This is a genomic window from Alginatibacterium sediminis, from assembly GCF_003610775.1.
GTDB classification, from domain to species: Bacteria; Pseudomonadota; Gammaproteobacteria; order Enterobacterales; family Celerinatantimonadaceae; genus Alginatibacterium; species Alginatibacterium sediminis.
On the sequence record NZ_RAQO01000001.1, the window covers coordinates 57,672 to 115,342 of the forward strand.

Annotated in this window: 58 protein-coding genes (2 of these 58 cut by a window edge); 30 read left to right on the forward strand and 28 right to left on the reverse strand. The window is 42.8% G+C overall.

Features of this window, described 5'->3' with window-relative positions:
- Positions 1-476: the 5' portion of a DUF1415 domain-containing protein gene (locus tag DBZ36_RS00295; protein WP_233558061.1), read on the reverse strand. 94 nt of this gene lie to the left of the window's left edge; 476 of the gene's 570 nt are visible here — the first part of the coding sequence; the start codon lies at positions 474-476; the stop codon falls past the left edge of the window.
- 825 nt (positions 477-1,301) lie between these two features.
- On the opposite strand from DBZ36_RS00295, the gene DBZ36_RS00305 reads away from it, so the two are divergent.
- Positions 1,302-1,592: a helix-turn-helix domain-containing protein gene (locus DBZ36_RS00305; RefSeq protein ID WP_120352927.1), complete on the forward strand. Its 291-nt coding sequence runs from the start codon at positions 1,302-1,304 to the stop codon at positions 1,590-1,592.
- The gene (locus tag DBZ36_RS00310; RefSeq protein ID WP_120352928.1) at positions 1,582-2,892 is read left to right on the forward strand and encodes a type II toxin-antitoxin system HipA family toxin; all 1,311 of its coding nucleotides are present in this window, start codon (positions 1,582-1,584) and stop codon (positions 2,890-2,892) included. The genes DBZ36_RS00305 and DBZ36_RS00310 overlap by 11 nt, the downstream gene beginning before the upstream one ends.
- A 322-nt stretch (positions 2,893-3,214) precedes the next feature.
- Here the strand turns inward: DBZ36_RS00310 and DBZ36_RS20800 are convergent, their stop codons facing one another.
- Positions 3,215-3,346, reverse strand: coding sequence for a DUF1415 family protein (locus DBZ36_RS20800; RefSeq protein ID WP_158588997.1), 132 nt, complete (start codon positions 3,344-3,346; stop codon positions 3,215-3,217).
- A gap of 270 nt (positions 3,347-3,616) precedes the next feature.
- On the opposite strand from DBZ36_RS20800, the gene DBZ36_RS00325 reads away from it, so the two are divergent.
- From DBZ36_RS00325 to DBZ36_RS00345, 5 genes are read left to right on the forward strand one after another with little or no spacing between them, the layout of a single operon-like run.
- Positions 3,617-3,850 (forward strand): type II toxin-antitoxin system HigB family toxin, encoded by a 234-nt coding sequence (locus tag DBZ36_RS00325; RefSeq protein WP_233558062.1) that lies wholly within the window; start codon positions 3,617-3,619, stop codon positions 3,848-3,850.
- Between the two features lie 4 nt (positions 3,851-3,854).
- A complete protein-coding gene (locus DBZ36_RS00330) occupies positions 3,855-4,277 on the forward strand; it encodes a helix-turn-helix domain-containing protein (RefSeq protein WP_120352930.1) in 423 nt (140 codons plus the stop codon).
- Positions 4,278-4,304: 27 nt separating this feature from the next.
- On the forward strand, positions 4,305-4,550 hold the full coding sequence (locus DBZ36_RS20840) for an HVO_A0114 family putative DNA-binding protein (RefSeq protein WP_456057503.1): 246 nt from the start codon (positions 4,305-4,307) through the stop codon (positions 4,548-4,550).
- A complete protein-coding gene (locus DBZ36_RS00340; RefSeq protein ID WP_120352931.1) occupies positions 4,498-6,327 on the forward strand; it encodes an MrcB family domain-containing protein in 1,830 nt (609 codons plus the stop codon). The genes DBZ36_RS20840 and DBZ36_RS00340 overlap by 53 nt, the downstream gene beginning before the upstream one ends.
- A 25-nt stretch (positions 6,328-6,352) precedes the next feature.
- Positions 6,353-8,683 carry a DUF2357 domain-containing protein gene (locus tag DBZ36_RS00345; RefSeq protein WP_120352932.1) on the forward strand — a complete coding sequence of 777 codons (2,331 nt, stop codon included), beginning with the start codon at positions 6,353-6,355 and terminating at the stop codon, positions 8,681-8,683.
- Between the two features lie 77 nt (positions 8,684-8,760).
- Here the strand turns inward: DBZ36_RS00345 and DBZ36_RS00350 are convergent, their stop codons facing one another.
- Positions 8,761-9,621: a YicC/YloC family endoribonuclease gene (locus DBZ36_RS00350; protein WP_120352933.1), complete on the reverse strand. Its 861-nt coding sequence runs from the start codon at positions 9,619-9,621 to the stop codon at positions 8,761-8,763.
- Between the two features lie 135 nt (positions 9,622-9,756).
- Here DBZ36_RS00350 and rph point away from each other — a divergent pair, with 135 nt between their 5' ends.
- From rph to DBZ36_RS00365, 3 genes are all read left to right on the forward strand, one after another.
- Entirely contained in the window at positions 9,757-10,479 is a 723-nt protein-coding gene (gene rph / locus DBZ36_RS00355; protein WP_120352934.1) for a ribonuclease PH, read from the forward strand.
- 16 nt (positions 10,480-10,495) lie between these two features.
- Positions 10,496-11,137, forward strand: a complete 642-nt coding sequence (gene pyrE, locus DBZ36_RS00360; RefSeq protein WP_120352935.1) for an orotate phosphoribosyltransferase — start codon at positions 10,496-10,498, stop codon at positions 11,135-11,137.
- Positions 11,138-11,322: 185 nt separating this feature from the next.
- Positions 11,323-11,778: a hypothetical protein gene (locus DBZ36_RS00365; protein WP_120352936.1), complete on the forward strand. Its 456-nt coding sequence runs from the start codon at positions 11,323-11,325 to the stop codon at positions 11,776-11,778.
- Between the two features lie 84 nt (positions 11,779-11,862).
- Here the strand turns inward: DBZ36_RS00365 and mscS are convergent, their stop codons facing one another.
- The 4 genes from mscS to coaBC form a co-directional block, all read right to left on the reverse strand.
- Positions 11,863-12,687: a small-conductance mechanosensitive channel MscS gene (gene mscS / locus DBZ36_RS00370; RefSeq protein ID WP_120352937.1), complete on the reverse strand. Its 825-nt coding sequence runs from the start codon at positions 12,685-12,687 to the stop codon at positions 11,863-11,865.
- Between the two features lie 132 nt (positions 12,688-12,819).
- Positions 12,820-13,413, reverse strand: coding sequence for a nucleoid occlusion factor SlmA (gene slmA, locus DBZ36_RS00375; RefSeq protein WP_120352938.1), 594 nt, complete (start codon positions 13,411-13,413; stop codon positions 12,820-12,822).
- A gap of 44 nt (positions 13,414-13,457) precedes the next feature.
- The gene (gene dut / locus DBZ36_RS00380; protein WP_120352939.1) at positions 13,458-13,913 is read right to left on the reverse strand and encodes a dUTP diphosphatase; all 456 of its coding nucleotides are present in this window, start codon (positions 13,911-13,913) and stop codon (positions 13,458-13,460) included.
- 29 nt (positions 13,914-13,942) lie between these two features.
- A complete protein-coding gene (gene coaBC / locus DBZ36_RS00385) occupies positions 13,943-15,151 on the reverse strand; it encodes a bifunctional phosphopantothenoylcysteine decarboxylase/phosphopantothenate--cysteine ligase CoaBC (RefSeq protein ID WP_120352940.1) in 1,209 nt (402 codons plus the stop codon).
- A 154-nt stretch (positions 15,152-15,305) separates the two neighbouring features.
- On the opposite strand from coaBC, the gene radC reads away from it, so the two are divergent.
- The 6 genes from radC (at position 15,306) to DBZ36_RS00415 (ending at position 19,125) form a co-directional block, all read left to right on the forward strand.
- On the forward strand, positions 15,306-15,980 hold the full coding sequence (gene radC / locus DBZ36_RS00390) for a RadC family protein (protein WP_120352941.1): 675 nt from the start codon (positions 15,306-15,308) through the stop codon (positions 15,978-15,980).
- A gap of 130 nt (positions 15,981-16,110) precedes the next feature.
- On the forward strand, positions 16,111-16,347 hold the full coding sequence (gene rpmB, locus DBZ36_RS00395) for a 50S ribosomal protein L28 (RefSeq protein ID WP_120352942.1): 237 nt from the start codon (positions 16,111-16,113) through the stop codon (positions 16,345-16,347).
- A gap of 22 nt (positions 16,348-16,369) precedes the next feature.
- Positions 16,370-16,525, forward strand: a complete 156-nt coding sequence (rpmG, locus tag DBZ36_RS00400; RefSeq protein ID WP_407641475.1) for a 50S ribosomal protein L33 — start codon at positions 16,370-16,372, stop codon at positions 16,523-16,525.
- Between the two features lie 45 nt (positions 16,526-16,570).
- Positions 16,571-17,083, forward strand: coding sequence for a hypothetical protein (locus DBZ36_RS00405; protein WP_147394974.1), 513 nt, complete (start codon positions 16,571-16,573; stop codon positions 17,081-17,083).
- 21 nt (positions 17,084-17,104) lie between these two features.
- Positions 17,105-17,917, forward strand: a complete 813-nt coding sequence (gene mutM / locus DBZ36_RS00410; RefSeq protein ID WP_120352945.1) for a bifunctional DNA-formamidopyrimidine glycosylase/DNA-(apurinic or apyrimidinic site) lyase — start codon at positions 17,105-17,107, stop codon at positions 17,915-17,917.
- Positions 17,918-18,075: 158 nt separating this feature from the next.
- Positions 18,076-19,125, forward strand: a complete 1,050-nt coding sequence (locus DBZ36_RS00415) for a glycosyltransferase family 9 protein (protein WP_120352946.1) — start codon at positions 18,076-18,078, stop codon at positions 19,123-19,125.
- 29 nt (positions 19,126-19,154) lie between these two features.
- On the opposite strand, the gene coaD is transcribed toward DBZ36_RS00415, so the two are convergent.
- Together coaD and DBZ36_RS00425 are read right to left on the reverse strand one after the other, a co-directional pair.
- Positions 19,155-19,634, reverse strand: coding sequence for a pantetheine-phosphate adenylyltransferase (coaD, locus tag DBZ36_RS00420; RefSeq protein WP_120352947.1), 480 nt, complete (start codon positions 19,632-19,634; stop codon positions 19,155-19,157).
- Positions 19,635-19,669: 35 nt separating this feature from the next.
- Complete coding sequence (locus DBZ36_RS00425; protein ID WP_325049059.1) at positions 19,670-20,707, reverse strand: glycosyltransferase family 9 protein; 1,038 nt, start codon at positions 20,705-20,707, stop codon at positions 19,670-19,672.
- A gap of 93 nt (positions 20,708-20,800) precedes the next feature.
- On the opposite strand from DBZ36_RS00425, the gene DBZ36_RS00430 reads away from it, so the two are divergent.
- Positions 20,801-21,535 (forward strand): 3-deoxy-D-manno-octulosonic acid kinase, encoded by a 735-nt coding sequence (locus tag DBZ36_RS00430; RefSeq protein ID WP_120352949.1) that lies wholly within the window; start codon positions 20,801-20,803, stop codon positions 21,533-21,535.
- Positions 21,536-21,571: 36 nt separating this feature from the next.
- Positions 21,572-22,738 (forward strand): nucleotide sugar dehydrogenase, encoded by a 1,167-nt coding sequence (locus DBZ36_RS00435; RefSeq protein WP_120352950.1) that lies wholly within the window; start codon positions 21,572-21,574, stop codon positions 22,736-22,738.
- A 13-nt stretch (positions 22,739-22,751) separates the two neighbouring features.
- Here the strand turns inward: DBZ36_RS00435 and waaA are convergent, their stop codons facing one another.
- The 3 genes from waaA to rfaD are packed head-to-tail and all read right to left on the reverse strand — an operon-like array spanning position 22,752 to position 26,026.
- Complete coding sequence (gene waaA / locus DBZ36_RS00440) at positions 22,752-24,005, reverse strand: lipid IV(A) 3-deoxy-D-manno-octulosonic acid transferase (protein ID WP_158588998.1); 1,254 nt, start codon at positions 24,003-24,005, stop codon at positions 22,752-22,754.
- Positions 24,006-24,007: 2 nt separating this feature from the next.
- Positions 24,008-25,036, reverse strand: coding sequence for a lipopolysaccharide heptosyltransferase II (gene waaF / locus DBZ36_RS00445; protein WP_120352952.1), 1,029 nt, complete (start codon positions 25,034-25,036; stop codon positions 24,008-24,010).
- Positions 25,037-25,069: 33 nt separating this feature from the next.
- Entirely contained in the window at positions 25,070-26,026 is a 957-nt protein-coding gene (gene rfaD, locus DBZ36_RS00450) for an ADP-glyceromanno-heptose 6-epimerase (RefSeq protein ID WP_120352953.1), read from the reverse strand.
- A 156-nt stretch (positions 26,027-26,182) separates the two neighbouring features.
- Between rfaD and DBZ36_RS00455 the strand changes: the two genes are divergently transcribed.
- The 4 genes from DBZ36_RS00455 (at position 26,183) to DBZ36_RS00470 (ending at position 30,073) form a co-directional block, all read left to right on the forward strand.
- On the forward strand, positions 26,183-26,824 hold the full coding sequence (locus DBZ36_RS00455) for a TetR/AcrR family transcriptional regulator (protein WP_158588999.1): 642 nt from the start codon (positions 26,183-26,185) through the stop codon (positions 26,822-26,824).
- 94 nt (positions 26,825-26,918) lie between these two features.
- Positions 26,919-28,112, forward strand: a complete 1,194-nt coding sequence (locus DBZ36_RS00460) for a glycine C-acetyltransferase (RefSeq protein ID WP_120352955.1) — start codon at positions 26,919-26,921, stop codon at positions 28,110-28,112.
- 2 nt (positions 28,113-28,114) lie between these two features.
- Entirely contained in the window at positions 28,115-29,137 is a 1,023-nt protein-coding gene (gene tdh, locus DBZ36_RS00465; RefSeq protein WP_199711746.1) for an L-threonine 3-dehydrogenase, read from the forward strand.
- A gap of 63 nt (positions 29,138-29,200) precedes the next feature.
- The gene (locus tag DBZ36_RS00470) at positions 29,201-30,073 is read left to right on the forward strand and encodes a glycosyltransferase family protein (protein ID WP_120352957.1); all 873 of its coding nucleotides are present in this window, start codon (positions 29,201-29,203) and stop codon (positions 30,071-30,073) included.
- 131 nt (positions 30,074-30,204) lie between these two features.
- Here the strand turns inward: DBZ36_RS00470 and DBZ36_RS00475 are convergent, their stop codons facing one another.
- The 7 genes from DBZ36_RS00475 to DBZ36_RS00505 are packed head-to-tail and all read right to left on the reverse strand — an operon-like array spanning position 30,205 to position 36,756.
- On the reverse strand, positions 30,205-31,176 hold the full coding sequence (locus tag DBZ36_RS00475) for a glycosyltransferase (protein ID WP_120352958.1): 972 nt from the start codon (positions 31,174-31,176) through the stop codon (positions 30,205-30,207).
- Positions 31,173-32,279 (reverse strand): glycosyltransferase family 9 protein, encoded by a 1,107-nt coding sequence (locus tag DBZ36_RS00480; protein ID WP_120352959.1) that lies wholly within the window; start codon positions 32,277-32,279, stop codon positions 31,173-31,175. Before DBZ36_RS00480 ends, DBZ36_RS00475 begins: the two co-directional genes overlap by 4 nt.
- On the reverse strand, positions 32,272-33,144 hold the full coding sequence (locus tag DBZ36_RS00485; protein ID WP_120352960.1) for a glycosyltransferase family protein: 873 nt from the start codon (positions 33,142-33,144) through the stop codon (positions 32,272-32,274). The genes DBZ36_RS00480 and DBZ36_RS00485 overlap by 8 nt, the downstream gene beginning before the upstream one ends.
- Positions 33,145-33,882: a glycosyltransferase family 25 protein gene (locus DBZ36_RS00490; protein WP_199711740.1), complete on the reverse strand. Its 738-nt coding sequence runs from the start codon at positions 33,880-33,882 to the stop codon at positions 33,145-33,147.
- A 9-nt stretch (positions 33,883-33,891) separates the two neighbouring features.
- Positions 33,892-34,809 (reverse strand): glycosyl transferase family 90, encoded by a 918-nt coding sequence (locus DBZ36_RS00495; RefSeq protein WP_120352962.1) that lies wholly within the window; start codon positions 34,807-34,809, stop codon positions 33,892-33,894.
- Positions 34,806-36,017 carry an O-antigen ligase family protein gene (locus DBZ36_RS00500; RefSeq protein WP_158589000.1) on the reverse strand — a complete coding sequence of 404 codons (1,212 nt, stop codon included), beginning with the start codon at positions 36,015-36,017 and terminating at the stop codon, positions 34,806-34,808. The genes DBZ36_RS00495 and DBZ36_RS00500 overlap by 4 nt, the downstream gene beginning before the upstream one ends.
- On the reverse strand, positions 36,004-36,756 hold the full coding sequence (locus tag DBZ36_RS00505; RefSeq protein WP_120352964.1) for a glycosyltransferase family 25 protein: 753 nt from the start codon (positions 36,754-36,756) through the stop codon (positions 36,004-36,006). Before DBZ36_RS00505 ends, DBZ36_RS00500 begins: the two co-directional genes overlap by 14 nt.
- Positions 36,757-36,937: 181 nt before the next feature.
- On the opposite strand from DBZ36_RS00505, the gene DBZ36_RS00510 reads away from it, so the two are divergent.
- Together DBZ36_RS00510 and DBZ36_RS00515 are read left to right on the forward strand one after the other, a co-directional pair.
- Positions 36,938-40,036: an EAL domain-containing protein gene (locus DBZ36_RS00510; protein WP_158589001.1), complete on the forward strand. Its 3,099-nt coding sequence runs from the start codon at positions 36,938-36,940 to the stop codon at positions 40,034-40,036.
- A gap of 21 nt (positions 40,037-40,057) precedes the next feature.
- Positions 40,058-40,822, forward strand: a complete 765-nt coding sequence (locus DBZ36_RS00515; protein ID WP_120352966.1) for a class I SAM-dependent methyltransferase — start codon at positions 40,058-40,060, stop codon at positions 40,820-40,822.
- 252 nt (positions 40,823-41,074) lie between these two features.
- On the opposite strand, the gene fabV is transcribed toward DBZ36_RS00515, so the two are convergent.
- From fabV to DBZ36_RS00530, 3 genes are all read right to left on the reverse strand, one after another.
- Complete coding sequence (gene fabV / locus DBZ36_RS00520; RefSeq protein ID WP_120352967.1) at positions 41,075-42,265, reverse strand: enoyl-[acyl-carrier-protein] reductase FabV; 1,191 nt, start codon at positions 42,263-42,265, stop codon at positions 41,075-41,077.
- A 78-nt stretch (positions 42,266-42,343) separates the two neighbouring features.
- Positions 42,344-43,801 (reverse strand): dihydrolipoyl dehydrogenase, encoded by a 1,458-nt coding sequence (locus DBZ36_RS00525; RefSeq protein ID WP_120352968.1) that lies wholly within the window; start codon positions 43,799-43,801, stop codon positions 42,344-42,346.
- A gap of 45 nt (positions 43,802-43,846) precedes the next feature.
- Positions 43,847-44,575, reverse strand: coding sequence for a glutathione peroxidase (locus DBZ36_RS00530; RefSeq protein WP_120352969.1), 729 nt, complete (start codon positions 44,573-44,575; stop codon positions 43,847-43,849).
- A 192-nt stretch (positions 44,576-44,767) separates the two neighbouring features.
- Between DBZ36_RS00530 and DBZ36_RS00535 the strand changes: the two genes are divergently transcribed.
- On the forward strand, positions 44,768-45,658 hold the full coding sequence (locus DBZ36_RS00535) for a chemotaxis protein (protein ID WP_120352970.1): 891 nt from the start codon (positions 44,768-44,770) through the stop codon (positions 45,656-45,658).
- On the opposite strand, the gene DBZ36_RS00540 is transcribed toward DBZ36_RS00535, so the two are convergent.
- The gene (locus DBZ36_RS00540) at positions 45,655-46,224 is read right to left on the reverse strand and encodes a GNAT family N-acetyltransferase (RefSeq protein WP_120352971.1); all 570 of its coding nucleotides are present in this window, start codon (positions 46,222-46,224) and stop codon (positions 45,655-45,657) included. The genes DBZ36_RS00535 and DBZ36_RS00540 overlap by 4 nt on opposite strands.
- A gap of 353 nt (positions 46,225-46,577) precedes the next feature.
- Between DBZ36_RS00540 and DBZ36_RS00545 the strand changes: the two genes are divergently transcribed.
- Positions 46,578-47,030: an Mpo1 family 2-hydroxy fatty acid dioxygenase gene (locus DBZ36_RS00545; protein ID WP_325049060.1), complete on the forward strand. Its 453-nt coding sequence runs from the start codon at positions 46,578-46,580 to the stop codon at positions 47,028-47,030.
- 57 nt (positions 47,031-47,087) lie between these two features.
- Here DBZ36_RS00545 and DBZ36_RS00550 read toward each other — a convergent pair whose 3' ends face one another.
- The 4 genes from DBZ36_RS00550 to DBZ36_RS00565 form a co-directional block, all read right to left on the reverse strand.
- The gene (locus tag DBZ36_RS00550) at positions 47,088-48,566 is read right to left on the reverse strand and encodes a tripartite tricarboxylate transporter permease (RefSeq protein ID WP_120352973.1); all 1,479 of its coding nucleotides are present in this window, start codon (positions 48,564-48,566) and stop codon (positions 47,088-47,090) included.
- Positions 48,567-48,576: 10 nt separating this feature from the next.
- Positions 48,577-49,023: a tripartite tricarboxylate transporter TctB family protein gene (locus DBZ36_RS00555; protein ID WP_120352974.1), complete on the reverse strand. Its 447-nt coding sequence runs from the start codon at positions 49,021-49,023 to the stop codon at positions 48,577-48,579.
- Between the two features lie 68 nt (positions 49,024-49,091).
- A complete protein-coding gene (locus DBZ36_RS00560; RefSeq protein WP_120352975.1) occupies positions 49,092-50,018 on the reverse strand; it encodes a tripartite tricarboxylate transporter substrate binding protein in 927 nt (308 codons plus the stop codon).
- A gap of 11 nt (positions 50,019-50,029) precedes the next feature.
- On the reverse strand, positions 50,030-50,512 hold the full coding sequence (locus DBZ36_RS00565; RefSeq protein WP_120352976.1) for a hypothetical protein: 483 nt from the start codon (positions 50,510-50,512) through the stop codon (positions 50,030-50,032).
- 458 nt (positions 50,513-50,970) lie between these two features.
- On the opposite strand from DBZ36_RS00565, the gene DBZ36_RS00570 reads away from it, so the two are divergent.
- From DBZ36_RS00570 to DBZ36_RS00580, 3 genes are all read left to right on the forward strand, one after another.
- A complete protein-coding gene (locus DBZ36_RS00570) occupies positions 50,971-51,396 on the forward strand; it encodes a MerR family transcriptional regulator (protein ID WP_120352977.1) in 426 nt (141 codons plus the stop codon).
- Complete coding sequence (locus DBZ36_RS00575; protein ID WP_120352978.1) at positions 51,397-54,207, forward strand: heavy metal translocating P-type ATPase; 2,811 nt, start codon at positions 51,397-51,399, stop codon at positions 54,205-54,207.
- A 269-nt stretch (positions 54,208-54,476) separates the two neighbouring features.
- Complete coding sequence (locus DBZ36_RS00580; RefSeq protein WP_120352979.1) at positions 54,477-56,129, forward strand: sensor domain-containing diguanylate cyclase; 1,653 nt, start codon at positions 54,477-54,479, stop codon at positions 56,127-56,129.
- A gap of 135 nt (positions 56,130-56,264) precedes the next feature.
- Here the strand turns inward: DBZ36_RS00580 and DBZ36_RS00585 are convergent, their stop codons facing one another.
- Positions 56,265-57,332: a DUF1254 domain-containing protein gene (locus DBZ36_RS00585; RefSeq protein WP_120352980.1), complete on the reverse strand. Its 1,068-nt coding sequence runs from the start codon at positions 57,330-57,332 to the stop codon at positions 56,265-56,267.
- 121 nt (positions 57,333-57,453) lie between these two features.
- On the opposite strand from DBZ36_RS00585, the gene DBZ36_RS00590 reads away from it, so the two are divergent.
- Positions 57,454-57,671: the 5' portion of a LysR family transcriptional regulator gene (locus DBZ36_RS00590; protein ID WP_120352981.1), read on the forward strand. Its footprint extends 739 nt past the window's final position; 218 of the gene's 957 nt are visible here — the first part of the coding sequence; its start codon is at positions 57,454-57,456; the stop codon falls past the right edge of the window.

A 57,671-nucleotide genomic window follows, 5' to 3' on the forward strand; every position in this document is an offset into this window, starting at 1 on the left:
GGTATACCTGCAACATCTGGGTGGGAATCAATAGCACGCTCTAAGCTGCTTTCACGAATCAAATGCAACATAGGATAGGGGGAGCGGTTGGTATAGTTATCCGGGTCATCAACTTGGCTGCCACCAAACTGATAATCTGGGTGAAAGCTTGCCACTTGTATCACCCCGTCCAGCTCCATGCTTATAAGCAGCTCATCAACCAGAAACAAGAATTGGTTGTAGTCAAAGAAGTGGGTCAACACCAAGGGATGGATCAGCAAGCTAGTTTCGATCGCTTGGTTTTGCAGCACCCTTAATAGCTCAGCTTCAAGATCTTCAAGTAAGTCTTGCTCACTAGTCGCCTCACTGACCACCAAAGCAAGACGATTGTTCACCACCTCTCGTTTGGCAAACGGGCACAAGTTCATGCCCACAACAAAGGTGTCGACCCAGTTTTGGGTAGCTTGTCTTACCGCTTTAAATTCACCTTGCTTCACTTTTTACCTACTATAAATTGAACAGCAACAAACGATAGTGTGCCTGCTTCTTACGCATTATAACTAGAGTTGGAGATTTACTTTGAACCTTGCGTCGACATTACAGCACAACGCAGAATAAAAAAACCCACGATTAAAACGATAACCCAAACTCAGTTGTGGCAAGCGCCACAGTTAACTGAAACCTCGGTACAGCGAGTATCAACAGCACTGATGTCGCTTGAATCAATTGTTGTTGATAGTTTCATACCTGGTAGTAGAAAATTCGCCGTGTGAGACGCTGGTATTTTGGTCGTCTCGGACATCTCGTTGAAATCAACGCTCGTACACCTATTATCAATAAAAACATTCGAGTAGCCCTTCCTCGTAGCTGACATTATAAAGGCGAGTACAAGTAAAAATACAAACAACAACGAAACCCAGAAGACGTTAAGTGATTTCATTATCGTTCCTATAAATGAGCTCGTGGAACTCGCAGTAAAGCTCGGGCATAAGCAAGTAATTTGAGAGAAGTGTAGGCCTAGCGCCACACTATTGATAAATTTAGTATTAGGCATATCTCGCATATATTCAAATTCCCTGCGTATTTTTCTCACACTCTTGCATTAATCAACGTAGCCTATCTGGCCTGTTTACCTAAGCGCAGATACAAAAAAGCCCCTAAAAATAGGAGCTTAAGAATTGTTCGTGTTGGGTAAGCGCGGCTTTCTATTCCATATTTTGAATCTGAACGTGGATCGTTATTTACACCCTATGGGCACCATGGTATCCATAATCAATAAAATATAGCTATAATAGATATTATTGTATCCATTTTGGTGGCGTATGAACTTTTCACTTTTAGATGATACCGATGTGAGCCAGGCCTTTGCTACTCATCTGCGTGACTTACGTAAACAAGCGAAGCTATCGAGAGAAGCACTGGCCCAACGTAGTTGTGTACCAGCTTCTACCATAAAAAAGTTTGAACTCACCGGACAAATTTCATTTCGACAGCTGCTACTTTTGTGGCAGTCGCTGGATTCACTAGACAGGCTCTATCAACTGACACAAGCAAACCCCGACCGCTCCGCTTTACCGACCAGTATAGAAGAGGTGCTTAAAGATGAGCTTTAAATCCATTCAAAAGCTGAATGTTGGACGCACTCTCACAACGGGCGAAATTGTATCGGTGGGTGTATTAGCGCAAAACCGCCAAGATGTTTTTTTTCAGTACGATGAAAGTTATCTAGGCAGGTTTGGCAATTTATCTCCTTTTACACTTCAAGGCGATATGCGATTACAGCAAGCACCGAAAGAGCCACACCAAGGCATTCACGGAGTTTTTGGTGATAGTCTTCCCGATGGTTGGGGCTTGTTGTTGCAAGATCGCGTGTTCCGCCAACAAGGTATTTTACCTGCGCAAGTGACAGCAATGGATAGACTGGCTTTTGTTGGTCAGCAAGGAATGGGAGCATTGTCCTTTACGCCTGTATCAGAGTTTTCATTCGATCAGCGATCAAATATTGATTTGGCAACACTCGGATTGGAAGCACAAACCTTATTTGATCAATCTCTTCCTGACGAGTTAGATGATAATACTCAACAGGTACTCGCCACTTTAGTCGCCGTAGGAAGCTCCGGCGGTGCTCGCCCTAAAGCACAAATTTATATGCCTGCTGGAGACGCAACGCAATGCCGCACTTATGCACAATCTGGCGATGAAGCATGGTTAGTTAAGTTTACTTCGAAGAACTTAGCATTGGGCCACGAAGAAGGTTTGTGTGAAGCAGTCTATTTACAAATGGCAGAGCAGGCAAAATGTCGACCACCGATTTGGCAGTTAATTGAAGCACCAACAAGTAGCGGTGCTAAAGCATGGCTTGCGTTAAAGCGTTTCGATTATTTACCAGCGCTTGATAAGGCTGGCCGATTACATATGCATAGCGCCTGCGGCCTATTGGATGCCGACTTTCGAAGCCCTAGCTTAGACTATAGCGATCTTATTAAGGCCAGCCGCCAATTGTGTAAGTCACCTGCTGCCGGGCAACTTCAATTTCGACGCGCAATGTTTAACTTATTTGCCGCGAACCAAGACGATCACAGTAAAAACTGGGGCTTTTTACAAGCAGATGATGGAAGCTGGCAACTCGCACCATTTTACGATGTAACCTTTAGCCCTCACCCCTTTAATGAACATGCCACCGCCTTTGCTGGATACGGAAAAGCGCCGCCACTTAATGTGATGCAAAAGCTGGCTGCTAGTGCAGGCTTTGCTACATGGAAGGAAGCGCAACAATGCATTCATGAAGTAGTTGATGCCATTAGCCAGTTTGCAAGTTTTGCCAAGCAACAAGCGGTCAGCAGGACCACGTTGTTAGCGATAGAGAAAACGCTAGCTCAACGAAGACAAGAAAACGCAGCACTTCTACTTTGAATGTTATTGTACTTCTTTGAGTGAATAAACGCGTCGCAATGGGCAAGCGAAAAGCTTGGTTAGAAAGTGAAATTGGCCTGTCTGCTAACGCCATTAAGAAGTACAAACATGGCACAACTACGACCTCTTGATCTAACCTGCTTAAGCTTACGAAAGCATTAGATGTGCTCACTGATTACTTCTTGCGCTCAAGCAAGGGGAAGTTAGAAGGTGTTGAATAGCGCAAGCGTGGTTTTAGTCAAAGAAGTGAGTTAAAACCAAGGAGTGGATCAGCAAACAGGTCTCAATCTCTTGCTTTTGTAGTGCTCGTAATAGCTCAGCTTCAAGATCTTAATGCAAGGCGATTGTTCACTACCTCTCGTTTGGCAAACGGGCACAAGTTCATGCCCACCACAAAGGTGTCGACCCAGTTTTGGGTTGCTAGTCTAACGGCCTTGCTATTAAGAGTGTTCAAGATTTATTCCAAGTTTTGGATCTAGTCGTAGAGTAATGAGCTTAATTTATTAATAATCAAGTTCTTACGCTATAATTACATATTCGTATTAACCATCAATTTGACCACCACTAGTTACCTAGCTAATCATTTGGGCTTTTTGGTTATGTTCACATATAGTGAACAAACTGGATAGTACATGCACGTTATAAGTAAGCAACCTTTCGAAAATGCGAAAATGCGAAAAAACGCTATCCAAACGATTCCGACGCACTAGATGCAACGTACAAGGTGTTAAAAGAGAGTAAAGCAAAAAGCCCTGATGAGCTATGGAAAGTATTTCCCTCACTAGACAACTTTAAATACGTTGATAAGTGGTGGGTGATTGATATTGGCGGCAACAACCTTAGGCTTATTGCATTTATCGAATTTGTAGGAGGTCGATGCTTCATTAAGAACATTGTCAGCCATGCCGAGTACGATCGCATTACAAAGCAGTACCGTGAAAAGGAGCTGAAGAGGTAACCCTATGTTAGATATTGCAGTTTTAGACAAAGCCGCTAACCAACTGAACCAAGTCATGCCTTGGGTGAGTGGTATATCTTCACCTGAGCAATATCAAGAGCTGATTGCCACGATGGAAGTACTTATCGAAGATTATGATGCTCATCAGCCAGTGATCGACTTAATGTTTCCGGTGATTGAACGGTATGAAGAAGAAGCGGAGCAGTTTAGTGAATTTAATCAAGCTATTGACAAGCTTAAGCCAGGTATCGCCATGCTAAGAGTTATTATCGATCAACACCAATTGACCTTAAGTGATTTCAAAGAAGAGATAGGTGCCAAATCGACGGTATCGATGATCTTGAGTGGAAAGCGTTCCCTAACGCTCAAGCACATTAAGGCACTATCGGCACGTTTTGGTGTACCAGCATCATTGTTTATCGGCTAGTGGCCGTTTGGGCTGCCTTTAATAAAAGTGATCGCAGAGCAACAACCTCAATCAGTAACTGAGCAGGCCGCATTAACAGGACGTGCAGTGAGCAATGTATCAAGAACACTGGAAACATTAGATGGTTTGGGGATCGTAAGGTTGCTATCTTCAGGATATGCAAAAGAAAAAAATAGAAATGGAATACCACAAATTCTTGGTCTTGGTATAAGGAATACATATGAGTTTAAGGCAACTTTTAACAGAAATAGCAGGAGGTTGGGCAAAAGCTAAAAATGAGCAGTTTACTGGTCACCCTATAGCCACTTTACTAAGACAAGAGTTAGTCAAAGCGATAAAAAACACGCTGCCATCTACAACCAATTATCTAGTAAAGGCGAGTGCTGGGGCGGGAAATTGGGCTGACGTTCCTTGGTTGTCGATTCTCAATCCATCGATAACAGAGTCAACGCAGTCAGGTATTTACCCTGTTTATTTGTTCCGTTCAGATGGAAGTGGTGTCTATCTATCGCTAGGTTTTGGAACTACAGAGCTTAAAAGGCAATATGGAACCGCTTTAGCAAAACAGAAAGCAGAGGAGCTGCGCAATAGCATAAGGGGTTTAGATAAACGACTAAATAATTGGGACCAGAGAGTTGATTTGCGGTCTAACACAACATTAGGAAAGTCTTATGAGTGGGCTTCAGCCGGCGCAAAGTTTTATCCTTTAGAAAGTATGCCTGATGAAATTGTTCTTATTTCTGATCTAAAAGAACTATTAGAAGTATATGCGGGTGTTAATTTGGGGACGAATAATCATTCAAGTAAGATAGTTAGAGACTCGCAATTCTTATCCAAACCCTTCCTCCTCCTTGCTGGCATTTCAGGCACAGGTAAAACACGCTTTGTGCGTGAGCAAGTCAAAGCTACTGGCTCTTTAAGCGAGACATATTGCCTCACCTCAGTACGCCCTGATTGGCACGAACCCAGTGATTTACTCGGCTATGTGTCGCGCATAAAAGGCAAAGCTGAATATGTCAGTACAGATGTCATAGCGTTTTTGGCTAAAGCGTGGCGCGCGATTGTTAATAATGGCTTTGTTGTAAGTCAGCAAGTGGATGACAATGGTGAGTCCAAATTAGTGGTACAAGGCGACAGTATTGTCTTGAATACGGCAGCGCCTTACTGGTTGTGTTTGGATGAGATGAACCTAGCTCCAGTTGAACAATATTTTGCTGACTATTTATCGATTATTGAAACAAGGCAGTGGTATTGGGATGACAGTGGTAAGTTTACTTATGGTTGTGATGCCTTATTAAGTGCATCTGTTATCAATCATAATGACTATTCAGAACAACTGCGTCAGCAGCTTGGATTTGAAGAGGCTCAATATGATAGCTTATGGCAGCTATTTTGTGCCCATGGCATTAGTATTCCATTTAATTTAATTGTTGCTGGCACAGTCAATATGGATGAAACCACTCATGGTTTCTCTCGCAAGGTGATTGACCGTGCGCTGACGTTCGATTTTGGCGAATTTTTCCCAAATAATATTGATGAGTTTTTTAAGGCTAAATCTGAACCCAAAAAACTCAGCTACCCAATATATAGCCAAGCTGAGTTTGGGCAGTTTTCATCGATTACAGCAGACCCTGCAGCCGAAAAGGCCAAGGCGTTTTTTAAGGCCATTAATGCCGTATTGCAAGGTACGCCTTTTGAATTGGCATTTCGCGCCTTTAACGAGCTGTGTTTATCAGTGATTAGTTTTGCCCCTGAAAATGATGAGCAGTTAGCGGCAGTTTTTGATGACTTTTTGATGTGTAAAGTGCTGCCTCGTATCGAAGGTGATGAGGACAAATTACAGACGCTTAAAGGTGAGGCATTACTGCAAAGGTTTAAAGACGTGATAGCCAATGAGCTTGAAAGTATTTGGGAAGGAGATCGTGTCGACTTACTGCGTCAATTTATAGGCTCAGATGATAGTGTGATTAAAGTTAAGTGTCGCTCAAAGATTAAACTTGAGTGTATGCAAACTCAGTTAGATAGCGGCTTTACTTCATTCTGGCCATAACAGTGGATTAGGAATAGTCGAAGCAATGACAAACCGTAAACGCGCGACCATCAAGCTTAAGCATCCAGACTTTACTGTTTATGTAAGTTGCGATGATATCGCGAGTCCGTTTAAAAAACTGACTCATACCTATTCGCAGCGCAGTGTCCCATTGCCATCAGGGGATGTTATTGCTGTCTTGGCGGATAATGTTACGGCCACATTTGATGATGGGTTGCCTTTAGACAGTCCGTTCTTTTTTGAAAATCGCCAATACTGGTTTGAAATTGATTTTGAGCCAGCGGTTACTACAAACTCTGCGATTGTAAATCATAAGCATCGATTAATTGAGGGGGCTTTCCACTTAAACCGCAAAGGCCATGTGCTTCAAGCTGCGCTCAATTTTGGTAATGATGTTGGCCGTTGTGGTTTTAAAGTTGAATATCAAATTGATGGCAAGCTTTGCTCGGCTAATATTAGTTTTAATATTTTTGCGACTAAGATGGTGATGGAGCAAGACCTTAACCTTATTAATCTAGCCATTGATAAAGTTTACCCACTATGGCGCTACAGTTTAATTAGTAAAACCACTCAACAGGTCACTAAATCAAGCAGAAACACTGACAAGTTTGAACTGTTTTGGTTAGCCCAATTTGAAAGGTTAGTGGCGGGATTAGAGCGTAGCGTTAAGCAGATAATTAATTCCCCTCACAACCGATTGCAGTCATTTACTAAGCAGCAAAAGCTAGATCGCATTAGTAAGCAGCAAAAGCCAAGACAAATTGAAAAGGCACTACAACTCATTGAGAGTGGCATTGCTAACCCACGTATTAGTGTTAGTTATAAAAAGCTCCATATAGACACTCCTGAAAACCGTTTTATTAAAATGGTGATCAATCGGATTAATGATACTTTGAAAGGCTTTATCATTGAGATTGATGCTAAAGAACAGGCAAAGATATCAGATTCTTTTATCGATAAGCTAAAAACGTGGCAAAGAGTATTTAGCAAGATGGCGAAGCAACAACTCTGGCGAGAAGTTGGAAGTTTTAGTGGGCTAAATAGTGACTCCAAGGTGCTGCAACAAGGTAACGGTTACGCCAAGGTTTACAAAGTATGGCAACAATTAAAATTCTACCTTAATAAGGCGGGGGGTCATGCTGATATTTCCATTAAGTCAGTGGCAGAGCTATATGAAATTTGGTGCTTTGTTGAGGTAATGGAGGTAATTAAAAGCCTTGGCTTTAAAGAACAAAAACGAGAGCTAGCTCAGTTAAAGCAAGTGCAGTTTGAAAAACACTTTAGTAAAAATGGTATGGCGGCGGCTTTTGAATATTATCGCAGTGATGGGGTGGTGATAAAGCTTGCACATGAACCTACCTTTTCCCCTAATCACGAGGCTGAAAATCGCACTTGGCTGGCAAATCAACGCCCTGATATTGTGTTGCAAGTAACACTGAAAAATCAGGAATCGTTTTTCATTATATTTGATGCTAAATACCGTATCGATAATACTCAAATTAATGATAAAGACGCAGTGCCTGAAGAAGCCATTAATCAGATGCACCGTTATCGAGATGCGATTATTCATCAGCAGAAAATAACAAATGAAGCGCCAATTAAGAGCCGCCCCGTAATGGGAGCCTTTGCTTTATATCCCGGATTTTGTGATCAAACTAACTGCAATAACCCCTATCAAGATGCCATTGAACAAGTTGGTATTGGCGCGTTTGCTTTATTGCCTAGTAATGCAGACCAGCAAAATCATCGGGTATGGTTGCAAGATTATCTTGAGCAGAAACTAGGTATGATTTCAGATGAGTCTCCCGTTCGTAGTCATGATTATTACTTTGTTGAAGATGCTGCTCGAATCTCTCCTTATGGCCAAAACGCGATTCGCCATATGGGTTTGACTATGGTGGCACCGCTTAATGAGATAAGCCGTGATGAACAATATTTAGTGCATGCGAGACAAGGAAATTTACAGGGGTACCACACTCAATTGCTAGGAACCAATCGTCAGAATATTCATCGTAATATCATTCGGGAGATTCGGTATCTTATCGTAACGGTTCGTAATGAAGATTCTGATGCGGTTCAGGTAGGCAAATACCTTTACCGTGTCGCAAATGTAAAGCTGATGCCAAGGCATAGCATTGACGAAAAACTAACGGGTAAAGCCAGTACAGTTGAACGATTATATTGGTTATTTGAATTTTCAGGCGAACCAACAAAGCTTGAAAGTGAAATCAGGCTACCTTACGAAGAACACTTTAAGTTTAAGCTGACTAAAGCGGAGTACCTTAAAGAGGTTAAGCACTGGAATGATATTACAGGTGAGCTTCAGCTGTATGCTGAACTTGATGAAACTTGGTAATGGCAAATATAATGTATTTGACCAACAAAAAGCCCAGCATTTGCTAGGCTTTGTTTGATAAAACGTCTGTAAAATGCTTACTCCATATTCTGGATCTGCTCGCGCATTTGCTCAATCAGCACTTTAAGCTCAACGGCTGCTTGGGTGATGTCAGCATGAATAGATTTGGAGCCGAGGGTGTTGGCTTCGCGATTGAATTCTTGCATCATAAAATCTAAGCGACGCCCGATAGCGCCGCCTTTTTTCAAAATTTTACGCGACTCTGCTACGTGGCCATCGAGACGATCTAGCTCTTCGGCGACGTCACTTTTTTGGGCCAGCATCACCATTTCTTGCTCGACACGTGCTGGGTCTAGTTCGGCTAGCGCCTCTTGCAAACGAGTCGTTAGGCGTTCACGTTGCCAGTCCAATATTTCAGGCATGCGAGTGCGTACAATCGCCACTTGATCAAATATTCCAGCTAAACGCGCTTCGACTAACTCATGAAGTTTTTCACCTTCACTTTGACGGCTGGCTACAAATTCAGAAAGCGCTTGTTCCCAGGCTTTGAGCAAATCGGCATTCAGACCTTCAACGTCTTGCTCGGGTGCTTGCATCACACCAGGCCAGTTTAGAATATCCACGGGGTTGATTTGACCACCGGCTTGTTCTTGAACCCACTTCGCACTATGCAGAATTTGCGCTGCAAAGCTTTCGTTAAGTTGCAGATTGGTTTGCACGTCGTTACCCGCTTCAAAGCGAAGATTGCATTCAACCTTACCGCGCTGGATTTTCTTACGCAGTTTTTCGCGTAAAATGGGCTCAAGTCCACGGAATTGCTCAGGCATACGCCAGTAGCTTTCCAAATAGCGTTGGTTTACCGAACGAATTTCCCAAGTCGCTGTTCCCCAGGCGTGCTTAACTTGTACCCGCGCGTAGCCGGTCATACTTTGGATCATGGGTTTATCTCATCTCGTTGATTTATGCCTCAGTATAACGGCAAGCGAAGCGGATAACAGCTGCCTCGTAGCTGCTTTTTGTCTTGATTTGGGTATAATGCGCGCACTTATCTACAAATCATCCCAGGAAATATCATGCGTCCAGACAACCGTGCTCGCGAAGCGATGCGCTCACTTCGTTTTACTCGAAATTATACTGCCCATGCTGAAGGCTCAGTGCTGGTTGAATTTGGCGATACTAAAGTGCTTTGTAATGCATCGGTAGAAGAAAGCGTGCCGCGCTTTTTGAAAGGGAAAAATCAAGGTTGGATCACTGCTGAATACGGTATGCTGCCACGCTCTACACACAGCCGCATGGGCCGAGAAGCTGCCCGTGGAAAACAAAGTGGACGCACTCAAGAGATCCAACGGTTAATCGGCCGCTCCTTGCGCGCCGCTGTCGACCTTAAAGCCTTAGGCGAGTTCACCATCACGGTTGATTGCGACGTGATTCAAGCTGACGGCGGTACTCGCACCGCTGCTATTTCTGGTGCATGTGTCGCGCTGCAAGATGCGATTTGGTGGTTGATGGAAAACAAGAAACTAAAGGTTAATCCATTAAAGCAAATGATTGCTGCGATTTCTGTTGGCGTGGTCAATGGCCAATCGGTTTGTGATTTAGAATATGTCGAAGATTCAGCTGCTGATACCGACATGAACGTGGTTATGGCTGAAGATGGTCGCATGATTGAAGTTCAAGGCACCGCTGAAGGCGAACCATTCTCACATGAAGAACTACTCGAACTACTCGGCCTAGCTAAGGGTGGTATCGAGCAAATTATCGAAGCCCAAAAACTGGCCCTTGCCGAATCTAAGTAGGAAAGAGGAGCGGATCATGAAAGATTTCCAACGCGAGTTTATTGAATTCGCACTCGCACGCGGCGTACTAAAATTCGGTTCATTTACCTTAAAATCAGGTCGAACGAGTCCGTACTTTTTTAACGCTGGATTATTTAATCGCGGTAGCGACCTGAATAGGCTTGGTAAATTCTACGCCGCTGCGCTAGAAGATTCCGGCGTTGGCTATGATCTAGTCTTTGGTCCAGCCTATAAAGGAATCCCCATTGCGACAGCCACTGTCGTCGCTTTAGATGAGCATCATGGCAAAGACTTGCCCTATTGCTTCAACCGTAAAGAAGCTAAAACACATGGTGAGGGCGGCAGCTTGGTAGGCTCTGAGCTAAAGGGCCGCGTGATGTTGGTCGATGATGTCATCACCGCCGGTACTGCGATTCGCGAGTCCATGGATATCATTGCCAATCACGACGCCAGCCTAGCTGGCGTGCTGATTGCGCTGGATAGACAAGAACGTGGCCAAGGTGAGCTATCGGCGATTCAAGAAGTTGAGCGCGATTACGATGCCACGGTTATTTCTATTGTAAATCTTGCTGATTTAATTAGTTATCTAACGCAACAGGGCGATCAAGACGACGCTTTAGCCAGCGTTAGTGCTTATCAGCAACAGTACGGGATCTAAGCCATTCCAAACATGGCTGAGCATTCTCGCTCAGCCATGTTAATAGCTCAAAAACCAGCCTTACATCACGAATTCTCAACTTGCTCGACTCAATAATTGACGCGGGTCAATGACCCGGCTAATTCCTATCCAACATCGCTTTTCAATTCCTACACTTAAAATATATAGCAAGGGAGGAATTGAGCATGAGATTTCAACAACTCAGCGATCTGTTCAAACACATGTTAGTTTGCCGCGAAAGCTTAGCATCGAGCTACCACCAGCTTGGAGCTCAAGCGAGCTTTGAGAAAACTCGAATATTGCTGCATTATTTGGAAGAACGAGAGCGCAAAGGCTTAAGTTATTACCAGACCTTGATTGACGATAGTCCGAACGATATCGCGCAAACGTGGGTCGATTTATCCAGTGATACTGACACCTTGGCGCAAATCAAAGATGTGAATCTAAACCAATATATGGACGCTGACGCTATCCTGACTTGGGTCATGTTGATTGAAGATCAATTATTAGCGCTACTTGAACAGGCCCAACAATCTTTAGGTTTAGGACACGCGAAAGAAAGCTTAGGCCAAGTCATTGAGCATCACAACAATAGGCAACATCAGTTAGTACACGCAGTACATCGCTTAGATGATATGTAAACGACGAAACCCAGATAACAAGAAGCCTTATACATTGCCATATAAGGGCTTCTTTCTAATGAGAACAGCCAACTAAGCTAAGACTTAATCTTTGCTCAAATGAACACCCATTTGTGGGAATGGAATTTCGATTCCAGCCTCATCAAGCGCGTTCTTTATATTCTCATTTAAATCAAAGTACGTGCCCCAGTAATCCGAGCTACGTACCCAAGGGCGTACAACGAAGTTAACTGAACTATCAGCTAAGGCATGTACACCAACGGTAATGTCTGGGTTTTTAAGCACTCGCGAGTCAGCTTCACAAACATCACGCAGTACTTGCTTGGTTTTGGCTAAATCGGCGCCGTAACCAACACCAACAATCAAATCGATACGTCGCGTATCGTTTGCAGAGTAATTGACAATGTTGCCACCCAAGATAGAACCGTTCGGAATAATGACTTCTTTGTTGTCACCAGTGGTTAAGATGGTTGTAAAGATTTGAACTGATTTTACTACGCCTGATGTGCCTGAAACTTCAACAAAATCGCCCGCTTTAAACGGACGAAAGCTGATGATCAATACACCTGCAGCAAAGTTAGCTAAAGATCCTTGCAAGGCTAAACCAATTGCTAAACCAGCCGCACCGACAATGGCCACGAATGAAGCGGTTTGAACACCAACTCGTGATAGAGCTGCAATAATAACAAAGGCTATTAACGCGTAGCGTACAATTGAGGCTACAAACTGACTAATTGTGTGGTCGACATTGCGCTTATCAAGTACTTTTTCAATACTTGATGCAACAATTTTGGCCACGATAAAACCAACAACTAAAACGACTAATGCAGCCGCGATATTTACCGCATATTGCAGCAACACTTCTTGGTTTTTCTCAAACCAAGACATTGAACTATCAAGCACGTCCATGTTTTTTCCTTTCTCTTGTAGTTAAACAACTAAGAACCAATTGGGTCTTAGTCTTAATTTCGGCATTACTCTAGCAGTAGATGAAGTTTTTCACCTAAATTTTTTGTGAATTAGATCTCATTTTTTTCTAAATCAAACACTCATGAGTTGCGATCTAATGAAGCTCAAGTGTTGGTCGAGGTTTTGGCTCGGTTTACGTTGATAATCTGAACGAACATATTGTGCAATCCGACCCTCTAGATACGCCATAATATAGTTTGCCAGCACTGCTTCGTCGAAGGCAAAGCTTTTACCTTCACGCAGTTTTCTCTCTCGTAAGACTTGCTTGAGTTGCAATTCAATTTTATCCATCAATTGTGATGTTCGTTGGCGTAGACGTTCGTTTTCACCCAACAATACATCGCCAGTTAAGATGCGACTCAGCCCAGGATTGAGTTCGGCAAACCCAATTACTAATCGAACAATCTGCAAACTACGTTCCACCGTATCTTTTTCTTCTTCAAAGATACGGTTGATTCGGGTCAATATGGTCTCTTCCATAAACTCGATGAGGCCTTCGAACATTCGTGCTTTGCTCGGAAAATGACGGTACAAAGCCGCCTCCGAAACACCGACTTGCGCAGCTAAGCGAGCAGTCGTAATACGTTGCCCATGCTGGTTCTCGAGCATATGTGCCAAGGCTTGCAAAATCTGCTCGCGTCGGTTTACTCGATTTTTAGTGGTCATACCTTGTCCTACTACTTATTAAAGACATACCTTCAGTAAGCTTTTTAGCTTTTTCCTGAATGACCAAACCCGCCTTCACCGCGATTACTATCGTCGAATGACTCGACAATTTCGAACTGCGCCTGGATTACCGGTACAAACACCAATTGCGCTATTCGGTCGCCTGGAGTAACCGTATAGGCGCTTTGGGAGCGATTCCAACACGACACCATTAACTCACCTTGATAATCAGAGTCGATAAGGCCAACTAAATTACCAAGAACAATGCCATGTTTATGGCCAAGTCCGGAGCGCGGTAATATAGTCGCCGCAATTCCTGCGTCATTAATATGAATCGCAAGTCCGGTTTTTAGTAATACTGTTTCACCGGGCTCAATCGTAATGGCTTCATCCATACATGCTCGTAAGTCCATACCTGCGCTGCCATCAGTAGCATAAGCGGGAAGTGGAAATTGAGTGCCAATACGATCGTCTAAAATTTTAAGAGAAATTGCTTTCATGCGTTCTGTTTTCTTCTTTTAGGTTGAAATTATTTATCAATTTGTTGCACAACTAAGTCCATTAGTTGCTGCGCTAGTCGCTGCTTATCATTGAGACTTAAAACTGACTGCCCATTAGGCCAATACACTTGCAATGCATTGTCGCTACTGTTGAAGCCTTGCCCTGGTATCGACACATCGTTAGCGGCAATCATATCTAAACCTTTACGCTGCATTTTATCACGAGCATAGTGCTCTAGATCTTGTGTTTCGGCAGCAAATCCCAGCACAAAAGGCTTGGGCGTTAGCTTGGCAACGTCTGCAACGATATCTGGATTCTTCAATAGATTGATTTGCAAAGCGTCATTATTATCGGTTTTCTTAATTTTGTGGCTTGCGACTTCAGCAACACGGTAATCGGCGACCGCCGCACAAGCAATAAAGATGTCGCAAGTTGCACCAAGCTCCAAAGATCGTTGATGCATATCCAGTGCGGAACTAACATCAAAGCGCTCACAGCCGCTAGGTGTTGTGAGATTTACTGGGCCGCTAATGATTTTGACCGTGGCCCCCAAGCCCTTGGCGGCGCTTGCTAATGCAAATCCCATTTTCCCGCTACTATGGTTGGAGATATAACGTACTGGGTCGATAGCTTCGCGCGTTGGCCCAGCGGTAATAACCACTGTTTTACCTTGCAAACTTTGCTCACTAAGCGAAGGGTTAAAATGCTCAATCACTAGTTCTAATAGCTGAGCTGATTCAAGCATTCGTCCCATGCCGACATCGCCGCAAGCTTGTTCGCCACTGGCAGGGCCCCATATTTGAACACCGCGTTGCCTTAGCGTATTGAGATTGTCTTGGGTTGCAGCACTTGCGTACATTTGCTGATTCATTGCCGGAGCTACAGCAACGTTTGCACTGCTGGCAAGCAATAGTGTACTAACCAAGTCATCCGCTAAGCCATGGCAATATTTGGCAATGGTATTAGCAGTTGCAGGAGCAAGCAAGATGAGATCTGGCCATTTGGCCCATTCGATATGACCCATAGCGGCTTCAGCGGCAGGGTCCATAACGCTTTGCCCAACCACTTCGCCACTCACAGCTTGCATGGTTAATGCACCTATAAACGACGTTGCGTTTTGGGTCATTGCAACTTTAACTTCAGCCCCTTGGTCTTTTAAGCGGCGAACCAACTCAGGGATCTTGTAAGCAGCGATTCCGCCACTCATTGCTACTAGAATTTTTTTTCCTGCCAGCATTTGCTTAACTCTTTTACTTAATCGTTGATGTCTAGACCGTGAAAGGTTTAGTTCGTGTTCAAATAAAAACGCAGTTTATCTTAAATAAGGTGTCGAGTAAGCAAAAGCCATATCAGTAGCTATATTTATAGTTCTATCAATAACCGTGCTTATTATGAAATTATATCACTGTCCAAAACATGAACGCCCACGCGAAAAGTTGATCGCTTTGGGAGCAAGCTCACTAAGTGATGCCGAACTACTCGCCATCTTTTTGCGTACCGGAACCACCGAAATGAATGCCATTGAGCTTTCCCAGCATTTGCTCAACCACTATGGCAGTTTGGCCAACATAGTACACAGCTCCGAACAGCAGTTTTATCAACAAAAAGGGCTCGGCCCGGCAAAATATGCTCAACTAAAAGCCAGTGTTGAAATATCAAATCGATGTCTTTTTCAGGATTTGACTAAAAAATCGGTACTCGAAGACACCAAATCAGCAGAAATTTTCCTAAAATCGCAACTTTCTCATCAAACACGTGAGGTATTTGCATTATTGCTCTTGGATAATCAACACCGAGTGTTACAATTCGCGCCGATATTCTTCGGCACGATCGATGCAGCGAGCGTTTACCCGCGAATTGTAGTGCAGAAGGTACTAGAAAATAATGCAGCCGCAGTGATCCTTGCTCACAATCACCCTTCTGGGGTGGCTGAACCGAGCCAGGCTGATCGACAAATCACGGAACGCTTAATCAACGCTTTAGCGCTAATTGATGTGCGAGTCTTAGACCATATTGTTGTGGGTCAAGGAAGCGCAGTTTCATTCGCTCAGCGCGGATGGATCTGATCAATTGTTCAAATTTTAGTTGATCTTGTCTTTAAGTTCCTGTATAAAATGCGGCCTTTCTGTCGTCCCGGGCGACGGCCAAACGGGGCATTCAGATGCTCGAGCAGAAGTAATTTTTGGAGAAGACGACATGTCTAGAGTATGCCAAGTCACTGGTAAGAAACCAGCTGTTGGTAACAACGTATCACACGCAAAAAACCGCACTCGTCGCCGTTTTTTGCCAAACCTTCATTCTCACCGCTTTTGGGTTGAGTCTGAGAAACGTTTTGTTAAATTACGTGTATCTACTAAAGGTATGCGCATCATCGACAAAAAAGGCATTGATGCTGTATTAGCTGAAATGCGTAAACGCGGTGAAAAGGTCTAAGGAGTAAGTCATGGCTAAAGGTATTCGTGAAAAAATCCGTTTGAACTCTTCAGCTGGTACAGGACACTTCTACACCACTGATAAGAACAAACGTGAAATGCCTGAGAAAATGGAGATCAAAAAGTTTGATCCTGTTGTTCGCAAGCACGTAATGTACAAAGAAGGCAAAATTAAGTAATTTGCCCCCCCTTTGTGAAAAACCCGGTCTTTTCCGGGTTTTTTTATGCCTGCAATTTCTTTATCATCAACGTATCATCCTTTCTTGGCTTCACAGCATATGCCTCGTTTATCGCGCCGCGCATGGAACAATGTCATTATTTTTGCTGTCGGGGGCATGATTTTGATTTTTCAGCTGATGGAATACCGTCAATCTGAGTCAGAAGAGCTACCACAAAGTAATTACTATAGTCTGTTGCCTAGTGAAGCGACTATTTTGCAGCTCAATCTGCCGCAATTACGTATAGAGCGAGCAGGCGTCGATTGGAAAAGCGAACCACAACTCGAACCCAATAAGCTGGTACAGATTATCGATGCTTGGATGCACATTCAGTTACCGGTGTGGAACGGTTCAATTAACGGCAGTTCTCAAGCGACTAAGGTCCAAATCTATATCGCTGGCAGTCGAGAGCCAATTCAACTATCGCTATTTCAATCTGAAGATCGCTACGTGATTCGTAATTGGCAAGGGCAAATCCTTGAGTTAGACCTCGACTCTTACCACACTTTGTTCCAGTAAATTATTGCATATCGAGTACAAATGCCTGAATTACCCGAAGTAGAAACTAGCCGTCGCGGCATCGAGCCGCATTTAGTTAGTCACGAGATAACTGAGATTGTGGTCAGAAACCCCAAACTGAGATGGCCGATCCCCTCAATAATCACCAACTGTATTGGACATCGCATCACCGCCGTTAAACGCCGCGCAAAATATTTACTGGTAGAAACTCAGGCCGGCACCATACTGATACATTTGGGTATGTCAGGGAGCTTAAAAGTACTTGCGCAACACGAAACGGTTCTAAAACATGACCATGTCGATATTTGTTTAAGCTCGGGTATGTGTTTGCGTCTCAACGACCCTCGACGCTTCGGCGCAGTACTTTATACTGAGTTACCTTGGCAAGAGCACAAACTGCTCACCAGTCTTGGTCCAGAGCCTTTGAGCGACGACTTTTCTCCAAGCTTGCTATTTCAGAGCGCAAAACGACGTAGTATTCCGGTGAAGCAATTGATCATGGATAATCATGTCGTGGTTGGGGTGGGTAACATTTACGCATGCGAAGCTTTGTTTCGAAGTGGTATCCATCCACAAAAAGCCGCTAATAAAGTAAGCGCTACCCGTTATGCCAATTTGTGCCAACACATCAAAGAAGTGCTCGCACAAGCCATAGAACAAGGTGGCACCACCCTTAAGGACTTCTCCAACGCCGATGGAAAGCCTGGCTACTTCAAGCAAGAATTGGCGGTATACGGCCGGCAGAACCAAGCTTGCCACAGTTGCGGCGAACATATACAAGCTACAAGAATCGGCCAGCGTAACAGTTTCTTCTGCCCAAATTGTCAGCGCTAATCGGCTTGTTTGGCACTCGCTGTGGCGCAACATAATTCAAAAAGTCAGTTGAATACCTTTTTCAGTCGCTAGGCTTTATCAACTGGCTGACGACACTATAATGAGCAATTGAAAGATTAAAAGTTCTAAGGCTTGAATCTTTATACTTAAGGAATAAAATGCGACGAATACTGGTGGTGCGTAACGATAAAATTGGCGACTTCATGCTAGCATGGCCAAGTTTTGCTGCGCTTAAACAAAGCCAAGCCGACAGCCTTGTTGTGGCTTTAGTTCCTAAGTATACCCGTGATCTTGCGCTGTTATGTCCATGGATAGACGAAGTAATTACCGACTGCACTAAGAGTGGGAGTAAAGCGCAGCAACAAGAACTGGTAAGCACCATAAGGAACTACAATTTTGACGATTACATTTGCTTGTTCTCAAATACAAGAAATGCCCTACTTGGTTTTAAGTGCCGAATCCCTTATCGCCTAGCCCCTGCAACAAAGTTAGCCCAGTTTCTATTCACCGATACTCTCAAACAAAAACGCTCTCAGTCAGCAAAGCCTGAACATGTCTATAACGTTGATCTCATCAAGTACTACTTAAGTAAACACCAGCTCTCTAGTATAGAAGGCGCTCCGGCGTATTTAGAGTTTGAACAAGAATCATTGAAGCATGTTAAACAAGCATTGCTACCGGAATTTGCGCTAAACAAACGGCTGATTATGATTCACTGCGGCAGCGGGGGATCGGCCAACAATTTAAGTCTAGAACAATACGCTAAGCTCATGTTTGCCATGTATCAATTAGATTCTAATTTTGTTTTTTGTTTAACCGCTGGGCCAGGGGAACTTGAACAGACACAAAAACTAGCCGATCAAGCCACCAAGCTAGCGCTTCCATTATTTGTATTCGAATCTACCAGTGGTCTTGAGCATTTTTGCCAAGTAATAGCATGTGCAGACTTATTCATTGCAGGCTCCACTGGTCCATTGCATATTGCTGGTGCACTCAATGTCCCTACTGTGGGCTTCTATCCAGCCAAGCGAAGTTCAACGCCATTACGCTGGCAAACACTCAATAGTGACAATAATCGCCTCGCCTTCAGCCCAGACACTAAAGAAAACGTTCCTGACGATCTGTCTTCAATCGATCCCGTACTATGCGCTAAACAGATAAACCAATGGCTAAATTGTACTGCCTCAAAAAGCTTTCACCAGCTTTAGTGGTTCCTATGTTTTGACTAAGGATAACGTTAATTAAGCTTTTGTTTAGCCATGGCTTCAAACACGCAATTTGGCACTAAATTTTGAATGTCGCCACCATGCAGGGATATCTCGCGCACAAATGTTGAAGAGATACAGGCGGTTTCTTCTATCGGGCTCAAATAAATAGTTTCAAACTCCGGCTTTAGTTTGCGATTAAGATTGGCAAGCTGTAGCTCATAATCAAAATCGCTCACGCTACGTACACCTCTGAGTACCGCTGCAGCTTGTTGATTTTGATGAAGATCGACCAGTAAACCGGAGAAGCCTAAGACCTCAACATTGTCAAAGTCTGCAGTGGCTAATTTCGCCAGCTGCACCCGCTGTTCTAAATCAAACAAGGGTTTTTTACTAGGACTGGCCGCAATAGCGATAATCAATTTATCAAACAATAAAGCCCCTCGGCGAATGATATCCATGTGGCCGTTAGTAATTGGATCAAAGGTTCCGGGGTACAGTACTTTCTTCATTTTAAAATCTCTTGTTTACAGCTCAATGGCCAATTTTACGATGTTGATAACAATGACTTGAGCTTATCCTGTACTTGTTCAAGTTTAATCTTGCTCATCAAGTTCTTGCCCTTTAGCCTAGTTGCCCATGCTAAATGCTCAAGTGGTTTTCCAAACTGTTTTTCGGCTTCAGCAGTGTAAACATCGATAACATAATCTTGGCTATTATAAGGGCCGGTTCGTTTGGGGTTACTATGTGCATATAAACCGACAACCGGTGTGCCTTGCGTTGTTGCAATATGCGCAGGTCCTGAGTCTGGAGCAACAACAACACATGTACGCCTTAACACAGCAGTCAATTGTTTCAAACTTGTTTGCCCCACGATATTGGTCAGTGGTTGCTTACAGCTCGCTTGAATTGTCTCAGCTAAAGCCACCTCTTTAGCTGCTGGCGAACCACACAAAACAACTTGAAAACCCAAACTGCTTAGCCAATCCGACAAACTCACATAATCTTGTGTTAGCCAGTTGCGTTCAACATTACTTGCCGAGGGACAAATCACAACACTGCGTTCAGTTACGGTTTTCTTGGCAAAATCAAGATCGCTAGATGACAGAGGAATGTTCCAACTTGGTGCTTGTTTCTCCACATCCAAAAATGATGCAAATTCAGCAAACTGATCTAAGACATGCATGCTTTGACTGGGGCGTAGTTTACGATTAGTAAACAACCATTGTGCTTCGCGTGCGCGCTTCCAACTAAACCCTACTTTTTGGGTGGCCTTTATTCCTAAGCTTAGTAGGCTTGCTCGCAAGGCCAATTGCATATGCAGCAACACATCAAAGCGTCGTCCACGCAGCTGCGCCCACAAATCACGATAAGCTTTAAACCCTGCTCGCTTATCAAAGACCAGCACTTCAACGCCGGGTAAATCAGAAATAAGACCAGATTCAGTTTTTCCGCATATCCAAGTAATGCTAGCCTTGGGGTAGTGGCGTTGAATGCTTTGGACAACCGAAATGCAATGGCATACATCGCCAATAGCGGATAAACGAAGAATACAAATGTGTTGAAGCGCTTGGGAATTGCTCAAAATTAGCTAAATCGAGAAAGAATCACTGCAAGCATTATGCGTGGCTGAAGATTGAATGTAAAATCAAAGCCAAAAGACCTTATAAGGCATTCGATGCAAGAACTTAAAGATGGCCAACAGCTAATCTGGTTATGCGATGACAGCGCATTTTCAGTAGCACTGGACAACATATTTGACCCGAGCTTTTGGTCGCAACGCGATGCCCTTATTGGTAAAGCGGCAGGTCGCGGAACCACTGTCTTTTTTGAGCATCAACAACGTCAGTTTGCTTTGCGCCATTACCATCGAGGAGGAATGGCAGCAAAAATAAGTGAAGACCAGTACCTTTATCTTGGGGCCCGTAAAAGCCGCGCGTATCAAGAGCTTAAACTGTTGCTTCGCTTGCAAGAGCTTGGACTAAATGCCCCCCGTCCAATTGCTGCGCGTATTGTCCGTAACGGCATTTATTACCGAGCCGATCTAATCACTGAAAAAATCCCCAAGGCCCAAGACTTAGCTCAACGTTTATATGCCCAGGCCCTACCACAAAAAGTTTGGCAAGACATTGCTGCCACTGTCGCTCAATTTCATAATCATGGAGTTAACCACCCAGATTTGAACTTACGTAACATCATGCTGGACGCTAATGAACAAGTGTGGCTTATAGATTTCGACCGCGGCACGATTGCAAACGCTAACGCGAGAATCGCTCAGACCAATATCGAGCGCTTAAAACGCTCACTAATCAAAGAGCTTGCTAAGGGGAAGGGGCTACATTGGAAAGAAAGCGATTGGGATGGTTTTGAAACAACTTATAAGCTTCAAAAAACTGTCATTAAGGGTGGCTAACATATCTTAGAAGATTAAACTCAGATATGGGTCAAAATGAAAATAGCAGTCGTCGGTACTGGGTATGTGGGTCTAGCCAACGCGGTTTTGTTAGCTCAGTATTCTCAGGTGATAGCGCTTGATATCGACCCCGAACGTGTTGATAGCATTAACTCCAAACGCTCCCCCATCGCAGACAAAGATATTGAGCACTTTTTATTACATAAACCACTTCATCTCACTGCAACGACCAACAAAGAACTCGCCTATGTCGACGCTCAATTTGTGGTTATAGCCACACCGACCAACTATGACCCGCAGAGCAACTTTTTTAATACCCGCACTGTTGAAACAATTATCAAGGATGTGGCTCGCCTCAATCCAAGCGCCACCATGATCATAAAATCAACCGTACCGGTTGGGTTTACCATAAGAGCAAGGCAACTATACCTAAATAACAACATCATTTTCTCACCAGAATTTTTACGTGAGGGCAGAGCTCTTTTTGATAATCTACACCCTTCTCGTATAGTGATCGGCGAAAAAAGTGAACGCGCAGAGCGATTTGCTAACCTTTTACTAGAAGCATCTGTATCATCGAAATGTCCAGTATTGTTTACCGACTCAAGCGAGGCGGAGGCGATAAAACTGTTCTCGAACACCTATTTGGCAATGAGGGTAGCCTACTTTAACGAGCTCGACAGTTATGCTGAAGCTCATGACTTAAATAGTCGTCAAATAATTCAAGGAGTTGGCTCAGATCCACGAATTGGAAATCACTACAACAACCCATCGTTTGGTTATGGAGGCTATTGTTTACCCAAGGATACTAAACAGTTGCTTGCAAATTATCAGGATGTTCCAAATAACATAATTGCCGCCATTGTAGATGCCAACCGAACCAGAAAAGATTTCATCACCCAATCAATTCTAAAGCGAGGACCGAAAACGGTCGGTATTTATCGTTTGATAATGAAATCAGGCTCAGACAACTTTAGGTCCAGTTCTATTATAGGGATTATGAAGCGCATTCAAGCGAAAGGGATAAACCTTGTAATTTATGAGCCCGTAATCAAGGAGTTACAGTTTCTAAACTCCCCGCTCATAAAAGACTTCGAGCTATTTAAAGAAACCTGCGATTTGATAGTGGCTAACCGACTAGTTGATGAGCTAAACAGTGTGCAAGATAAAGTTTATACCCGCGATTTATTTGGCAACGACTAAGGTGTTTCTCCGCTTACTTCGAATTAATAGTTAAGGCTTCCAAAGTGCGGTGAAGGGCGCCTCGATTTTGTTGAACAATTTGTAGTCCCGCTTGCCCATCGCGTTGGACCAATACTGGGTCTTGCAGATAATCGGTAATCTTTTGGCAAAGCGAGTCTAAATCATCACTCAGGTACAAATGCGAAACCGCCTGTAATTGTTGACTTATTAGAACAAAATTAAAATCGGAACAGCCTGCAACACATGGGCATGCAACTGCTGCAGCCTCTAAGTAGTTATGACCGCCGACCAGGCACAAAGACCCACCAATAAATGCCACTTCTGCCATTGAATACCACAACATCATTTCTCCCATTGTGTCGGCTAGATAAACTTGGGTATCGAATGACGGTTGTTGTTGCTGTGAACGTCGGCAATAGCGAATTTTGTTCTGCTCCAAAGTTTGAGCAACTGCCGAAAAACGCTCGGGATGACGCGGAACCCAAATACATAGTGCATTAGGCTCCGTTTTTAACACTTTCATTAGTAGCTGGTGCACTTGCGGCTCTTCAGCTTCGTGTGAGCTTGCAATAACCCATATGGAGCGCTCTCCAAACAATGATGGCTGTAGTTTTACAGCCTGAGTTTGCCAGGCCTTCGGATCGCTTAGATCGAATTTCAGCGAACCAGTAGTGCTTACTAATGTGGATCCTAAGCTTTCAAAACGCTGAGCATCCGCTTCGGTCTGGGCTAAAACAAGGTCTAAGTTTGAGAACACCATCGAGCGGGTGAATTTAAGCTTTTGATAGCGTTTTTCCGAGCGCTGCGACATTCGGGCATTGACTAACACCACCTTTACTCGCCTACGCTTAGCAAACGCTAAACAATTAGGCCAAAGCTCAGTCTCCATTATCCAGTATTGTTTGAATTGATAGCGAGAAAAGAACAGCCACACACATGGCCAAAAGTCTAAAGGGGCATAACGGTGCTCGACAAGCGCAGACAACTGTTTTTCGACCTGCTCAGCACCTGTGGCAGTGGTGGTAGTGATTAAAATATTTAATTCAGGTTGCTGTTGTTTTAACTCAACAATCAACGGTGTAATACCAATGACTTCTCCAACCGACACCGCGTGTACCCATATGTCGAAACAGCCCTTCGAGCCAAAGCCAAAATGCTCTACCCAGCGCAGCCCAAACTGCGGTTGATCGTTTTTAGGCTTATACAGTTTCACTAGCATCGGAATGACAAGTAGGATGCTAAATAGGTTATAGAATAATCGAGCCAAAATTATCGAACCACCAATTGCTCAAGCGCATCAATCGCTCGACTAGGTTCTAGCTGCGTTAAACACTGATTGTGCCCAAGCGGGCAGACCCGTTGAAAGCATGGGCGGCATTCGATATCAGTATTTAAGTGAATAGCGTGTTCACTTAGTGGCGGCGTGTATTTAGGGGACGACGATCCATAAACGGCGACCAATGGTAATCCTAACGCCGCCGCAACGTGCATCAACCCAGAATCGTTGCTTACAGACGCGCTTGCAGCCGCCATTAAATCAATAGCTTCGGCTAGCTGGGTTTTACCAGCTAGGTCAAAGCAGAACTCAGGCTGTTGGATAGCTTGTTTAATCGCTTGAGTGACCTCTTGATCTTTTGCTGAGCCAAACAACCAAACTTGCCCGCCACGCCGCTGTATCCAATCATTGGCTACGGTCGCATAATGAGATTCTGGCCACCGTTTTGCTGGCCCGAACTCAGCGCCAGGATTAAGTGCCAGAATAGGTCTTTGTCGGTCAAGCCCCAGTTGCGTCATCGCCTGTTGCTGATTATGTTGGTCTGCTACTAGTCTTGGGTAATCATATGCAGGAATGTCTGACGCATCTTCAGCGGCATCTTTACCCAAGGCCAACACAACATAGCGCTCGACCATTAAAGCAAAACGTTGTTTCTTTTGGTGTAAATCATTAAGTAAGCCATAACGACTCTCACCCTTCCAGCCACTACGGCGTGGAATTCTGGCAAACCACGGGATAAGTGCAGACTTCATAGAATTAGGTTGTACGATTGCCCAATCGTAGTTTTGATTTGCTAAGCTACGGCCAATCTTCCAGCGCTGTTTTAAGCCAAAATCGCCATGCCCTAGGGGCATACGCAGGGCATTATCAACCTCTGGCATGCGCTCTAAAAGAGGTCGGCACCAATCGGGCGCCAATACGTCTAATTGCGCATTAGGGTGCATTGCTTTTAACATCTTGTAGAGGCTTTGCGACATAACCATGTCGCCAACCCATGAAGGCCCTACTACTAATATTTTCAAGCAATACTCCTACCCATCACAAATCCCAATAATCTAACGATTAAGCCAAGCCATATACTGCTCAACGCCCTGCGCAACTGTTTTGAAGGATTCTTTATAACCCGCGCTACGCAATGCAGAGATATCAGCTTGGGTAAAACTCTGATAACGGCCCTTTAAATGATCAGGGAAAGGAATAAACTCAACTTCACCTTGCTTGTGGTAGTTGATCACAGCGTTGGCAACATTCAAAAACGGTTCTGCGTTACCGGTTCCCAAATTAAATATTCCGCTTTGTTCAGGGTTTTTCCAAAACCAAAGATTTACCTTACATACGTCTTCAACATAGACAAAGTCGCGGCTTTGGCCGCCATTGCCGTAACCATCATAGCCTTCAAAAAGCTTAGGGTTTTCACCCGCTAAAACTTGTGTATTCAAGTGAAAGGCGACACTGGCCATTGCGTCTTTATGTTGTTCGCGAGGACCATAAACATTGAAGTAGCGAAACCCCACCACTTGCGATGTGATTTGTGGTCTAAGTCGACGCACATAGTTATCAAACTGCAGCTTTGAGTAACCATAAACATTAAGCGGCCCTTCAAATTGCTTTTCTTCTTTAAAAACCTTGGTATCGCCATAAGTAGCAGCTGAAGACGCATATAAAAATGGAATCTCTCGCTCCAAACAATAATGCAGAATCTCCTTCGAATACTCGTAGTTATTTTCCATCATGTACCTGCCATCCCACTCGGTTGTGGCAGAGCAGGCACCTTCATGGAACATGACTTCAATATCGCTACCATAAATGTCACCGAACTCTTCTCCGGAAACAACCCGAGCAATAAAGTCATCTTTGTCTAGGTAGTCGGCAATGTCCAAATCAACTAGATTTACAAATTTGGTTCCATCTTTTAAGTCGTCAACGACGATAATGTCGGTACGTCCTTGGTCATTTAGGGCTTTAACAATGTTAGACCCGATAAAACCAGCTCCACCAGTGACTACGATCATGTCTTTACCTTTCCAATTTATACAATTAACTAAATTTTAAGGTTCTAGTCATCGAATAGCAATTTATCAATTGAGTTAAAAGCTTAAGCAAGCCGAAGATGCACCATAAGGCAAAGCATGCTAGCCTCAATTAGAGTGCGGGAAAACAAGGCTGCTATGAAAACACGAGATCGGATAATTCAAACATCTTTAGCGATGTTTAATGAACAGGGCGAACGTCAAGTCACGACCAACCATATTGCAGCCCAGTTAGAAATTAGCCCCGGTAATCTTTATTACCATTTTGGCAACAAGCAAGAAATAATCTGTTGTATTTTCGAACAATACGCGCTGCAACTTGAACAACTGTTTAAACCAACCAGCGACCCTAGCTTAAGCTTCGAGCGCATGATGAACTACCTTGATGGTACGTTTTCATTAATGTGGGAATTTCGATTTTTGTATATGAACTTAGTTGAGCTAATTTCTCGAGATGAAGAGTTACGCGAGCGGTATCAAGGCGTTCAACGACGTTTAGACACTTGGATAATGGAACTTATGCAGCGCTTGAGAGCAAGTCGTTATTTGGATGGTAAAGATAACGACATCCTACAATTATCAGAAACAATTCGTCTGGTTATTGTAAGTTGGATCCCATTTCAAGCCTCAAAGTCGACTGATTTTAAAGTTGATCAAGCCACTCTCTATTTGGGCTTAGTAAAAGTGCTGCATATTATGCTGCCATTTTCGACCCCTACTTCCCGTCCACACTCCGAAAGATTAATAGTTCATTATCAAGAACTAGCTAGGCATTCTTAAACAGCATATCTCTTTATCGTCGATCTTAGTTGTGACGGTATGCTTTGCTTGACTATAATGGCGCCAATATTCCTAAAACACACTAGGTCAACTTATGGCGTCAGCATTCTACCAGCAGTTAAATACGCAACTCATCGAGCTCAAAGAACAAGGACTGTTTAAAGACGAGCGTATTATCGAATCAGCGCAGGATGCTCACATTCAAGTCAAGCAGGACCAAGTTCTCAATTTTTGCGCCAACAACTATTTGGGTTTGGCTAATCATCCGAGTCTGATTGAAGCTGCAAAATCTGGTTTGGACAGCCACGGTTTTGGAATGGCTTCGGTACGCTTTATCTGCGGGACCCAAGATATTCACAAACAGTTAGAAGACAAGCTCAGTCAGTTTCTAGGGATGGAAGACACGATTTTGTATAGTTCATGCTTTGATGCAAATGCAGGACTATTCGAAACAATTTTAGGTGCTGAAGACGCTATTATTTCCGATGCTCTCAATCATGCATCAATTATTGATGGTGTACGTTTGTGTAAAGCTAAGCGTTTTCGCTATGCGAACAATGATTTAGAGCAGCTCGAAGCCTGCCTAAAAGATGCTGATGAACAGGGTTGTCGTCACAAATTAGTGGTCACCGATGGTGTGTTTTCAATGGATGGCATTATTGCAAACCTACCCGGTATATGTGATTTAGCCGAGAAGTATAACGCACTGGTGATGGTCGATGACTCGCACGCAGTGGGCTTCGTTGGCGAAAACGGTAGGGGCAGCCACGAGTATCACCAGGTGATGGATCGCGTCGACATAATTACCGGAACCTTAGGCAAAGCAATGGGCGGGGCTTCCGGAGGGTATACTTCAGGTAAAAAGGAAGTAGTTGCTTGGCTACGTCAGCGCTCGCGCCCGTATTTGTTTTCTAATTCATTGGCTCCAGCCATTGTTAGCGCATCAATAAAAGTAATTGAGTTACTTGAAACCGGGCAGGAGCGCCGAAATAAGCTTTGGCAAAATGTGGCCTTGTTTCGCAGTTTAATGCAACAAGCTGGCTTCGATTTAGCAGGCGCTGATCATGCGATAGTTCCTGTGATGTTGGGCGATGCAAAACTAGCAGGCAAATTTGCAGAACAAATGCTAGCTAAAGGTATCTACGTAGTCGGATTCTCGTTTCCTGTCGTACCTAAAGATCAAGCCAGAATTAGAACTCAAATATCGGCCGCGCATAGTACTGAGCAAATCGAAACTGCTGTAGCAGCGTTCATCAGTGTCGGTAAAGACTTAGGGGTCATCCAATGAGCATGTTCGCCCTAAGTAAACTACATAACAAACCTGGCATTTGGGATACTACTGTTGAAATCCCAAAACCAGGGCACAATGATTTACTGATTAAAATAACCAAAACGGCTATTTGTGGCACTGATATCCATATCTACAATTGGGATGAATGGTCACAGCAAACTATTCCAACACCTATGGTCATCGGGCATGAGTACGCCGGTGAAGTCATCGGCATGGGCCAAGAAGTTAGAGGCTTTGCTATTGGCGACCGAGTTTCAGGTGAAGGTCATATTACGTGTGGACATTGTCGCAACTGCCGCGGTGGCCGTACTCATTTATGTCGCAATACTATCGGCGTAGGCGTCAATCGTCAGGGTTGTTTTGCGCAATACCTAGTTGTGCCTGCCGTCAACGCTTTTAAACTACCTGACGAAATTAGTGATGAACTCGCTGCTGTGTTTGACCCTTTCGGAAACGCTGTGCACTGCGCTCTATCATTTGATGTGGTTGGCGAAGATGTATTGATTACCGGAGCGGGTCCAATTGGTATGATGGCTGCCGCAATTTGTAAACACATTGGCGCTCGGCACGTTGTTGTTACCGATGTAAACCCTTACCGACTAGAGCTCGCCAAAAAACTTGGCGCAACTCGCGTGGTAAACGTGCTCGAAGAAAGCCTAGAAGATGTCATGCAAAGCCTAAACATGAACGAAGGCTTTGATGTCGGACTGGAAATGTCAGGCGTGCCCAGTGCGTTTAGCCAAATGTTAGACAACATGAACCACGGCGGAAAAATTGCGATGCTAGGAATCCCACCCAAAGACATGGGTGTAGATTGGAACCAAGTCATATTTAAAGGTCTGATCTTAAAAGGTATTTATGGTCGAGAAATGTTCGAAACCTGGTATAAAATGGCATCTTTGATCCAATCCGGATTGGATATTAGCTCTATCATCACACATCGCTTTGATGTAAAAGACTATCAACAGGGATTTGACACCATGCGCTCAGGTGAAAGTGGTAAGGTCGTTTTGAGTTGGTAGTCCTAATAATTAAAAGTACGCCACTATATCAGCCAAACCAATGTTGAAAACAGGAGAATCAATTTGTCTACTCAAGTCGTTTACTTAGCTTTTGGACCTAGGAAAGACCTTTACCGACAAATTTATTTTTCAGTCCGTTCTCTTCAATTTTGGCGAAACTCCAATGTCGGAGTTACCATTATTACAGACAATCCAGCTGCGATACGCGGAATTGAGGAAACTGTTGAGGTTGAACATATTTCAATAGAACGAATTGAAGAGTGGAAAGGAGAATTGAATTTCCTATGGCGGGCTAAAATGAAAGCTATCGAGCATGCTACTTCGATGTATCCAGAGAAGAACGTTCTATACGTTGATTCAGATACTGTTTTCGCGAAAGATATTTCTTGGATGCTCGATGAGTTAGATCGTGGTGAGAAATTTATGCACGTTTTCGAAAGGAACATAGCCTCATCAAAGAATAGTTATTGGAAAACTCTCTATAACGATCTTTCAGGCTTTAATCACGAGAGCTATGTTTTTAACGCCAAGACATCGATGTTTAACGCTGGCGTCATTGGTCTCCCTAAAGGGAGAGCTCAACAATTGGCCAAAGCCGCAGTAGATGTTTGCGATGGATTATGCCGCACTTCGGCAGATCGGACACTCTTAGAGCAATTAGCTTTTTCAATGGTTTTGTCCCAAACAGAATTAAAAACAGCAGAGCAAACCATCATCCATTATTGGGGAAACAAACCGCAGTGGGATGCATTAATTAACGAATTTGGTGCAACAAGTTTGCTGGAAAACCGCACGTTACAAGAAGAACTCTCAGCTATTGAAGACATCGACTTTGAAAAAATACCATCATTCTATAGAGAAAGACGAATGGTCAGAAAATTAAGCAATTGGCTAAATAGAAGCATTTGCAAGCCTAAAGTCCAATATCTAGACTGATGAGATAACCCATGATTTTGGCTTTGGGTCTTCAACTAGGGCTGATTGCGCGTATAAATATCAAATACTGCAGAAATCGAAATTGACTGTAATTGTCGCTTTGAACTCAAGGCTTGTTAGAATCCTTATCTTTAGGATTGTCTCAAATAAGCGAGTTTCTTGTAGTTGTTTAAATTGCGAGGGCCGAGTTCATTTAGAACTTCAGCATTGAGAACTTTTTCATACTTATCTAAATAAGCCTTTGCCATAACATCTGCATTAAATTGATCGCGAGCGTATTCATGACAACGCAAAGCACTAAATTGTAGATCGCTAACTGCTTGCACCAACTCTGATTCCACATTACTCAAGTATCCGACATCGCTATCAATCAACTCTGGCAGTGAGCCATGGGTAGTTGCGAAAACAGGACAACCATAATAAAGGCTTTCAGTGATGGCCAAACCAAAAGGTTCATGCCAAGTAACAGGGAAAATTAGGCCTTTCGAAGATTGCATGACATCAGCCTTTTGGTGATCATTTACCATTCCCCAAAAACGTACGTGGCTATCAAGGCTTAAACGAATACCCATTTTGAAATTGAAACGATATCCCCCCATAACGTCCAGCTTCTTCCCAGCTGCTTTACTAATATCGATTGCACCTTGGACGTTCTTTGCTCGCCAAGCAGCTTTCCCCAAAAAGTGAAACCGCTCTTGTTTTGTCTTCGTTTGAAAACCTTGGTAATTATTCCAGTTTAAGCCATTGTATACATAGCATTGTGCTCCATAAATTTGAGCATGCTTTTTAGATACAAATATTGTGTTTGGGTTGATCTCGCTTTGACAATGCCCATGCTGGGTTATGACATAAGGCTTACTAATATCTTCAAAGTCACTATGAAAATGAACTAGGTCAATATCATCCGGAACTTGCGATTCTAAAGACTGAGTTGGATTCAACTCTTGTACCGAAGCCCAATCACAAATCGTGCCTTTTAATGCCAGAAACGTCACCTGATGCCCCATAGTTTGCAAAGCGAATCCAAGATCCCAAACGACTCGCTCTGTTCCCCCATATTCGACGACCGGTAACTTCGCGCGGATATAAAGTAGTATCTTCATGAATTGGGTTCCCGGTGGTCTAGCTTATCCAAGGTCGCATTTAGTACCTGCTCGACCGAAATGTCAGTAAGACAAGGTGAATACGGCTGGTCCACATACTTGCATAAATCTTGATAACACGGCACACAAGCCCGATCTGACTGCAAAACTGTCACATTGTTATTCTCTTGGATCACTGGTATTCGATCCTGGTAAATACTGCTAGCCCGCTTTGGAATGACTGCGTTTTTAGGCCAAGGAGACCAAACACTAGCCGGAGCCACGCTTATAATTGAAATGATAGGTATATTAAAGCCGGCAGCCAAATGTCCAGGGCCACTATCTGGACCGATAAACCCGATGCTTTGTTCTAATAAAGTGCCCGTTTGCGCGAAATTCAGTTGACCGACTAGAGAGAACACTTGTTCACTTGCTTGAATCCCACTTAGCACTGAAGTAACTATCTGTTTGTCTCGCTCACTATCTGCTCCGGTTAGAACAATGTTATAGCCTCTAGCTACCAAGCCATCAATAAGCTTAATCCAAGATGATTCAGGCCATTGCTTTATTGTATTCGATGATGGCGCATGAACCACGATATAATCTTGTGGAAGCTTAACGATAAGCTCAGATGGTATCCGTTGTTGAGGGCTAACCACCGAAGGATAAGAAGCAATATTCAGCGGTGAGAGCATGCGCAAATTACGCATGATTTTGTGCTCATATTGCTCTTGTTCAAGCACAAAATCTGTATAGACAAGCTTTTTTAGCCATGCACTCTTCTCGCTAGGGTTAATGATCCCTAAACGACGCCTACCAAGTATCCAACTATAAATCGCTGAACGATCAGAGGTTTGCTCATTGACAACGAAATCATATGAGCGAAATTGCTTTAACAAATAGCGCCAATACTGCTTCAATCCCATTTTCTGTGGCAAACAAATAACTTTATTAACTTCAGGGTTTGAGTCGTACACCATTGCACCACGGGCAGTAACTAAAACATCGATATTACCTGATGGGAATGCTTTTTTTAGGCTAGCAACTTGACAGGTCGTCAGCAATGAATCGCCTATACAATGAATGGCCAAAACAAGGATTTTTGGGCTACGCAAACTAATCATTAATCTTAAGCCCTAGCATAGCCCTAAGCTTTTTGCTCTTTTTGTAAAAATGACCTGCAATCACCACACGCAAAGGGCGTTGGAACCGAATAGCTCTGGACGCAATAAGCATTTCTTGAAAAGAGTTATAGCGGGTCGCAAAAAATATTTTTAATACTGAAATCGCATAGTCCTTTCTGCCACTTGTTGAGTAATGCTCAACAAGTGCACGCCCTTCAACCAATTTTTGCTGTCTTACAATCGCTTCGGCAAGTGCAAATTGTTCAATGGTATGTGCTCTACAATCTCGTTCCATAAACGCTAACATCAACTCATCAGCTACATCCAGTGTATCTACATTACTCCCTTGGAGGCCTATCATTAATGCTCCCCAGTTCCGAGAGAATGGATTAAGCTTATAAGTACTTCCATCTCCCATTATTTTCGAAAAACCCCATAGTTTACTATATTCAGATCCAGCGGGTTCTTTTTCAATATAGTTCCCAGGTTGATGCATAACGGAATGTTCAGCGTTAATTAAGTCAAAAATAGCGGAAGGATTTTTAGTAAAGTATGTATCTGTATCTAAAAAAAGGATTTTATCTACAGCACGAAGCTCCAAGTGTTGCGCTATAAAATGAAGCCCTCGGTTCTTAATCCTAAAATGATAGCTACCCTGCAGAGACCATTGCGCAAGCTGATCGTCAGTTAGTTTCAGAACTGAAATATCGAACCCTTCAAATTTCTCTGGATACTCAGCAAGAACTATGACTTCCAGCTCGGTATCGGATTGATATCTAGATATAAACGAAAGAATACTAAACTTAGCACCCAAATAGTACGCATCATCGCTACCATAAAGGATATATACGAGATAGTTCTTCAACTAAAACCTCTCAACATTCATAAAAAGTTCTTTTTGTTTCTTTTTAAAATTACTCAAAACATAAATTCGATACAGGTTTTTAAATAGACTTTTGGTACTAAGGTATACGCCAGACTTTTCTTGACTAATGCCGCTATCAAACAAACCACTTTTGCTGCCTTGCTTCACTAAAGATGGTTCGGCCCAAAAAAGATTGAATCCTATAGAGCATCGCTCATTACCGATAAAACCATCTATCGGTGCGGTAACCTTTTTTGACTCAATATACTCCGTGCAAGCTTTTGCGAAGGTGTAATCATATAAAATGCCACCACAAAGTTTGTTAACTTTACACGGATATATCAACTTGCCTGGTTTTCGAAACGAAAATGGGACTGCGTTAGAAGCTTGCTCAATATTCACGAAGTAATTCTTTTCCGCAGTAAGTTGCTCAGTAATACGTTGCAGTTTTTCGCTAAAGTCTTTTACAAGTAGGGCATCATCCTCGAGCACCAATGCGTATGGTAGGCCGCGATCCACTACCATTTTCATGGCCAAATAGTGCTTGTAAAAACAAGAACGTTGCGCCCAACTCAAGGATTCGGAAAAAAAGCTTTCAGATACCTTAGACTTAACAAAATCGATATCACCATCTAAAACATATTCAAAATTACGAACTCCCATAGCAGGCAAATGCGTATCTATATGTTGGCGTCTCGCTTCAAAGCCTTTACTCACATGAATAATAAAAGTATGCATCAATTATACCTATACCTGCCCAGTTAGCTCAAAATAGCGCTCTAAGGTTTTAATGCAGATGAAGTCTTCTAAGTCGCTATTTAAAAATGCGCTAACATGATCATGTGCGTTTTGAATAATGGTTTGAGCTTCATCTGTATTTTGAATATAGAACTCAACTTTTTCATCCAAATCTGAATAGTCATCCATTATTTCTACATAGTGCTGGCCAGCAACTAAACTGCCTTCCATAAACCACGTTTCAAATTTCATTTTCGGACAAAACACTAGCGAATTAGAGGACATCACCCACTTTAGATTTGAAGCAACGTCATTGCCTTCTAAGCAAAGGATAAACTTATAGCCCAACTGCTCTTTGATGGACATAAAAGGCTTTTTCCATCCCCTTTGACTACCCTCAGGGTTCGTCTGCCCTGCATCAACTAAGGGATTATTAAAATGTGCTTCCAGAAATTGTTCTCGATGAACTTGCGTTACAGCCCCTCTAAAAACTAACTTATTCTGCTTATCTAGAAACGGAAGTGTATCTTTTACAAATTTAAAATGTCGGCGCTTATCAAGTTTAAATAGAACCGAAGTTTCATCTTTTCGATTTATGGGTCGAGCCTTAAACAAGGTCAAAGACTTTTCTTTATGAGTTTCATCTCCAAAGTAATACTTAAATCGCTTACTTTTAGGGAAATAGTGTAAGAACTCCTGCAGATCAAAAAAATAGGATGTGAAGCCCTTACGTCGATAGTTAGCTATTTGGGTTCCCTCTCCATCTATAGCCTGTCTACTAACGCCTTTTACATAGTAATCAACTCTTTGAGTTACATACTCAGATTTTTGTGCAAAGGTTCGCTCCAGCAGCAAATAGCGTCGATTGTATAGCCACTTAGGTTGTAAATTTAGAACTAAATGCTTTGCGTAATAGAGTAGTTTCATTCTGTTTTATTCTGCACAAAGGTTAATAAACAAAAACCAATTAATAAAAAATACATGACAACGCACTGCGCATTGATAAATGGGAAATCAGAAACGTTACAAACAGCTAGAAATGTACATAATGCCAATACAGCGCCAATATCTTTATTTCCATTGTTTTTTATGATAGCTAAGGGAGATATCAATACCATTAAAAATACAATTAAACCAACAACCCCATTTCGAACAAGATAGTCAAGATATCCATTATGTAATGTCATACGAGCATAACGGTGAACGCTTGGAGAAATCAGAGATTCTGAAAGCATCTGATCTAGAGTCCTGTCGATACCATCTTTACCTATCCCTATAATAGGAGCTTGTTTAAAAATTTGATAACCCGTTTTATACATTGACAGCCTTATCCCGATGGATCCTTTGAAATTGCCATCCTGTATTGACTTAACTTCAGAAAGCGTGGCGCCAATTCTATTGTTTATTGAAGGTACTTGTACGATCACAGCAACCACAGTAATAAAGGAAAGAACTATGATCGCTTTATATTTAAGGGCGGATGTATTAGTAATGACGATATATAACACAAAGACAACACTCACAAACGACAATGCGAGTATGGGCCCCCTGGACTGGCTATTTATCAAAGCAATAATAAGAGCGATAATGGCCGTTATACATCTGAATTTCTGTTCAACAGTCAGCTTATATTTGTATACAACAGAAGAAGTCATAATAATACAAAGCCCAATATTCGTTGCAAAAGGAACAGCGTTTACAGGCCACGCTCCTCTGTTTGTAACTTCAATAGTTGTGAAATAGTACGTTAGAGCACAAGAACTAATTGCATAAAATAGAATGAACCAACTATAGTTATTAGTATTGAAAAATGTTCTTGGCGTTAAAATTAACAGCAAAAATACAGCAACTAAACCTCTTAGCTCCCGGGAACTATGCCCGTATGTTAAGTAGGATATGCTTACCAATACGATTAAACATGCGATAAGTTGCAACCATCTATCCGCAAGAAACTCTTTAAATTCATTTTTAGCTCTATTCCCCAATAGTGACCAAATAAGAATAGGAATTAATGCAATAAGAAGCCGCATTTCTCCATCACCATCCCACTGAAATCCAGTTGCAAGCCAAATGAAAGGTATAGCAACGAACAATACTTCGAGAAAGGGTTTGTAATTACTTTTATTTATATTCATTAACATTTCTAAATAGATGGGTCACTCGACGATTCACATGGCACCAAACTAACAACCGATACCTCCGTTTTATTCTACTTTTAAAAATTTCTATTTTTGATGGCAACTTTCCATCAATCGAACTAGCAAAGGTTCCATCCTTGCTGCCTTGATCGACTAAACACGGTTCCGTCCAATATAGGTTATAATTGAGCTTGTTTTTCATATCTCCGTGGAAAGTGTCAATAGGTATAGTGGCACCATTAAGCTCTACATCTTTAGTAATTTTTTCTGCAACCTTTCTGTGGATAATGTATCCCCCAGTTAGTTTCGAATAGTTAACAGGGTATATATAATTGCGAAACTTCCGATAATAAAATGGTACACAAAGTTCAGCTCGCTCTACATTTATTAAGTAATTAGTTTTATGTTCTATTTCCGTTAAAATATTGTTTATATTCCTTGGGAAGTTTCTTGCCAATATAACGTCATCTTCGAGAATCAAAGCGAATTCTATATTTCTACGCTCCATCTCCTTATATGCTAGGTAGTGTTTGTAAAAACAAGATTGCTCCGCTTTTGTTCTTGAAGATCGACTAAATAGCTGCTTCCCGACTGGGCTATCAAGATCTTTGATGTCACCATCCAATATATACTCATAGTTAGAAATACCATTTTTAGGCAGCTCTCTGTCTATGTGTTCTTTCCGCTCATTGTAACCTTCTGATACGTGTATAACGAAAACAGTATAGCTATTCATCACCTATTCATACTCCAAACCCCAACAAACCATCGATGAAAATAACGCCGCTAGCCAAATACGCAGATCTAACACCGACTAGGAGTGATTTTTCTTTCCTACACTTCACAAAATGTTACCTTAATAGTACGAGCCAAAAATTTAATCACAGCCAATGTTGAAAAGATTTTTCCTAGTATTTTTGACCAGCATTATATTTACAGAGGGTCGAGCCTTAGCATTACAGCCACAATCTTACCGCATTTTGGTTGTTGATTCTTACCCTAGCTCGATGCAGTGGAGCCACGACTACACTGAGCAATTTCGCTCAGCTCTTAGCGACCGCGATATTTGGGTGCGTTATTTCCCATATCAACGGATGGACAGCCGAAAAGCACGGCTAAGTCTTTCGCAAAATCAACTGCTCGAAGAAACCTTATTCTACTATCAATTTGATTTAATTGTTACGCTCGGTGCTGAAGCGCTTCATTCAGTCAATAAGCTCACACATCTGGGCAATGTGACGACTCCTGTTATTGCAACTGGTGCCAATCTAAATGCTTATATCGGGCTAGGAGCGCAAAACCTCGCAGGACTTTCTGAAGATCTAAATCTAGCTCCATTGCTTAGCAGCATTAAACAATTACATCCAAATTTAGGCACAGTTCATTTGGTTGTAAATGATAGTTTGCAACTAAAAAATATGTCCACTCGATTTCTCGACATAAGCAGGTCTTTAAACATCGAAACTGATATTTTCATCGATGAACCTGATTCAAACTTATTGCAGTGGCTAGACTCACTTACCGATAACGATGTCATTTTACTTGCGGCTGATAATATCAGCGCACGCTTACAAAGCGTAAAGGATCAAAGCTATAGTATTTGGCAGCAACAACTGGACTACCCGGTTTACTCCTTGTGGGAATACCCTTTAGGAAATGGGGCTCTGGCAAGCTATCGTCAACCTGCTGGGCCTTTCGCTTTCGAGACGGCAAAGCTGGTACGTCGATTAATCGACGGGGAATCTATCAGTCAATTTGGCATAAAGAACAGCCGAACTCAGCAATTAGTCTTCGATGAGAATCAGCTCAGTCGTTTTGGGTTAAACAAGGCAGATCTCCCGCAAAACAGCATTTTACTTAACAGCGGAAATCGACAACAGATTCCGGTATTGTTCTTCATACTTATCAGTTTAGCGCTTGCCTCAGCTGCTGTATTGCTCATCCTACGGGTTTCACCAAAACGTATTGAACTGCGAGGCATCAAGCAACAACAGGCCCTAAACTCAAAGTTGGCCGCAAGTTCAAAGATTCAGCGTCTCGTTGTTGATCAAGAGCTATTGATCGATAGTATCGAGAACAATCTTGGCACCGGCCTCCCACTGTCTCCCCGTACTCGTACAAATACCTATTTGTCCTTCGCCAGCGACAATAGTCAACGTTGTGTCGAACTCATTTCCAAAGCCTTACTTCGCTGTGAACCCAATGTGAATCAGCAGTTACTGTTGTATTTTAATAACCAGAGTAATAGCGAACAAAGCTCGGTCGTAGTGACAATTTCAAAACTAGAACCCGCTGAAGAGGGACGTTACCTGATTGAGGCGATCAGCGTTGGTCGATTAGCTCAGGAGTATCAGCAACTGCTGCGCTCAGAAAAGCGTTATCGAAGTTTGTTTGAACGCAGTCCTTGGCCACTACTTGCGGTCAATCGTCTTGGGGTTGTTCGCAGTTCCAACCAAGCGGCTGCAGATTTTTTTACATACAAGAGCCCTGAACAACTTAACTTATCCCAACTCAATGGTTTCTATCGTAATACTGAAGACCGAATAGAATTAAAACGGCTTCTACAGAACACGCAAACCGACTCAACGTTTATTACCCGAGAAGTACAATATCAAATTGCTAAGCAAAGCCACTTGGTCAAAGAATCTATTAATTTCGTGGCTGAACAAAACCTATTTCATGTGGTTATTGAAGATATTACTGATATCCGAGCTCAGCAATCTGAAATCGAATTTTATGCCTACTTTGATGAGCTAACCCAACTGTACAACCGTGGCTACTTCGAGCGTTATTTTAAACATTTGGAGACCAATGCAGACGCCCATACCGAATTCGCTTTAGTGCTAGTAGATCTTGACCAGTTTAAAACTATTAATGATAGCTTTGGACACCACGCAGGTAATACCGTACTAACACTTGTCGCAAAACTCCTTAAGAAGTTGACCCCTAAGAACTGTCAGCTCGCTCGTATCGGCGGTGATGAGTTTGCAATTCTATGGCCTGAGTCTTCAGAAGAACAACTGCTAAGTTTTGTCGAACAAATTATTCAAAGCATTAGCCATGAACAAATAGTGTTTGATGCAAATATAGTTGAGATCAGTTGCAGTATTGGCATCAGTAGGTGCTTGAAGGAATTAGGCTCATTTCAGCTCGCAATGGCGCAAGCCCAAAGTGCTTCAGCATTAGCTAAAAAGCATGGAGGCCGACGTTATCAGTTTTTCGAACAATCCAACCAAAGCTTTTTGAAACAACAAGGGCAAAGCCAGTGGGTTGCAAGAATCCAAGCAGCGCTGCGTGAAAACCGATTTGTATTATATGCTCAGCAAATTGTTCCCTTAGACCCAAATCGCCAACACGCTTTGCACTATGAAGTTCTAGTACGGTTGATCGATGAGAGCGGCCAAGTTATTGCGCCGGGAGCGTTTATGGAGGCCGCAGAAAATTATCGCCTGATGGAATCTCTCGATCGCATGATTGTTAACAAAACTCTTTTATGGCTCGAAGAAAATCCGGCTCACCTGGCTAGGCTCTCCAATTGCTCTATTAACCTAAGTGGTCAATCGCTGAGTAACCCCGAGTTTGTCGATTGGCTATTAGAAGTCCTTGAACAAAGTAAGCTTCCTTTAAGCAAGTTGTGTTTTGAGACAACTGAAACCGTCGCCATATCTAATTTAGACCTCGCTACGCAATTATTTGATCGCTTGCGTAACCTTGGCTGTAAAGTTGCGCTCGATGATTTTGGCTCGGGGCTGTCTTCGTTTGCCTACTTCAAGAAACTCCCAATTGATTATCTAAAAATTGATGGCATCTTTATCCGAGACTTAGCCCATGACACACAAGATGAGGCAATCGTGCGCAGTATCAATCAGTTAGCACAAGTTACCGGTAAAGAGACAGTGGCTGAGTTTGTTGAAAACGAAGCAATCGCGATAAAACTACGAGAAATAGGCGTAACCTTTGCGCAAGGCTATCATTTCTCTAAACCAGCACCGCTTGAAATGCTGGTTATACAATAACAACGCTTGGACACTCACTAAATGACGACAACAGCATTATATTGCTCAACGACATCTCAATTGGGCTTAGCTGCTGATATTTGCAGTCGTTATAACTTGGAGCTCAATCCAAGTTCGCAAGATACCAGCCAATTCTTCCTTTCACTAGATCAAGATGGCCTTGGTTTGCACTGGCGAGAAGAGCCAAAAATCAAGCCATTGCGCGTCGATTTTACGCAAGGAAAAACAGCACATCGTAGAAAGTTTGGGGGGAGCGAAGCTATTGCAAGGGCAGTGGCTTACTCAAAAGCGTGCCCGCCTTCAGTCATAGATGCAACAGCCGGTTTAGGTCGCGATGCTTTCGTACTTGCAAGCCTCGGTTGTAAGGTTACCTTACTAGAGCGCTCACCAATTGTGGCAGCCTTGCTAGAAGATGGACTTAGACGTGCTGCTTATGACCCAGACATTGGCGCATGGGTCGGCGAACGCATGCACCTGATCCATACCAAACACTTATCAGAGCTGAAAAACTATAAAGCCGACGTAGTGTACTTAGATCCTATGTACCCAGAAAAAAAGAAAAAAGCCCAAATCAAAAAAGAAATGCGGATTTTTCAACTATTAGTTGGAAAGGACTTAGACGCAGATATGCTATTACCTTTTGCTTTGCAAAGTGCAGCTAAGCGTGTGGTTGTGAAACGGCCTGATTATGCGCCATTCTTAAACCAGCACAAAACCTCCACATTTGTTCCAACCAAAAGTCATCGTTTTGATATTTATTCAACAATATCAGCTGACAAGACTTAAATTTTTGTTTTGTCGAATGTAACAAAGCGGAAACAGTGAGCTTGATCTTATTTCTAGACACTTACAAAGCAATATCCGTGAAAGCGCTTGCAAAGAAATCAGGCTGTCGATAATCTCTAAATATCGCTGCAAGATAAGCAGTGGTATGGAAAGAGATAACATCTGACCTTTGTTGACCGACAAAACTATAAAAAACCCTTCACTGAAGGGTTTTTTTTGGCTCAAATTTTCTAATCGAATTGAATTCTTAAATTATGGTCTAAGTTGGGCTAACCATTGGCTATCAAGTTCACTTGAGTAATCGATATGCTCAAATCCAAAACCATTAAGCTGTAAAAAGCTTTGCTTATAGCCTTGATAATCTAGTCGCTGCTTGAAGTTTTCAGGGCTTAGTCCGTCAAGCTGCTTATTAACCTGAGCCTGCACATCTTCTCGTAACTCCCAATCGTCAATGCGCAAACAGCCTTCATCATCTAATTGCGCTTCACCACTTTTCGGAAATAAATGCTCACTCAATAAACGATAGGCTTGCTGTATGGTTTCTTCGTGCAGTTCTTTATGTTTCATGACGTCATAAAGGGCGGCAATATAAGGAGACATTACCGGAATAAAAACGCTGGCTTTAGTAACTAAAGCCTTAGCAACACATGGCATCGCTTGAATACTTAAGTCTCTAAATTTTGTATTGATAAGACCCGCGTGTAAGTGAAGATTTTGCTTGGCAAAACCGATACTACCGTCTCTGTATATCGGCGCGGTCAACTCCGGTCCGATATAGGAAAAAGCTAAGGTTTTACAGCCCGAGTTCAATAAATCAGCGTTAGCCAGTACCTCAATCCACTGCAACCACGGCTCCCCACCCATTACTTTGGCCGTCGCTTCAAGTTCATCTTGGGACGCAGGGCCAACTTGGTCAGGAGTCAAACTATCAGTTTCTAAATTTAAGGAATATCCATGCATGGTTTGCTCGGCGGTTTTTAAGCACGAGAACCATGTTTGCTCGCCATCTATTCGTTTGCCGCTGGCGAGCGAGTAGATGACTAAATCTATTTTTCCAGCATAGTTAGCTTTAAAGTAATCAACGGTTGATTGCATAGTCTCGAGACTAAAAGCATCTGCAATTATATTGTCGCTGCGCAAGCCCAATGCTTCAGCCTGTTGCTTTGCAAAGACATTGTTGTACCAACCTGCACTACCCATACCTTTTTCTGATGGACCTCGCTCCATCGAAACCGATAAGCTATTGGAATGGCAACTTTGAGTCAAAGCCACCCGACTAGCGAGACCAAAGCCTGACGACCCACCAATAATAAGCACATTTTTAATCGTTTGGAGCTTCGGCAAACTGTTTATGTAATCAACTTGCTGCTGAACATAGGCTTGGCAGCCTACTGGATGACAGTTGCGAGCAACATTACCCGACAAAAGGGGGGAAATAGACATCAGACTCTCCAAAATAAAGAATCTGATTATTGTACTTGGGTAGCTTTCACTACCCAACGCTTTCTTTATCGAAATTCATTAAGCCCCAACACCACATTCCATGCATGCATCGATCATTTCTGGTCCCAAATGTAATTTTGCATTGAGCTCTCGTAAAGCTGTTCGCAGGCCTTCCTCAATCACAGGGTGATAAAAAGGCATGTCTAACATTTGGGAAACCGTCATTTGTTGCTGATGTGCCCATGCCAACAAGTGGGCTAAATGCTCAGCATTAGGGCCAACAATTTCTGCCCCTAAAAAGCGTCCGGTACCCTGCTCGCCGTATAAGTGAGCTCGTCCCTTATTGACTAACATTACCCGACTGCGGCCTTGATTTTCAAAGCTTACGGTACCAATTTCAAAGCACCCACAGCTACCTAAGCGGGTCTCAATCTGTTTGTAGCTTTCTCCCACCATCGCAATTTGCGGATCGGTAAACACTGCAGCGATTGAGCTTCGTCTTAAGCCAGCGCGTAAATCTTTTCCACGGCCCGCGTTATCTCCAGCAATTTTACCTTGATCGGCGGCCTCGTGTAGCAAAGGGATCAAGTTATTCGCATCACCGGCTACAAAAATGTTATCAACACTGCTCTGCATGGTGAAATGGTCAACTACGGGCACACCTCGCTCATCAAGTTCAATGCTTAGCTTGTCTAGCCCTAAACGGTCGACATTGGCTCGTCTTCCGGTTGCGGCTAGCAAATAATCAAAGTGCTGGTGTTGTGGCTCTCCGTCTAAGTCTGTAAAGCTTATACGTACTTGATCGTTATCTAACTCAATGGCTTCAACTTTAGCATCAGCATCTAAATAGAAATCAGCTTGAAACGCTTCTTTTGCGGCGTTCATCACTGTCGGATCAGACAATGGTCCAACCTGCCCACCCACCCCAAAGACTTTGATTTCGACACCCAGTCGACTAAGCGCTTGCCCAAGTTCTAGTCCAATAACTCCTGGGCCAAACACTGCCACTGAACTTGGCAACTCCTCCCAACTAAATACATCATCATTAACAACTAAACGCGACCCAAGTGATTGCCAGGCTGCGGGAAACGCTGGTCGCGAACCGGTAGCAATAACAATGCGTTTGGCATTTACGATACTATCGCCAACTTGTAAGGTGTTGTTATCAATAAAGCTTGCATGACCTTTTAGTTTTTCTGAGCTTGGTATCGAATCTACCGATTCCAGCACAAAGCCTACAAAGCGGTCGCGCTCAGACCTAACGCGCTGCATGACTGCTTTGCCATCTATCTTAGGCTTTCCTAAATTCACACCAAATTGTGCTGAATGATGATACTGGTGGGCGTTTTCAGCGGCTGCAATCAAAAGCTTACTTGGCATGCAACCAACTCGCGCACATGTTGTACCAAACTCGCCACCTTCAATTAGAAGAACTGATTCGCTGTGCTGTTTAGCGGCTCTATACGCAGCAAGACCTGCTGTTCCGCCACCTATAACTGCAACATCGACTGAAATATTTGGCTGTTTCTGTGCCATCTTTACGCCCACCCTTTCTAGACTTATATGCTAACTGTTTATAATTTATGCAAAGAACTTTTCAAGTTCTTCTGACCCACCGATGTGCTTACCATCGATAAAGATTTGTGGGACAGAGGTTTGACCCGACAAAGCCTTTAAACTAGTACTACTAGCATCTGTCCCAAGAACGATCTCTTCAAAGCCATAACCTTTTTCTTTCAACAAAGTTTTGGCTTTTGCACAAAATGGGCAACCAGGCTTAGTGATAATACTTACTGGCATAGGCTTGTTCGCTTTTGGATTGATGTAATCGAGCATAGTGTCCGCATCAGAGACTTCAAATGGGTCGCCTGGTTGATTAGGTTCGATAAACATTTTTTCAATCACACCATTTTTAACCAACATAGAATAACGCCAGCTACGCTTACCAAAGCCTAAATCAGACTTGTCGACTAGCATTCCCATGCCTTCAGTAAACTCACCTGATCCATCGGGAACAACAGTGATGTTCTCAGCTTCTTGGTCAGCCAACCATGCATTCATCACAAAAGTGTCGTTGACACTTAAACACACAATATCGTCAACCCCATTTTCTTTTAAACTTGCAGCAAGTTCGTTATAGCGTGGCAAGTGCGTTGATGAGCAAGTGGGTGTGAACGCACCCGGAAGAGCGAATACTGCTACTGTCTTGTTAGCAAATAATTGCTCTGTGCTTACATCAACCCATTGCTCACCCTGGCGAGTGTGGAAAACTGCACTTGGTACATTTTGACCTTCACGATTCTCTAACATAATGTTTCCTTATTTGATTAACTGTTTTGTTGAATTGTTTATAGTATCTACCAGACCGATTAATTCGTAAAGACGATTAAATTTATCAATTTGATTCGCTATACCTATGGATTAACTAAGCTTGATGCTAATCTATATACATGCAGGAATTTTCTGCTTTAATGTTCATAATAGCTAAATATCCGGATGTATATGAGTAGTTCAATCAGTAATACCCAAGGACTGTTGCATTTTCGCATTACCTCGCAGCAACCCTTTGCAATCGGTACACTGAAAGTTAAAGAAATTGTACCTTTCTCCAAATTATTTTCGCTGCCGAAATCGAGCCCAAATGTTCTAGGAACAATGTCGATCCGGGGAAAAACCATTGCTGTCATTGACGTAGCCGCAGCTATTGGTTTTCGCGCGCTGCAACCCGAAGATTACGCAAAAGCTTCAATAATCGTCACGGATGTCAGCCGAAACATGGTTGGTTTGATGGTGCGCAAAATTGAAAAAATCACTGCCTGCCGTTGGAGTGAAATTGAAACACCGCCGGCGAATCTTGGTAGTAATGCCTTTGTAAACGGCATTACGTATATTGATGACCAGTTAGTACAGTTACTGGATGTTGAAAAACTTCTCTTAGGTATATTTCCGGAAAGCGAAGAGCAATTTAATGTCAGCATTAGCTTAGCCGAGCAAGCAACTTTGGCGCGTCAATCGATATTATTGGTTGATGACTCAGTTCTGGCTCGTAAGCAGCTGTCATCAGTACTGGATCGTTTGGAAATTGGCTACGACATAGTGGACAACGGTCGAGCCGCATTTGAACTAATGCAGGAGAAAGAAAAAGAAGAAAAACCGATCAATATACTGGTTAGTGACATTGAAATGCCTGGATTAGATGGTTATGAACTCTGCTTTGAAGTAAGAAGTGCACCAGCTATCGCAAAGGCCTTTATTATTTTGCACACTTCGCTATCAAGCGAGATTAGCGTAGACCGAGCGAAACAAGTTGGTGCAAATATGGCGCTCACTAAATTTGATGGCCAAGAGCTAATCAATGCCATGTTGCAAGGTGCTAATGAACAGACCGTTTAAGTTCTATTAATAGAGACTTCGCTCATTTTTAAGCACATGTCTCGGTGCTCTTCAACTGTCCAATAACTACCAAGCGTATTAAAACCACACTTGGTAAATAAGCCGATCGCGGGTTGATTTTGGCTCAAACATCCATCACGCAGTATCACCTGCTCCGCGTCTGTTTGCTCCAGCAAAACTAACAGCTCTTGTAAGCTGTTGTAGGCAAAACCTTGACGACGATAACGCTCAGAAACAACCAAATCTAACATCGCATTTCGGCCTCTGAAAAGATCAACATCATAATTGCGGTAACGTTCCGCCTCATGCTTATCGACTTTAAAGTCTAATATGAAATAGCCAGCTATGGATTGCTCAATGGGATCTTCAAGAATAAAACGCATGGCGCTGTCATTATCTAACTTACACAGATCGAAAGCCGTGCCTTTATTTAAGGGGTGTGGATAAAAAAAAGCGCGGCTGTCTTCACTCAAGCTCTCAAAAAAAACAGCTAAACGAATCGCATCACCAGTTTCTAAGCGTCTTAATTCAAGACAGGACAGTGAGGTTTGCGATTGTATTTTCATTTGACGACCTTAAAGCTAAATCAGTAGAACTTGTTAACAACCATGCAATAAACATACGCAATTGCTAAATGTATGTACAAAAACACTTTTAATTATGTTGAAGCCTATAATAAACCCATTAATAACAACAGGTTAAATTGGTATGGTTGAGTATTATTTTTCAGTGTGTTCGCTCTTAGATGTAAACAAACTTAACCTTGTTGATGGAATTTGAACCTATGTGCTAAAAAAGCTGACAGTCTACTCAATAGCCCCCGTCCGCGGGCTGCTGAACATCACCCAAAGTACGCATATTGAGTCAATCAGCCATCTAATTTACAATTGCTTAACAATTAACAAGAGGACCGATGAGTATGCGCTCACTGCAATCATGGCTGGATGAATATGCACAAAGCCATCAGAACCCCCAAAATAAAAGAATTCACTTTATTGCCGTGCCTAGTATCTACTTCACGGTTGTGGGGCTGCTTTGGTCAATACCAACGCCAACATGGTTAGCTGAACTAGGCTTTGTTAATGGCTTATCATTGCTGGTCGTTCCAATAATGTTGTTTTATTTTACACTGTCATTGCGACTTGGTTTGCTTATGAGCCTGTTTACTGGAGCGTGTGTCGCACTTCTTTACGCTTATCAAGCTCTAGGTTTGAGTTCAGTTACCGCTATGTGCATTGCTGTTTTTGTGGTCATGTGGATAGCACAATTTTACGGACATAAATTAGAAGGTAAAAAACCGTCGTTTTTCAAAGACGTGTTTTTTTTGTTGATAGGCCCGGCTTGGATTATTCATAACATTTCAACTCGCTAGGCCACACAATACAAAAACCCAGCCAAGGCTGGGTTTTTTATCACACGAACATTCGCCTTACTGAGCTTTGCGTCGGTTAATCTTAAGCGTTGAATATACCGAAAATACCGCTAAACAGATAAACGCGAGTGCGATTGGACGGTCGTACAAAAATGACCAACTCCCTTCATACATCAGCAATGCTTTACGCAGGTTGGTTTCCGCCATTGGCCCCAAGATGATCGCCAGTAATATCGGTGACGAGGGCACCTCTATTTTATTGAGTACAAATCCAAGTAAACCAAAACAAATCGCAATTCCAACATCAAACATAGAGTTGTTTATCGCAAATGCACCAACAACTGATAGGAAGATGATAATTGGGATCATGATGATTTTTGGCACTTCAATAATACGGCAAAAGAAGCGTATTCCAAAAATACCAATACCAAGCATGATCACGTTAGCCACTAGCATTGAGCTAAAGACGCCGTAAACAACCTCAGGATTTTGAGCGAACAGTAACGGCCCAGGTGTGAGCCCTTGAACAATCAAGGCACCTAATAGTACCGCCGCCACAGCATCACCAGGTACACCTAGCGTTAGTAATGGAACTAAAGATCCTCCAGTTACGCCATTGTTACCTGCTTCTGCTGCAGCTAAACCCCGAACGGAACCTTTACCGAACTCGTCAGGATCTTCCGCAACCCGCTTGGCTTCGTTATAACAAACAAAGGCTGAAATATCAGCGCCGGCACCGGGTACGGAGCCAATCGTAGTACCCATTAGGCCACTCTTAATAGCTGTAGGCAGCATGTCTTTTAAGTCTTGTTTGCTTAACAGCTTATGGTCAAACTTAGGTGGTGGAGTATGCTTATTGCCAACCAATTTTTCTAATTGTGATAATGCTTCTGATAGTGCAAATAAACCAATTAATACCGGGATGACATTAAAGCCACTGTACAAGTCCATGTTGCCAAAGGTAAAGCGTGGCACGCTGCTAATCGGGTCTAAACCAACCGTTGACACCAATAGTCCTATTGTTCCGGCTAATAAACCTTTTAAAATATTCTTAGACGAAACACTGGCAATAATGGTTAATCCAAATAGCGCAAGTGCAAAGTATTCTGGTGCATTAAAGCGCAAAGCAAACGTTGCAAGCATCGGCGCAATAGCTATCAAGATGATGGTACTAATTAAACCACCAACAAATGAAGCAACCGCTGAAATACTTAGAGCTCGAGCCGCTTGTCCTCGCACAGCCATGGTATGACCGTCCAGTACACTGGCGGCAGAGGCCGGGGTTCCGGGGGTTTTTAGCAAAATGGCTGCAATTGACCCCCCATAAATTCCCCCGATGTATACACCAATGAGCATAACCAATGCTGGCGTTGCTTCCATACCGAAGGTAAAGGGTAATAAGATTGCAACACCCATGGTTGCGGTTAAACCCGGTAATGCACCAAGAATGATGCCACCCAATACACCGAAAATAAGGATGGGCAGCACTGCTGGACTAAATGCGACAGCTAAGCCACTAAGCAAGTGTTCTAACATTGCTACTCTCCTAAAAAATGGAACCTTCTGGCAAGGCTATATAGAACACCTGACCAAATAGGTAATAAATGAAAACGACAAAACACACAGCCACAATGTAGTAACTGGGTTTTTTAATACGGAAATACAAAAGATAAGCGACGAAAGCCACTAGACTGGCAATCAAATAACCAACAAAACTAATCAAAATGGCATAGCCAATTAGATAGGCGGCACCCATCAAAGCCATTTTTGAGAATATCTTTTCTTTTACTGCAACAGCTGCTTGTGACTTGCTTTGAATGAGCAATACAACACAGATGATAGCTTGAATGATAGCAATAGCTGCGGGGAAGAATTTGGCATCGACACTCGCATCTTGTTGATACATCGGCGCATCAAACTGGGCCACCAAGACAAGAACAACCGCACTCACGATGAGCAACAGTGTTGGAAATACGACATGACGATTAAACATAGAAGTTATTCCTTGATGTAAAACACTAAGCCAGCTTAACTAAGCTGACCTAGTGCGACGATGTTCTACTACTTAACAAGAGTACCTAAAGCAACGGTATCTTCTTTAACAAATTGAGTGAACTCTTCAGCATTTAGATTATGGATAGTCATTGCACCTTTTGCCATAAACTCTTTAAATTCTTCGGTAGCCATTGCGTCATCAAACGCTTTACCTAGAATTTCAATTACTTCATCTGGCGTATCTTTCGGTGCGCCAATTCCGCGCCAAGTACCCGTTACCACTTCAACACCTTGTTCTGTAAGAGTCGGGACATCTGGAATATAAGAAATTCGCTCCTGAGACATCACACCGATTGCTTTCAATTGACCAGAACGCAATTGTGAAATCGCTTCACCAGGTGTAACCATCGTTACATCGGTATGGTTACCCAGTACTGCTGGAATTGCTTCAGACGCACCGTTATAAGGAATAGCATTCAGTTTAATGTCTTGGTCTTTCTCTAACGCCATCAAATAGAAGTTAGGCGCTGCAGTTGAAGCAAACTTCACCTTACCTGGATTTGCTTTCGCTTCAGCGATCAAGTCATTAATAGTATTATAGGGGCTATCAGCCGCTACAAGAACTACAGCTGGATCAAGGTTTACCAAACGAATAAGTTTAAAGTCGTCTTGGTCATGCTGCATCAAACCCATTTGAGGAAGTGACGCTATTTCACGGGTTACAACCGTTAGGGTATAACCATCTGCACGTTGTTGCGCACCAAAACTCATACCTACGGCACCAGCACCACCAGTACGGTTCATCACCGAAATATTTTGTCCTAAAAAGTCTTTCGCACTGTTTGCAATAGTACGGCCAACAGCGTCTGTTCCACCACCAGCACCGAAAGGCACAACTAGGCGGATATTCTTACTTGGGTAATCTGCGGCTGAAGCTCCAGCGGCTAGCATCATGCCACCAGCAACTAACATTGATTTAAGAATTGTGTTCATTTCAAGTTCCTTTAGTCTGCTATTTTTCGATGGGTCTGAGACCCAGCTTCTGTTTTAACTCTTTGATATTCCGCAATTGTTAGTTGTTCGATAGCAACTGCTACCCAACCGCTAACAAGCATGTCAAACCACTGCTGAACACCACTACAAGCAACCACAATGTCGCCATAGACGAACGATCCGTAAAACAATAGATCGTCATCCTGAAGTGATGAAGGGTGTAAACTTTGCTGATTAACATTTGAGCTATTATTACGCCAAGCCTGTTTGGCTTTATTGCGTGCGTACTGATCAAATGGAATCGTCCAATCTTCTGGACTTCCTATTGATTTTTCATATAGAACCGCATTCTCGAAGTCCGACTCCCAAGGTTTTAAACTTGGGTTCATCACTACAATGTGCAGCTCTTTACGATTGGTTCGTTCGAATAAGGATTCAATCGAAGGCCTTAGCATGTCGATAGCTTCTTCAGCTATTTGAATATGGCTTTTCACTAATTTGTCTCAACTTAACGCTGTGACATAAGATTATTGTATTACATTTAACCGAGCAACGCGTTATTGAACAAAATGGTGCAAACATCACAATAATAAAGCACAAAACCTCAATTATCGTGATCTAAAACGTTAAAGATTTCACACTTACCCCTAAATAGGGGGTGAATAGAATAATTTAAATATGAATTTTTTGATGAATTAGATTCTTTTTGTCAAAATTTACTCAGTATTAAACTCTTGACCGATGTCTAACACATAGGTTTTAGAATTGAGTTTATGACATGCCACAGATAGAGGTGTTTGTTAACACCCTAGGTTTCAAAACGAATTATGGGACTAGAGATCTGCCGGCTTCAATTCATAGTGTTATGCTCATTTATATTTAGCCTAGCGCTTAAACGATACTTTTGTGATTATTTGATAATAAAAGTCGTTCGTCTTATTAAGGTGGTCAAATGCGTACTTCAGAACTCGCACAACAAGCGCAGGTTAGTCCAGAGACGGTTAGATACTATACCCGCAGTGGCTTGCTGGTAGCTTCTCGCAATACCAGCAACGGTTATCGTGAGTATGGATACCAAGCGCTAACACGGCTGCGATTTATTCGAAAAGCTCGTCAAATAGGTTTTAGTTTGAAGGAAATCACTGAAATTCTTGAATACGAAAACCAAGCAAACTCTCCCTGCTATCGCGTTAAAGAGCTCTTATCATTGAAGATACCGGAAACCCAACAACAGATAGCAGAGCTGCAGCGCCATTTAGTAAGCATGCAAAACACCTTACAGAGCTGGAGCAATCAAGCCGAAAGCACCCCCGATGGGCATTCGATTTGTCGCTTAATAGAGCAGTGGTCGGAGCCAGACGCTCAAGAGGAAGACTAGATGAAACCCCAAAGTTATAAGTTTGAACTCAGCGGACTAAATTGCGGAAGTTGTGTCGAAAAAGTGAAACAAGCACTGTTAGCTCTTGATGCCGATCTTCATTTGGAAATCAGTCCCAGTAAAGACTTCGCTAAGATAGAAACAACTATGATGGCCGAGCAAGCCATCAAGGCCATCGAGGCTATTGGTTTTACTGCAACACTAATCAACAATGAAAACCAACCGAATTCAACACCAAAGGCCAAGACAATATTAGAAGCACGAGAATTTAAGCTTGCAGGTTTAAGTTGTGGGAAATGCGAAGCAAAGCTTACGCAATCATTACTCGAGCTTGACCAAGGATTAGAGGTAGCTGTCAATGACACTAGAGATCGGGCCCTTGTACACAGTTCTCTAAGTACTGCAGCCATTATTGCTAACATCGAGAACAGTGGCTTTGAAGCAAATCTGATTGCGTCTGAAAACAAGTCTGTGACTTCAAGCGAGAAGCTACCTGGGCCTACCCAACCTGATGTCGCCCTGACTAGTCCTATATCTAACCCGCAAACTACAGCTGAGCAAAACCAAACTCCAATTCGCCTCGCTTTAAGCGGTGTGACTTGCGCCGCCTGTGTCGCAAGCATTGAAAGCGCACTCTATCAAACAGCTAAGGTCAATCATGTTTCAATTAACTTCGCTAATCGCAGTGCTTCTATTATTGGGCAGGCTAATGTTGAGCAGCTCATAAAGTCTATCGAAGCAGCAGGCTACTCAGCCGAACTTATTCAAGATGAACAACAAGCGTTCGCACAGCAAAGCCAACGTGAAGCGCAAGAGTACCAACAAAAGTTAAAGCATAGCTGGGCGGGCTTAGGACTTGGTATTCCATTAATGGCCTATGGTCTTGCGGGTGGACCAATGCTAGTGGAAACGCCTTTCGAGCGCGCTTTATGGTTTGCCATGGGCTTACTTTGTTTATATACACTATATCGTGCTGGGGGACATTTTTTTACCGGAGCCCGCAAGGCATTCTTTCTCCGCAACGCCAACATGGATACTCTGATTGCGCTTGGCACCGGAAGTGCTTGGTTGTACTCCATGTTTGTAATCCTTGCTCCTGAATGGGTTCCAATGAATGCTCGCCACCTCTATTTTGAAGCCAGCGTAATGATTGTTGGACTGATCAATTTTGGACAAGCGCTAGAGCTAAAAGCCAGAGGGAAAACATCACAAGCGGTGCGCCGTTTACTCGATTTGGGCGCTAAAACAGCTGTACTTGTAAAACCCAATGGGGATATTGAAGTCCCGATCGAAGATGTTCAAAGCGACGACTTAATACGGGTTCGCGCTGGAGAAAAATTTGCAGTTGATGGTGTGGTGACGCAGGGCTTGAGCAGCGTTGATGAATCCATGCTAAGTGGTGAAGCAATACCAGTCAGCAAGGCAGTAGGTGATTCAGTTTACGCCGGAACTATAAATGGCTCAGGTAGTGTTATTTTTAAAGCCAGTAAGGTGGGCAAAGATACAGTGTTAGCCAATATCATCGCCTTGGTTACCAAAGCTCAAAATTCGAAACCTCCAATCAGCAAACTGGCAGATAAAATTTCCGCGATTTTTGTTCCCAGCGTGATGATCATTGCCGTGCTCACCGCCTTAGCTTGGTACAATTTTGGCGTTGAGCCTATTGGAATTCATATGGTGGTAGCGGCTACATCAGTATTAATCATAGCCTGTCCTTGCGCTCTAGGTCTGGCTACGCCCATTTCCACAATGATTGGGGTTGGCAAAGCAGCTGAATTTGGTGGGCTCATTCGAAACGGTGAAGCCTTGCAAAAGGCCAGCGAAATTACGCTTATCGTATTAGATAAAACCGGTACCATTACTCAAGGTCGCCCAAGTGTGGTTAATTGCCAGATTTTGGAACCGAACGTTCAAATCACTAGCAGCTCAGATCTATTCGACTTAATTCAAGCTTTAGAACAAGGTTCTAATCATCCTTTGGCTACTGCACTCATTGAGTATTGCCAAGCGCAAAACTCAGTTCAGGACTTACCAGAACTTACCGGCTTTGAAGTACTTGTAGGACGCGGCGTTCGAGCACGCTACCAAAACCAAGCCTTGCTCATTGGAAATCAGCGTTTAATGCAAGAAGCTAATGTAGACATTGATAGCTTCAAAACGATGAGAAAAAGCTGGGAGAACGACGCTCAAACACTTGTCTATCTTGCCATTGATGGCAAGCTTAGCGCTGTGTTTGGGATTAAAGACCCAATTCGAGAGCATGCGGTGCAAGCAATCGGGTCACTACAATCGCAAGGTATTAAAGTGGTTATGCTAACCGGAGATAACCACGCAACTGCGATGAGTGTCGCAAGCCAAACAAACCTTGATCAGGTCTTCGCCAATCTCTTACCTGAACAAAAGCTAGAACAAGTGCGCGCTTTTCAGCAACAAGGCTTTGTTGTGGGAATGGCCGGTGATGGTATCAATGATGCACCAGCGTTGGCTCAAGCAGATGTTAGCTTTGCTATTGGTAGCGGCACCGATGTCGCTATAGAAAGCGCCGATATAACCTTACTCTCAAGCTCGCTCAATGGCATCGTGGATGTGATCGAAATGAGCAAAGCCACCTTAAGCAACATTAAGCAAAATCTGTGGGGAGCATTTATTTACAACGCTTTGGGTATTCCGATTGCAGCTGGATTACTATTCCCAATTACCGGTTGGTTACTAAGTCCTATCGTCGCTGGCGCGGCTATGTCCTTGTCATCATTTACCGTTGTTACCAACGCCAATCGGCTACGTTGGTTTAAACCTAGTTCCAAACGATAGGAGTATGGTAGAGATGATTATAAATTTACTCGGCTTAGCATTGATTGTTCTAATTATCTGGTGGTTCTGGATGAAACCTAAGCCATAATCATTCTTCAATAATGATTTCTGACTACACTTAATATAGTGGTTAATGAGTACATACTTCTATTGTCATACAATTTAGTATGCTCATTAATAACTAAGAGGCTAAAGGAAATGCCAATCTTTAAACGACTTGGACCGAAACATCACAATAGCCAAATCATCAGCAATACTTAGGTGAGTGATTGAACAAGTTTCGAAATATTAAGGCCAAAGTTGTAGTTTTATTCTCAGTTGTGATGATTGTGTTCACAGCTACGCTTTTATTAACCGTATATGTTAGCGAACGGGACCGTTTGCTAGAAATAGAGCTAGAGAAATCCACTGAAATATCGATAACACACGCCAAAATTCTTAACCAAGAAATATCGAAATACATCACCATGCTTAAAATGTTAAGCGGCGCCCCTCAACTAAAAGACGAAAGCCCATCGAACATCGTGCAGCATCTAATTAGGCTAGTTGACATCAGCGATGGTGACTTTATCAACGCCGTCTATGTCGATAGTGATCTGAACTTAATCGATGCAAAAGGAGGCTCGACCAAGGTAACCCATCCATTGTTCTTGAAAGGTGATCAATGGTTGAACAAAGAGTTCAATATTACCGTCCCAATTATGAGTGCATTTGAAGATGCTCCAGTCATCATGGTGGTGGTGCCGATTCGTAATCTTGATAAAAATTGGATAGGGACGATTGCCGCTGCCGTTCCACTAGGTGTGATATCTAGTAAACTGTCATCGATAAAACTTACAAAAGGCAGCTTCGCTTGGCTAGCGGATGCTAATGGCGTAATTGTCTCTCACCCGAACAAAAATGCTGTGATGAGTGTCAATCTCGAAGTAGCTGAAGACTTAGGATTTCCAGGTTTCTATAAAATATTTGAGCAAACGAAAACTCAAAATAGCGGTTTTGGCCAATATCAGGATACCAACATAAACCAAACCAAGATCGTCACCTTTTCCAAAATAGAAAACTTGCCCGGTTGGACATTATTCGTAACTACAAATGAGTCTGAAATTTTCCAAGATATCTATTCAATGTTGTACGATATTCTAATCATTACAGTTGTTCTAGTGTTAGTGTTCCTACTATTAATCTCCCGTTTATCAAATAGAATAACGCAGCCCATTATCAAGCTTACCGAAGAAGTAAAGGCCGGTGTTGATAACAGGCATCGTACGCTGGGCATCATTGATACTGACGATGAGATAGGACAGCTTTCTCGAGTGTTTTCTGAGACTATAGGTAAAATAAACTTACACACCAATCACTTAGAAAAACTTGTTGAACAACGAACTGCAGAAGTCACATCAAGAAATATAATGCTCAGTAAGCAAAATGACCAACTTGAACAGCTTGCATCGAAAGACTCGCTCACCGGACTTTACAATCGTCGAGCCTTTACCACCTTAGTTGAAAAAGAAGTCTCTCGCGCTAGACGACACAATCTGCCTGTCACTCTTGTCGTTTTAGATATCGATCATTTCAAAAAGATTAATGACCAATTTGGGCACTCTGTCGGTGACGACGTTTTGTGTCGTATAGCAAAGGAATTAACCCAAGCAACACGTAAAGAAAATACTATTTGTCGGTGGGGTGGAGAGGAGTTTGTTATTTTGGTTCCAGAAGCAAATTCAGATTTAGTTTTTCAGCAAATAGAGCATATCCGAAGCAATATGCTAACGCTAAATTTCGACCCAGTCGACAGCTTAACGTTTAGCGCCGGAATGGCTACCTTATTAAGCGGTGAATCATTCCCACAATGGTTCCATCGTGCAGATAAGGCCCTGTATGAAGCTAAATCCTGCGGAAGAAATCGAACTGTTGTGAGCTAATTCCCATTGTTTCGGTTTAAAGATTAAAACACTGACAAGCAAAACCAAAAACATCCGTATCGCTAATTTGGGATACGGATGTGTGCATGTGATTGCCGCTCTTGACCCAAGTTACTGAATCTAGAGCAATCCCATTTACTTCACTTGAACTACGCTTGGTAGTACTCGATAACTCTCAAGGCGAACTTTATCACTAGGCTGATAGTGACGTATTCCCAATGTGAAAACACCGGTGTCGTTTTGAGTCTCAATATTGTTTAAAGCGTCATCACCACAACCAAAGCTCACGGTATAGGTGCCATCAGCATTAGGGTCTATTTTGTTTGAGCTTAAGTTTGCCAAATCATTGAACATAAAGCCGGCTTTGTCATAGACCGTAATTGACCAAAACGCTTGGTTGTTTGGATCATCAAAATTGGCTTGGTAACAAGTATCAGCTGGAAACTCACCTGACAATTCGTAAATATTGTCAATCTCTTGCGCTCCGCCCCAACCAACAGCAGCCCCCACTTCATACTTTTCTTGGGTGAACAGCTTATTTGAATCATCATTAGGTGCGGTAAACATACCAGTTAAAGCTTGAGCACCATCACGCTCAGTGATTTCCAGCATTTTAGCTTTCAATTCATCTTCGACAGCTCTAAACGATTGTTCATCAACCGGTTGGGCACTAAATAGTTGGCTGCTATTAGCGTTAATGGTCATTTGATTTTGAATCTCAGCGGCTTCAGCTTCTGAAAGAGTCGAGTCCAAACGAACAACCAAATACAAGTGCGTTCCAATGTGTGTTTCTAAGTCAAATGTTCCGGCCCCGTAAAACATTGGTTGAATTCGGTGATCTTCAGTAACCGGCTGCACAGATACGTACTTGCCCTCTGGCATTTGCGGGATAGTCACGCTAGCACCTTTTGAAACATCCACGACAGCTAAGGAGTAATACGTGTCGCGGTTCATTCGCACCACTGGTTGTTCGTCTGTTGGGGTTAGCTGTCTTTTATGCTGAAACTTGTTTACGCCACTAATATCTTGGTTTTTCAACAGTTGATGCGAAGTCTCTAGCGTTGGGTAAGTTTCCGCTGTCACTATCGTTGCACCAGGCACAAAGAACTCATCCAGTGAATCTGCAGGTGCAGCATTAACACCAGTGATAGTCATAATAGACATCGCAACCAAAGACTTTGAAAAAATACTAAGCTTGTTCATTATTTGCTCCCAGTGACACCAAGTGTGCCGGTTCAAGTAAACTTGTAACTAATATAGACAAGATGTGATATTTAACCTAATCTCTTATTCTTATATCTGATATTCACTTAGGACATATCACATGCGCACAATAGAGCAGCAGCTATCGCGGATGGATCTCAACTTATTGGTGTCCTTAAGTGTTTTGATTAAAGAAAAGAACGTCTCCAGAGCGGCCCAAATTTTATATATCTCACAACCGGCCATGAGCCGCACTCTGGCTAGATTGCGCGATTTATTTAACGATCCACTTTTCTACCGCGAGTCCAATGGCCTTATTCCAACGCAAAAAACGCTGAG

What these genes read in the sequence shown, in the direction of transcription:
- DBZ36_RS00570 (WP_120352977.1), top strand. Translation starts at nt 50,971, where the DNA reads ATGCGTACTTCAGAACTCGCACAACAAGCGCAGGTTAGTCCAGAGACG.
- DBZ36_RS00560 (WP_120352975.1), bottom strand. Translation starts at nt 50,018, where the DNA reads ATGAACACAATTCTTAAATCAATGTTAGTTGCTGGTGGCATGATGCTA.
- coaD (WP_120352947.1), bottom strand. Translation starts at nt 19,634, where the DNA reads ATGAAGAAAGTACTGTACCCCGGAACCTTTGATCCAATTACTAACGGC.
- rfaD (WP_120352953.1), bottom strand. Translation starts at nt 26,026, where the DNA reads ATGATCGTAGTCACTGGTGGAGCTGGTTTTATCGGGTCTAACATTGTT.
- DBZ36_RS00330 (WP_120352930.1), top strand. Translation starts at nt 3,855, where the DNA reads ATGTTAGATATTGCAGTTTTAGACAAAGCCGCTAACCAACTGAACCAA.
- DBZ36_RS00435 (WP_120352950.1), top strand. Translation starts at nt 21,572, where the DNA reads ATGAAAATAGCAGTCGTCGGTACTGGGTATGTGGGTCTAGCCAACGCG.
- DBZ36_RS00350 (WP_120352933.1), bottom strand. Translation starts at nt 9,621, where the DNA reads ATGATCCAAAGTATGACCGGCTACGCGCGGGTACAAGTTAAGCACGCC.
- DBZ36_RS00545 (WP_325049060.1), top strand. Translation starts at nt 46,578, where the DNA reads ATGCGCTCACTGCAATCATGGCTGGATGAATATGCACAAAGCCATCAG.
- DBZ36_RS00505 (WP_120352964.1), bottom strand. Translation starts at nt 36,756, where the DNA reads ATGAATAGCTATACTGTTTTCGTTATACACGTATCAGAAGGTTACAAT.
- DBZ36_RS00585 (WP_120352980.1), bottom strand. Translation starts at nt 57,332, where the DNA reads ATGAACAAGCTTAGTATTTTTTCAAAGTCTTTGGTTGCGATGTCTATT.
- DBZ36_RS00480 (WP_120352959.1), bottom strand. Translation starts at nt 32,279, where the DNA reads ATGATTAGTTTGCGTAGCCCAAAAATCCTTGTTTTGGCCATTCATTGT.
- DBZ36_RS00525 (WP_120352968.1), bottom strand. Translation starts at nt 43,801, where the DNA reads ATGGCACAGAAACAGCCAAATATTTCAGTCGATGTTGCAGTTATAGGT.
- DBZ36_RS00500 (WP_158589000.1), bottom strand. Translation starts at nt 36,017, where the DNA reads ATGAATATAAATAAAAGTAATTACAAACCCTTTCTCGAAGTATTGTTC.
- DBZ36_RS00460 (WP_120352955.1), top strand. Translation starts at nt 26,919, where the DNA reads ATGGCGTCAGCATTCTACCAGCAGTTAAATACGCAACTCATCGAGCTC.
- DBZ36_RS00310 (WP_120352928.1), top strand. Translation starts at nt 1,582, where the DNA reads ATGAGCTTTAAATCCATTCAAAAGCTGAATGTTGGACGCACTCTCACA.
- mscS (WP_120352937.1), bottom strand. Translation starts at nt 12,687, where the DNA reads ATGGACGTGCTTGATAGTTCAATGTCTTGGTTTGAGAAAAACCAAGAA.
- rph (WP_120352934.1), top strand. Translation starts at nt 9,757, where the DNA reads ATGCGTCCAGACAACCGTGCTCGCGAAGCGATGCGCTCACTTCGTTTT.
- rpmB (WP_120352942.1), top strand. Translation starts at nt 16,111, where the DNA reads ATGTCTAGAGTATGCCAAGTCACTGGTAAGAAACCAGCTGTTGGTAAC.
- mutM (WP_120352945.1), top strand. Translation starts at nt 17,105, where the DNA reads ATGCCTGAATTACCCGAAGTAGAAACTAGCCGTCGCGGCATCGAGCCG.
- DBZ36_RS00495 (WP_120352962.1), bottom strand. Translation starts at nt 34,809, where the DNA reads ATGAAACTACTCTATTACGCAAAGCATTTAGTTCTAAATTTACAACCT.
- DBZ36_RS00575 (WP_120352978.1), top strand. Translation starts at nt 51,397, where the DNA reads ATGAAACCCCAAAGTTATAAGTTTGAACTCAGCGGACTAAATTGCGGA.
- DBZ36_RS00540 (WP_120352971.1), bottom strand. Translation starts at nt 46,224, where the DNA reads ATGAAAATACAATCGCAAACCTCACTGTCCTGTCTTGAATTAAGACGC.
- slmA (WP_120352938.1), bottom strand. Translation starts at nt 13,413, where the DNA reads ATGACCACTAAAAATCGAGTAAACCGACGCGAGCAGATTTTGCAAGCC.
- DBZ36_RS00475 (WP_120352958.1), bottom strand. Translation starts at nt 31,176, where the DNA reads ATGAAGATACTACTTTATATCCGCGCGAAGTTACCGGTCGTCGAATAT.
- DBZ36_RS00345 (WP_120352932.1), top strand. Translation starts at nt 6,353, where the DNA reads ATGACAAACCGTAAACGCGCGACCATCAAGCTTAAGCATCCAGACTTT.
- DBZ36_RS00535 (WP_120352970.1), top strand. Translation starts at nt 44,768, where the DNA reads ATGAGTAGTTCAATCAGTAATACCCAAGGACTGTTGCATTTTCGCATT.
- DBZ36_RS00555 (WP_120352974.1), bottom strand. Translation starts at nt 49,023, where the DNA reads ATGTTTAATCGTCATGTCGTATTTCCAACACTGTTGCTCATCGTGAGT.
- DBZ36_RS00365 (WP_120352936.1), top strand. Translation starts at nt 11,323, where the DNA reads ATGAGATTTCAACAACTCAGCGATCTGTTCAAACACATGTTAGTTTGC.
- DBZ36_RS00415 (WP_120352946.1), top strand. Translation starts at nt 18,076, where the DNA reads ATGCGACGAATACTGGTGGTGCGTAACGATAAAATTGGCGACTTCATG.
- DBZ36_RS00490 (WP_199711740.1), bottom strand. Translation starts at nt 33,882, where the DNA reads ATGCATACTTTTATTATTCATGTGAGTAAAGGCTTTGAAGCGAGACGC.
- DBZ36_RS00550 (WP_120352973.1), bottom strand. Translation starts at nt 48,566, where the DNA reads ATGTTAGAACACTTGCTTAGTGGCTTAGCTGTCGCATTTAGTCCAGCA.
- DBZ36_RS00340 (WP_120352931.1), top strand. Translation starts at nt 4,498, where the DNA reads ATGAGTTTAAGGCAACTTTTAACAGAAATAGCAGGAGGTTGGGCAAAA.
- DBZ36_RS00455 (WP_158588999.1), top strand. Translation starts at nt 26,183, where the DNA reads ATGAAAACACGAGATCGGATAATTCAAACATCTTTAGCGATGTTTAAT.
- radC (WP_120352941.1), top strand. Translation starts at nt 15,306, where the DNA reads ATGAAATTATATCACTGTCCAAAACATGAACGCCCACGCGAAAAGTTG.
- pyrE (WP_120352935.1), top strand. Translation starts at nt 10,496, where the DNA reads ATGAAAGATTTCCAACGCGAGTTTATTGAATTCGCACTCGCACGCGGC.
- fabV (WP_120352967.1), bottom strand. Translation starts at nt 42,265, where the DNA reads ATGTCTATTTCCCCCCTTTTGTCGGGTAATGTTGCTCGCAACTGTCAT.
- DBZ36_RS00405 (WP_147394974.1), top strand. Translation starts at nt 16,571, where the DNA reads ATGCCTGCAATTTCTTTATCATCAACGTATCATCCTTTCTTGGCTTCA.
- coaBC (WP_120352940.1), bottom strand. Translation starts at nt 15,151, where the DNA reads ATGCTGGCAGGAAAAAAAATTCTAGTAGCAATGAGTGGCGGAATCGCT.
- DBZ36_RS00530 (WP_120352969.1), bottom strand. Translation starts at nt 44,575, where the DNA reads ATGTTAGAGAATCGTGAAGGTCAAAATGTACCAAGTGCAGTTTTCCAC.
- tdh (WP_199711746.1), top strand. Translation starts at nt 28,115, where the DNA reads ATGTTCGCCCTAAGTAAACTACATAACAAACCTGGCATTTGGGATACT.
- dut (WP_120352939.1), bottom strand. Translation starts at nt 13,913, where the DNA reads ATGAAAGCAATTTCTCTTAAAATTTTAGACGATCGTATTGGCACTCAA.
- DBZ36_RS00305 (WP_120352927.1), top strand. Translation starts at nt 1,302, where the DNA reads ATGAACTTTTCACTTTTAGATGATACCGATGTGAGCCAGGCCTTTGCT.
- DBZ36_RS00430 (WP_120352949.1), top strand. Translation starts at nt 20,801, where the DNA reads ATGCAAGAACTTAAAGATGGCCAACAGCTAATCTGGTTATGCGATGAC.
- DBZ36_RS00515 (WP_120352966.1), top strand. Translation starts at nt 40,058, where the DNA reads ATGACGACAACAGCATTATATTGCTCAACGACATCTCAATTGGGCTTA.